The organism is Collinsella sp. TF09-1AT, assembly GCF_003436895.1.
Lineage (GTDB): Bacteria > Actinomycetota > Coriobacteriia > Coriobacteriales > Coriobacteriaceae > Collinsella.
On sequence record NZ_QSRC01000002.1, the window covers coordinates 57672 to 114277 of the forward strand.

Below are 56606 nucleotides of genomic sequence, written 5' to 3' on the forward strand. Positions count from 1 at the left end.
CGCGACATGTTGGAGAGCGCGAGCGACTTTAAGGGCTATATCCAAAAGCTCGGAATCGCCCGCTCCGAGGGCATCTTGCTGCGCTACCTGGCAGAGGCCTACCGTTCGCTCGACCGCACCGTACCCATCGAGAAGCGCGACGAGTGCCTGCGCGACATTATCTCGTGGTTGGGCTTTGTGGTGCGTTCGGTGGACTCGAGCCTGGTGGACGAGTGGGAGAACGCCGGCAACCCCGCCGCACTCGACGCCGCACCGCCGCAGGGCATCGACGAAGTCGTAGCCGACCGCCGCGGCTGCACGCTGCTGGTGCGCAACGCGCTCTTCCGCCGCGTAACCCTTGCCGCCCGCGAGCATACGAGCGACCTAGGCGAGCTCGACGAGGACTGGGGCATGAGCGAAATCCGTTGGCAAAAAGCGCTCAATGCCTACCATGAGCAGCACGAGGAGATTCTCACCAACGGCGACGCGCGCAGCTCCGCCATGTTCTCGATCGACGAGTCCGACGAGAAGGCACTCCACGTGTGGCACGTGCACCAGATCTTTGCCGACGAGGACGGCGACCACGACTTTGGCATCATGGGCGATGTCGACCTGGATGCCACGCAAGACGGCGGCGAGGTTATTTTCAAGAACTACCGTGTCGGCTTTATCGAGGATTTGCTCGAGGACTAGCCGTACATACTGGAACGAAATGAAGCGGGGCCGCTGGCAACATCGCCAGCGGCCCCGCTTTTGCATTATACGTTATGCCTTACTCGGCATCCTCGACCTCATACGAATCGGCATCGGCGGGCTCATCAACCGTGTCCGCCGCCACCTCACGCACCTCGTCAAACGCTGTCTTCATGGTCTTGTTGCCCCATGTGAGCTTGCGAATGGTAAGCTCATCGGCCTTGTTGTGGGCCAAGCGTAGGTTCTCGGTGCTGCGGCGCAAGTCGTCCTTGGTCTTCTCGAGCTGCTTAATGGCGGCATCGATCTCCTTGATTGCCGACTCGAATTGCTTGCTCGCCAGGTTGTAGTTGCGCGAGAAGCCATCCTTGAACTTCTCCATCTTGGCTTCGAAGTTCGTGACATCGATATTCTGCTGTTTGTACTCCGCCAGTTCCTGCTTATAGCGAAGCGAACCCATAGCGGCGTTGCGCAGCAGCGTAATCATGGGAATGAAAAACTGTGGGCGGATCACGTACATCTTCTCGTAGCGATAGCTCACGTCCACGATTCCTGCGTTATAAAGCTCGCTCTCGGGCTCGAGCAACGTGCAGAGCACCGCGTACTCACAGCCTTTCTGGCGACGATCGTGGTCGAGCTTCTTAAAGAAGTCCTCGTTCTTATGCTTGGTCGCGGTCTCGTCGTTCTCGTTTTTCATCTCGAACATAATCGAAATGATCTCGTTGCCGCTCGCGTCACACTCACGGAAGATAAAGTCGCCCTTGGTGCCCTCGGACGCATCGTTGTCTTTCTCGAAGTACGCGTTGGGAAACGCCGTCATGCGTAGGCGGTTAAACTCGGTCTCGCAGTGCTGCTCGAGCGACTCGCCCACCATCTTGGTGGACAGGCGGACCTTCATGTCCTTAAGGCGCTCAATCTCTTCATCCTTATAGCGAATCAGTTCCTCGTTCGCGCGCTTGGTCTGCGCAAGTTCGAGCTCGTGTGCCGCCTTGGCCTGCTCCTCGCGCGAATCGCGCACCGCCAGCTCGCTCGTCAGCTTGGCACGCGCCTCGTCGCGCTCTCGCTCCGCCGCGGCAACCGCCTCCGACAGGTTCATTTTTGCTGTCAGCTCCTGCTCGCGCAGCTGGGCGCGCAGGCCCTCAGCCTCCTGCTCAGACTGAGCCTTTGCGGCGGAAAACTTCTCCTGCACCTTCGCCTGATAGTCAGCAAATGTGCGTTCAGCCTCGCTGCGAGCAGCATCAAGCGCGCGCTGCGACTCGGCCGCGGCCGCGGCAAGCGCCATCTCCTGGGCCTTGTCCGCCGCGGCAAGCTTGGCCTGCAGCTCGGCAATCTGCGCATCGCGTGCGGCCAGATCGCTTTGAGCAGCGTTACGCACCGCCGACTCGGCAAGCTTGGCTTCGTCATCCTTACGTCCCAGCTGTGCGCGCAAGCTGTCGATTTCGCGCTGGAGCTCGGCGTTCTCCTTTTGAGCATCGGCGCGGGCCTCTACCGCCGCGCGCTGGCTTGCGCTCTCGCGCTCTGCAGCAGCGCCCTCGAGCTTGGCGCGCAGCTCGGCAAGTTCGGCATCGCGCTTGGCGACCTCTTGCGCCAGCTGTTGAGCTGCGGCATTCTTCTGCTCGACAAGCTGGGCGTTACGTTGGGACTCCGCCTTTTGCAAAGCGGCCGCCGAACGCGAGCGCTCAAGCTCCAGCGCCCGCTCGCCCTCGCGCTGGACCGCCTTCACACGCTCATCCAGGTCGTGCGAGAACTCGGTATCGCGCACCTGCTTGACGATATCCGCATAGCCGGACGCATCGACCTTAAAAACTTCGCCGCAATGCGGGCACTTAATCTCGTTCATGGCAGCTCCTCGATGGACGCAAATATCAACCGCATACACTCTACCGCGCTGCACGGACAAAAAAGACGCCGCCGCCATAATGGCAACGGCGCCAAAACCACCACAAAGGTGTCTGTCCCCTTTGTGGTGGTTCGAGAATTACAGCCCAAAAAAGTCTAGGATCTGGTCGCGGCTTACGGGCTTGTAGCCATTAGCGTCAAGTCCCACGTCATAGCGCAGAACCGGGCGCTCGCGATCGCGGTTGCGGACGTTGGCACGGTCTCCCCTGCTGTGAATGTGCCCGTGCAGCATGATGGCACCGCGCGCCTTGCCATTCCAGCTGAGCATGGGGTAGTGGCTCATCACCAGACGATGGCCCTTGGCGTAACCGGGAGCGACCTCCAGATAATCGCGCACTTCATCCCAAATATGCGGCGCGTCCGGATCTTCCCAATCGCCGTCATGGTTGCCACGAATGAGCGCCACGTTCTTGCATTCGATACGCTCGCGCAGGCGCACCGCCTCCGCCAGGGGCAAACGATAGGTAAAGTCACCCAGAATATAGAGGCGGTCATCCGCAGCAACACACTCATTGATGGCATCGATGACCTTGCGGTTCATCTCCTCGATCGAACCAAACGGTCGATCCATGTCGTGCAAGATATTCGTATCACCCAGGTGCAGGTCGGCGGTAAACCACATCATCGTCTACGTCCTCATTTCGCAATGCCTATAAGACCTGTTTAGTATACAGACGCAGCGATGCAACAGTTACCCAAAGAGCCCGCCGAACAGACCCCGGCGACGTTTGTCTTGCTTTTTCGAAGCGTCGCCCTGGGCTTTCTTGTCCTGCCGCTTTTTACGGTCCTGCCCCAGCTCGTCATCATCGAGCAGCAGATCCCACTCAAACGGATCGTCTGTCAGATCGAACAGTTCGTCATCATCAAACATGACCGCCTCCATTGCCGGTTAGCGAGCGTCCACCACATAGTTGAGAAGTCTACGGGCCCGTGCGGACACAAATTCATCCTGTCTGCATCCTTCAATCGTTTGCCGCAACGCTTGCGCGACAGAGCGCTTGCAGATAAGATGGGAACACGGATGGCACCCGTTGCCGCGGGTCTTGCCAACTCCGATACACGTTTTCATCGTGAGAAGTGGCCGTCTTCGCTTACGCGGGGCGGCCACTTTGTTTATTCCTATGCCATCGACTCTAATGCACAAAAAGGCACGCATGACACGTTGCCCTGACTCTATTGCGCCGCATGGAAAAAAAGGCGCCGCCGCCATAATGGCAACGGCGCCAAAACCGCCACAAAGGTGCCTGTCCCCTTTGTGGCGGCTTGGGTCCTTACAGGTCGCGGTAGTCGATCAGGCGAAGATCGGGTTGAGACTCAAGCCAAGCGCGAAGCCCGGGATCGATCAGAGCATCGACTTCCTTGGTGCGATCGGTCGTAAGCGAGCTGTTCTCGAGGATAAAGCGGTCGAGATAACCCGGATGGCAGACAAAGATCACCGTCTCACCTTCTACCATCTCGCGGACCGTCTGCATGATTGCCTCTTTGGGTTCGTAGCCCGGCTCCATCGAGCGCATCACCATGCGCAGGTCGGCATCTCCGCAATGCACCACTGCCACAGGGTCGAAGCTCGCCTTTTGCTCCTTAAGACCCAGTTCCTGGGCAACCGCCGAGATAGCTCGGTTAAGATTTTTGCTCATGACGGCATGGGCCTCAAAGTAATCGGGCTCGCGACCCACGATCTCGACAAAGCGGTCATGCTGCGCGCGGATCTCGATGCAGGCCTCGTCGAAGTCTATCAACTCCTCACCGCGCTTAAAATGCTCACGGAAGGTACGGCTGCTATGGAATTCACCGTTCTCGTTGAGCATGCTCGGAATGAGCGCCGGGTCGGCACACGGCTTACCCAGACACACGTTGGTATGCTGGCCCACTGCAACACCGGCGTCTGCCACGAGCGACCAGCCACGTTCGGCCTCGGGCATATTGGGCATAAGGCCTACCGAGCGCACCAGACCCTCGTTGACGCTGCGGGCGATTCCCAGGTCAACGGCATACGAATACCCAATGTCATCGGCACGGATTAAAAGCCGTTTCATAACAACTCCCCCAATCTATGGAAAACTCACCACAAGTGGATACCTTTGTGATGGTTCGAGAATCACAGCTCGAAGAATCCAAGGCTCCAGTCGCAGCTTGCGGACTTGTGACCGTTAACATCGAGCCCCGCGTCATAGCGCAGGATCGAGCGCTCGCAATCGCGGCTGCGCGCATTTCGCTTTCCCCATGCGACCTATTCAGCAAGGCAAGCGGAATGCCGAGAGCCTAGCCCCGACGCCGGGCGATTGCCCAAAACGTGCAGGCGATAGCGGCCGTTGCCAGGCTTGCGCCAACAAGCACTCCCTGCACGCCAAAGGCGTCGGCCAAAAACGGAGCAACGACCAGAGGCAGCACGCCTGCGCCGTTGAGGCCCACGCGCATCACGCCCAGCACGCGCCCCACCTTGGCAGGGTCGCTCAAGCGCTGGGTGAGTGTGACGCGCACCGGTCCCATGGCGCCAAAACCAATGCCACAGACAAGCTGCCCCACTGCAGCGACGGCAACAGAGGCGGTACCCACATACACAACGGAGCCCACACCCGTCACCAGCAGCATCGCCGCCAGAAGCTCCAGCCTGATGCGTCCCGACGGCACACGCATGATTAGGTACGACCCCAGTGTTCCGCCGATGCCAGCAATGGCCGACAACCATCCCATCCACTCCGTACCCACGCAGAGAACATCGCGGTAGAACAGCGACTCGAGCGAATCGAATGCCCCGTAGGAAAAGAAGCCCATAAAGCCCATGAGAAAAATCAGGCGCAGGTCGGCATCAGCTGCCGTGGCAATAACGCCTTCCCAAAGCGATCGCAAGCCCGTCGCCTCAGCGCGAGACTCCGGCTTAGCGAAGCCCTGAACAGCAGCGCCTTCACGCAACGAGGTCGCAAGCAGCAGAGCGGGAACAGGTGCCACCGCAAGCAGGAAAAACACCCCTTGGTTGGAAAAGACCGAAGCGATAACGCCTCCAAGCGCAGGTCCAACGATCACCGCGACACTTGTCGCGATGTTATTGAGGCCGTTAATGCGCAGAAGCTCATCGGGGACTTCCGTCAAAAAGCGCGGATAGGCGTCCATGGCCGTAGTCCCCGCGCCAAACAACAGCCCGGTAGAGATGGCGAGTAGCGCAAGCGCGGAATAGGACACGGGAGCAATAAGACCAAAAACGCCCGATGCGCAAAGCAGGACGCAAACGGCTAGAAGCACATGACGCGGGCCCAAGGAGTCCACAAGTGCGCCGGAGCAAAACGTTGCAAAGATGAGCACCAGGTTGAGTCCAAACACGAGTGCGGACGTCTCAAATGCGCCGGCCCCGAGAACGTAGGTGCCGCAGCCAATGATGCCGACAAAATACGTCGACTGAAATGCAAGCTGTATAAAGAAATTTACCGCAACCAAACGGTGCGATGGAGAAAGAAGGCGGGACATAGCAAACCCCTCATGCATATGAAAACCAAACGAGACAGCCTGAGCGTCATCAGTCCATGTAGCTCTCGAACATATGCATAATCTCCCCTTTGCTGCGGTCGTCCCGTATTCTAGCACCGATCTGGCGTCCCGCCCCTGCGCGTTGCCATCAGAACGCTCCACGCCCCAGCGCTTGGGCATGAGAAATGGCCGCCTTCGCTTACGCGGGGGCGGCCATTTGGCTTGTCTCTGTGTCATCGATTCTAATGCACAAACATGCGCACGAATTTGTGTTTCCAGCTTGCGTAGGGCGCATACCGAAACGGCACGTCCAGCCAGGTTGCCTTGTTCACGATGCTCTTCTTGTGGCTAAACGTATCGAAGCTCTCGCGGCCATGGTACTGCCCCATGCCGCTCGCGCCCATGCCGCCAAAGCCCATATGGCTCGTGGCCAGGTGCACAATCGTATCGTTAATGCAGCCGCCGCCAAAGGGCACGTAGCGCACAAAGCGCTGCTGAACCGCACGGTCCTGACTAAAGACGTACAGGGCCAGCGGCGTTGGGCGATTCGCGATGAACGCCTCGACCTCATCCAGGCTCTCAAACGTCAGCACCGGCAAGATGGGGCCGAAAATCTCCTCCTGCATTACGGCGTCATCGGGGGTCACGCCATCCAGAATCGTCGGCTCAATCTTGAGCGACATCTCGCGCGCCGCGCCACCAAGCACAACCTTATCGGGATCGATCAGCCCACGCACGCGCGCAAAGTGCTTGGCGTTGACGATATGGCCGTAATCCTCGTTGTCGAGCGGATGCTCGCCAAACATACGGCGGACTTCCTCCTTGATAAGGCCCAGCAGCTCGTCGTGCACGCGTCTATCGACCAGCAGGTAGTCGGGCGCCACGCAGGTCTGCCCCACGTTGAGCCATTTACCAAAGGCGATACGCCGTGCCGCGACCTTCAAGTTTGCCGTTGCATCTACGATGCAGGGACTCTTTCCACCCAGCTCGAGCGTCACGGGCGTAAGGTTTTTACTTGCCCGCTCCATGACGAGTTTGCCGACCGGAACGCTACCGGTAAAGAAAATCTTGTCCCAGCACTCATCGAGCAGCGCTTCGTTCTCGGCGCGCCCGCCCTCGACAACCGTTACCAGGCGCGGATCAAATGCCTCTTCGCAGATTTGCTTGAGCACCGCGCTCGAAGCCGGGGCATAGGCGCTCGGCTTGATGACCACGGTATTGCCCGCGGCAAGGGCGCCGGCAAGCGGCTCGAGCGTCAACAAAAACGGATAGTTCCAAGGAGCCATGATGAGCGTAACGCCATAGGGCACGGCCTGCGTCTTGCACACACTCACGGCGTTGGCGAGGTCACACGGGCGCAGGCGCGGGCGACTCCATCGAGCCACGTGCGCAATCTGATGACGGATCTCGGAAAGCGACGTGCCGATCTCGCACATATATGCCTCGTCGTGCGACTTGCCCAAATCGGTCTTGAGCGCATGGGCAATATTGGCCTCGTGCGCCTGTACCGCATCACGCAAGCTCACGAGCGCGCGACGGCGAGCATCGACATCAAACGTGGCATGCGTCTTAAAATAGGCGCGTTGATCGGCAACGATGCGCGCGATTTCCTCGGTGTTCATGGGCCCTCCTAGTTCTCGCCCTCAAACATACCACCCGCTACGGCCTCGTACATACGCTCGAGCTCCAAACGGTCCATCAAAAGTGGAACGGGGTATAGCGGATTAGCCTCGGCATCGGCGTGCATTGCCATTTCGGGAATGTCGGAGCGGCGAATGCCTGTCACATATTTGGGGATACCCAGAGCAACGTTCATGCGGTCGACCCAATCGATAAAGGCCTCGGCCGCAAGACCGTCCTGCGCGGTAGCCGGCGCAATGTCCGCCATGCGAGCAAGATCGGCGAGCTTGGGGGCGGCGGCGTCACCATAAGCGCGAAGCATATGCGGCAGGATGATGGCGTTGGCCAGGCCATGCGGAATCCCGTATCGTCCGCCCAGGCTGTGTGCAATGGCATGAACGTATCCAACGTAGGAGCGCGTAAACGCAACGCCCGCCTTATACGCTGCAGAAAGCATATTGCGGCGCGCACGCATGTTGTCGCCGCGCTCATAGGCCTCGAGCAAATAATCGTGGATGAGCTGTACCGCCTGACGCGCCATCTTGCGCGTATAGGGCGTGGTGCTGCGGCCGATAAAGGCCTCGACGGCATGCGTCAGGGCATCCATACCCGTTTGTCCCGTAATGGAGGCGGGCAGGCCGCGCGTAAACTCGGGGTCGTACACCGCAAAGCGCGGGATAAGCACAAAGTCGTTAATGGGGTACTTGTAGTGCGTCTTGTCATCGGTAATGACCGCTGCGAGCGTGACCTCGCTACCCGTACCCGCCGTAGTGGGGACGGCGATGAGCAGCGGCAGGCGACGATGAACGCGCAGCAGGCCACGCATCTTGTTGATGGGCTTGTTTGGCTGTGCGATGCGTGCGCCCACACCCTTGGCACAGTCCATGGCCGAGCCGCCGCCAAAGCCGATAACGGCCTGGCAGGCGTTCTCCCGATACAGGGACGCCGCTTCCTCCACGTTTGAGACCGTAGGGTTTGCCGATGTTTTGGCATAGATCGCAACGCCGATTCCCTTGGACGCGAGCGCCGTCTCGAGCGGTGCCGTAAGCCCCAGACGGACAATACCGGGATCCGTCACGATAAGAACCCGCTGTATCGAGCGTTTTTGAAGCACCGCGGGGACATCCTCGGCATGCTCCAGAATATGCGGCTCGGTATAGGGCAGCACCGGCAATGCGATGCGAAAAACCATCTGATACGTTCGGCACCAGGCGCGACGGGCTAGATGCATAAAGGAAGCTCCTTCATTTGTTGATGGGTCAACATTTGCTCGACCGATTGTACTCATCGGAGGTCTCGGGCGGCCTGCCAATCGTTAATCAATCAACATCTTCACAAGCTCAAAATTTTTTATTAAAAATCATTCCTAATAGGCTTCACATTCGGTTGCATTTATGGATAATAGAACTCGTCAAGACGCTCGTCCGGAGAGGACCCTTACGGGACCGGACGAGCGCTCCATCGCCATCGATCGAAAGGATCGAATCATGAAGTTTGTTTGCCCCGTTTGCGGTTATGTGGAAGAGTTCGACGGCGACCAGCTGCCCGAGGATTTCAAATGCCCCCAGTGCGGCGTTCCCGGTTCTCGTTTCCTGAAGCAGGAGGAGGGCCAGCTCGAGTGGGCTGCCGAGCACGTCGTGGGCGTCGCCAAGATGGAGGGTGTCTCCGAGGATATCGTTGCTGACCTGCGCGCCAACTTTGAAGGCGAGTGCTCCGAGGTCGGTATGTACCTGGCCATGGCTCGCGTCGCTCATCGCGAGGGCTATCCCGAGATCGGCCTGTACTGGGAGAAGGCTGCGCACGAGGAGGCCGAGCATGCCGCCAAGTTCGCTGAGCTCCTGGGCGAGGTCGTGACCGACTCCACCAAGAAGAACCTCGAGATGCGCGTTGAGGCCGAGAACGGCGCCACCGCCGGCAAGACCGATCTTGCCAAGCGCGCCAAGGCCGCTGGCCTCGATGCCATCCACGACACCGTACACGAGATGGCTCGCGACGAGGCTCGCCACGGCAAGGCTTTCGCCGGCCTGCTCAAGCGCTACTTTGGCTAAGCCAATCGCCTGAGAGATAATCTCTAGCTCGATAAGGCCCGGACCGCATGGTTCGGGCCTTTTTCGTGTCTTGCGAACCAGTTAACGTCCCAAAAATAGGAACACCTTTGACATCGGCTTCGCGTCAAAAACTAAGTGAGTAGACTTTTTGGAACTTGTCGAGCAGACCACCCGTATTGCTTTATAAAACCGCAGGTAGATAGCTTGCCGCAAAACAATCTGGTCGCCATCACGCTAAAAGTCTACTCACTTAGATTAGCAGCCGTCCACGATCGGGCCTTTTTGTATCTAACGGGCATCTTTTTGTCGATTTCTCCCAGTTTTGACCAGTCAACGAATAGCTCAGACCGGAGTAACGCCTCGGCCCCTTGCTCCTCCGAGCTTTTATCGCGATATTCAACATCGAGCAACCTGCATACGGCCTTAACGATCGCGCGGAATCTATCCTCATCGGATATCTGTCCGTGTGTCAGGAGAAATACATCGTAGCCCATTGCCTGAAGCGCCGTCATGCGGTCGGCGTCACGCAAACCATCCCCGGCTCGCCCGTGCGAGCCCTTTCCTTGGCATTCAATGGCCACCTGTCGCTCTCCGTCCAGCGAAGACAGAAGTAGGTCAATGTATACGCGGGACTTGCCTACAATCGCCCGAGCACTTGCGCTTAGCGCCACTTCGACATTGAGCTCTATGCCGCAAAAACCTTCGCCTCCCAGGGATCGTGGCAACCCAAGCAACAAATACGTCTCAACCTCAAAAGGCGATGCGGCGCCCAGTGGAACGAGATGCGATACCGCGACAAATCGCTTGCCGTAACGCATCCCACAAACATCTGAACAAAAACGGTCAAGGTCTCCGCCCAAAACCAAAGCGTCGCGCCGCCACAAATTTGAGGCGGCACCGTCCTCGGACGGGCAACGTGCCCAACCAAAGGTTGCCGGAATCGCGCCCGACTCAATTGCACGCGAAAGCTCTGCCTCGAGTGCTGCTGGCAAGGCACAAACCGTAAACAAGCCGCACATCTCCGCTAATACCAAAAGCAGCTGGAGATCCGTCAGATGCCGCGACATGATGAATGCCGTCAGCAAAGGAGATGTGACCAGAAACCCATGTTCCGTTTCCAGCACGGATTCCCTGGGAAGCTCACCAAGGAACAGCCGTTGCCTAACGCTGGCAGGACAAGTCCGCTTATTTCTCGTCCCAACCAATGTATGCAACGGCAAGCCGAGCACGACCGCAGCCGTCGGGTTACGGGCGAGGCCATATCGCTGCCGGTCTTCTTCCGGTCGTGGAAGTGGCGGACACAAAGCGAGGGCTTGAGGAGGCAAACGCCAGTACCTAAAAGCCGATATGTCACAAAGTAGATCCTTCATAGGCACAGGAAAACACGAATTTCAACCCAGCCAGTCCCGCATTGGCGCGAACGCACCAAAAATGGCACCGAGCGGACCGCTAAGTTTTCAACAGCCCTCCCCAACTGACCAATAGCTTGCCAAGAACTGGACGAAGCCCTGTTGAAAACCCCTTTTTTTCTTATGGAGAAGCTTTGCGCGGCAAGTGAGTAGACTTTTTGGAACATCCCGAGCAGGCCGGTCATCCTGCTTTTCAAAACCGCAGGTAGATAGCTTGTTACAAAACTGCCTGGTCGCCAAAGAGCTAAAGGTCTACTCACTTAGGCTAGAGGACACCCCCATTAGCTGCGATTCCAGGGTATTAAGCGCATTTGGACTCAAGTCGTCATACTGGGCAAGGATTCGAGTCGAGCTTTCAGGGACAGATGCGCCATCGGCACACCAAAAGCAGTCACTGATATCGATAAAAGGGATACTCGAGCGCGTGAGGGCCAGCGTAAAAGAGCTTCCGCCCGCGCCACGCTCCACAACCACGATGCAGTAAAGACCCGCATCCGCATGTTCGATCGAGACCTCCCCCGTCGGAAACGTCTTCCGTACAAGCGCCGCCAGGCCATCACGCGCCTCGCGAGCACGAACACGCACGCGGTTCACATGTCGCTCGTAATCACCCGATTCCAGCAAGCGCGCTAAAGCGACCTGGTCAACAGAGCTCACCGACGAGGCGTAAAAACCAAGGTCGCGCCCGAACCGCTCCATCAGGTCATCGGGCAGGACCATATACGCCAAACGTAACGCCGAGGAAAGGCTCTTCGAAAACGTGTTGGTGTAGATAACCGACTGAGCGGCATCGATCGACGCGAGCGCGGGAATCGGCTTGCCAGCAAGGCGAAACTCGCAATCGAAGTCATCTTCGATGAGATACCGGTCTGGCCGCTCGGCAGCCCAGCTCAGCAGCGCATAGCGACGCGCGATGCTCGTCACAAGGCCGGTCGGATACTGATGGGACGGCATCAGGTGAAGGACATCTGTTCCGGTTTTCTGCAAAGCGCTCAAGTCCACGCCCTCACCATCCAGCGGGATATGGCGAACTTCGCAACCCATAGCCTGATAGATGCGTGTCAGACGCAAATAACCCGGATCCTCGACGGCATACACCTTGTCCGCGCCAAGCAACTGAACCAACATGGTATCGAGCAGCTGGGCGCCCGCACCGATAACAATGTTGTCGGGATTAACATTCATGCCCCGTGTCCCGCGCAGATGGCGAGCGATTGCGCGTCGTAGCCGAGCGGTGCCCTGCGCTGGTGCGGGCGAAAAGATCTCGCGTTCGTCTTCGGATGTCAGCGTTGCCCGTAGTGTGCCTTGCCAAAGCCTAGCCGCCTCCAAAGCGGAAGGAGAAAGCGCATCGAATCGCTCGATCTGTCCATCGGCGTCATGCGCCCCGGGGTCCATAGAGACAGTATCCCGGTCGATATCCCCCGTAACCAAAGCCAAAATCGGTGCATCCGGAAGCTCGCAAGCATAGTAGCCGCGACGCGGCTTTGAGCGAATATAACCCTCGGCAAGCAGCTGACTATATGCATTCTCGATGGTAATGACACTGATTCCCAGATGACTGGCAAAGGCGCGCTTAGACGGCAGATGCTCCCCCGCCGCAATGCGTCCAGCAACGATATCATCTCGAATTTGCTGGTAAACATACTCATAGAGCGACGCTTCGCCGCGTTGTTCCAAATTGTAGTCAAGCATGAGTCTATCATCTGACCTTATCGAGTCATTCAATCTGGTATTAGTCTGGCCTTGTTATTATCTCGAAAACTGAGTATTTCGCCATACCCAGCTCCCCGATAGGATGTTCCGTCAAGCAATGCACATGCCAATCAAGGGAGCGACCATGGCAGAACAGACCAGCAAGGCCGATCGCGTCAAACTCAACCGCGAGCTCGCGCAGATGCTCAAGGGCGGCGTCATCATGGACGTTACCACGCCCGAGCAGGCCCGCATCGCCGAGAAGGCAGGCGCCTGCGCCGTCATGGCTCTCGAGCGCATCCCGGCCGACATCCGCGCCGCCGGCGGCGTGTCGCGCATGAGTGACCCCAAGATGATCGAGGGCATTCAGGAGGCCGTCTCCATCCCCGTCATGGCAAAGTGCCGCATCGGTCACATCGTCGAGGCGCAGGTCCTTCAGGCCATCGAGATCGATTACATCGATGAGTCCGAGGTTCTCTCCCCCGCCGACGATGTCTACCACATCGACAAGACCCAGTTTGACGTGCCGTTTGTCTGCGGCGCCCGCGATCTGGGCGAGGCGCTGCGCCGTGTTGCCGAGGGCGCCACGATGATTCGCACCAAGGGCGAGCCGGGCACGGGCGACGTGGTCCAGGCCGTGCGCCACATGCGCAAGATCCAAAAGCAGATCCGTGACGTTGTCGCCCTGCGTGACGATGAGCTCTTTGAGGCAGCCAAGCAACTGCAGGTTCCGGTCGAGCTGGTGCGCGATATCCATGCCACGGGTAAGCTTCCCGTGGTGAACTTTGCTGCTGGCGGTGTAGCAACCCCTGCCGACGCCGCGCTGATGATGCAGTTGGGCGCCGAAGGCGTCTTTGTCGGATCGGGCATCTTTAAGAGCGGCGACCCGGCCAAGCGCGCCGCCGCCATCGTCAAGGCCGTGGCCAACTTCACCGACGCCAAGCTCATCGCTGAGCTTTCGGAGGATCTAGGCGAGGACATGGTCGGCATCAACGCCGACGAGATCGAGATCATCATGGAGGAGCGCGGACGCTAGTCCGGTAGAAAGGATCGCACATGAGCGATTACGCAGACCAGACGGTCGCCGTGCTGGCGGTCCAAGGTGCTTTTGTCGAGCACGAGGCAAGGCTGTCCGAGCTGGGCGCACGTTGTATTGAGCTGAGGCAGGCGGCTGATTTGAAGCAGGACTTTGACCGTCTGGTACTTCCCGGCGGCGAGTCTACCGTTCAAGGGAAGCTGCTTGATGAGTTGGGCATGCTCGAGGAGCTTCGCGCCCGTATCGCCAAAGGCATGCCCGTCCTGGGCACCTGCGCCGGCCTGATTCTGCTGGCTCACGACCTTGCCGCCCATGACGATAAGGGCACGCCGCGTTTGGCAACCATGGATGTACTTGTCGAGCGCAATGCCTACGGCAGGCAGCTCGGCAGCTTTCGAACCAAGGGGCAGGTAGCCGGCATCGACGCTGAAGTGCCGCTGACGTTTATCCGCGCGCCCCGCATCGTCGAGGTCCACGGCGACGCCAGGGCCTTAGCGAAAGTCGATGGGCGCATCGTCGCCGCCCGCCAGGGCAACCAGCTCGGCGTCACCTTCCATCCCGAACTCGACGACGACACCCACCTCCACGAACTGTTCCTACAAATGTAGGCGGAGTAGAAACGAGCGTGGATTTTCAGACACACAACAAATGAGAGTGGATAATCTCCCACTTTGAGTTTGAATACAGGCTCAAACCGGGAGATTATCCACTCTCATGCTATGTAGTCGTTGGGGACGTTCTTAAACAACTAGTCAAACAAGAACGTCCAGCAACCACAAGGAGTGTCCCCAAGTGTCAGCAGAAAAGGAACGTCCCCAAGTGCCGGAAATAAGCTACCCAACAGATCATTTTGGCAACAGCAATTACGCTGATGTTTCGGAAACGCCAGCGAGCGCCGCCCAGGGCGAACAAGTTGGCATGAAAAAGGCAAGGCATAGACCTTCTGGTCATGCCTTGCCTTTTGAATGACAAATTGTCGCCCTGGGTGGCGCGCAGCGTCAAGTGGTTACGGCGTTTGGTAAAACGCCGTAACTAATTAGAAACGGTTGCCGCGGAAGCCGCCGCCGTTGCGGCCGCCACGATCGCCACCGCGACCGCCGCGGTCGTTACCACGGTTGCCGCCGAAGCCGCCACGGTTGCCACCGCGGTCGCCATAGCCACCACGGTTGCCGCCAAAGCCGCCGCGACCGCCACGGTCGCCGCCACGGTCACCAAATCCGCCACGGCCGCCACGATCGCCACCGCGACCGCCACGATCGCCACCGCGGCCACCGCGATCGCCAAAGCCGCCGCGGCCGCCACGGTCACCGCCACGGCCACCACGATCGTCACGGCCGCCGCGAGGACCGCGGTCCTCATCCAGGCCCATGGCGACGAGCGGAGCGATAACCTTATCGAGAGCGGCCATCAGCTCGGTGGCCTCCTCGTAAGAAAGCTCGGGCAGGAGCTTCTCCTTCTTATTGGCAAGCTCGACCAGGCCCTCAGCGGCATCCTCGGCAGCGAAGACAACGATCTTGCGCATATCGCCCTCGGCGTCGTCGATGCGGCCGACCAGATCGGCAGCCTCGGCCTCGGCCATCAGGCCATCGAGCTCGCGAAGGCGCATGCCCAGCAGATCGGACATTTCCTTCTGCTCCATCTTGGGCTTGAGGTCAAGAAGCTTGATGGCGCGCTCGATGTTCGCCATGCGCTCGGCCTTGGCCTCCTCCTCCTTGGAAATAGCAAAGCGACGGCTACGCAGCAGGCGGGCGGCCTTCTGCATCTTGTCCATCAGCTCTTCGTCATCGTAATCAGCGGCGGCCTCGACAACCTCGGCCTCCTCCTCGGCGGAAACCTCGTCAGCAGCCTCAACCTCGGCAGCTTCGGTCTCCACGGTCTCGACTGCCTCAACCTCGGCAGCCATGGTCTCGTTCTCGGTCTCGTTCATGATCTCTTCGTTCTCGGACATGAGACTCCTTCTTGGCCCTCTCGGGCATCATCGCCCCATTCGCGGGGCCCGTCGCGCACTCTTTGCGCTTTAAACATTCATGCCTCTCGGCAAAACGTCCATTAGTTTATGGTGTCGCCATCCAATCTAGCTGCAGAATCTATGTGCACACATTAATGCGACATGTCGCGGTATCATGGCCCGAACCAAACGCATCCACCTTAAGGAGCCCGCCATGATTAAGCCCATCATGAAATCCGAGTTCTTTTTGCGCCTGCCTTCCGAAGACGCGGGGCCCGACGACGCCGCGACCGGGCAGGATCTTCTGGACACGCTGCACGAACACGAGCACGAGTGCGTGGGCCTTGCCGCCAACATGATCGGCGTACGCAAGCGCATCATCTGCGTAAAGGACGACAACAGGGCGCTGCTCATGTACAACCCTCAAATTCTTGAGAAGGTCAACGCCTACCAGACGAGTGAAGGATGTCTTTCGCTCGTCGGCGAGCGTCCCTGCACTCGTTATCGCCGCATTAAGGTGGAATATCTGGACGAGAGCTTTGTCCACCGCATCAAAAACTTCTCAGGCTACACCGCCGAGATCATCCAACACGAAATCGACCACTGCCAAGGAATCGTTATATAGTTCCGCCAATTCAAGAAGGCTCCCTGCAGCCAAGCAACTGCAGGGAGCTTTTCATAGTGCGGAACTTCTATCCCACTAGCTCTGGCGGTAGTGATCGAAGAAGTCGGCGAGGTCCTCGAGCGACTCCTTTAGTACTTCCATGCGCGGCAGGTACACGATGCGGAAGTGGTCGGGCTCGGCCCAGTTAAAGCCGCCGCCGCGCGTGATCAGGATCTTCTTCTCGTGCAGCAGGTCAAGGGCAAACTGCTCGTCATCGGTGATGTTGAACTTCTTAACATCCATCTTGGGGAAGATGTAGAACGCCGCACGCGGCTTGACCACCGAGATGCCGTCAATCTTGTTGAGCGCCTCATACACAAAGTTGCGCTGCTCGTAGACACGGCCGCCGGGACGGATGTAGTCGTTGACGGACTGATGTCCACCGAGTGCCGTCTGAACGATCGATTGAGCCGGCACGTTGGAGCACAGGCGCATGTTGGAGAGCATGTTGATGCCCATGATGAAGTCGCTCATGCAGCGCTGGTTGCCCGAAAGCACCATCCAACCGATGCGATAGCCTGCAATCATGTGCGACTTGGACAGGCCGCTAAACGTAACGCAGGGCAGGTCGGGGGCAAGCGATGCAATGGAGACGTGCTCGTAGCCGTCCATGCACAGACGGTCGTAGATCTCATCAGCAAAGATCATCAGCTGATGCCTGCGTGCAATCTCGACGATGCCCTCGAGCACCTCGCGCGGATAGACGGAACCCGTGGGGTTGTTGGGGTTGATGATCACGAGGGCTTTGGTCGCGCTCGTGATCTTGGACTCCATATCCTCCAGATCGGGATACCAATCCGCCTGCTCGTCGCACAGATAGTGCACGGGATGTCCGCCGGCAAGAGTTGCGCACGCCGTCCACAGCGGGTAATCGGGGCTGGGAATCAGGATCTCGTCGCCGTTATCGAGCAGTGCGTTCATCGAAAGCTGAATGAGCTCGGACACGCCGTTGCCCGTGTAGATGTGCTCCATCTGAACATTGGGCAGGCCCTTGATCTGCGAGTACTGCATGATCGCCTTGCGCGCGGAGAACAGGCCGCGCGAGTTGGAATAGCCTTCGCAGTCGGGCAGCTGCTGGCGCATGTCCTTAATGACCTCGTCGGGCGTGCGAAAACCAAAGGGCGCGGGGTTGCCGATATTGAGCTTGAGAATGCGCTCGCCCTCGTCCTCCATACGGGCGGCCTCGTCAACGACGGGACCGCGCACGTCATAGAGGACGTTGTCGAGCTTGCTGGATTTAGAAAAAGTACGCATGGTGGCGCTCCTTGCAATTTGAGCCGAGGGGTTGGGTTCGGGTTTGGAAACGTTGCGGGGCGATGATGTCTCGCCTTGATCGGCGTCACTGGCGAGCAGCCAGGTAACATCGACCTCCAAAATACGGGCGAGCAGCTCTGCCACATCGCGCCGCGGAATCGTCTTGCCGCTCACATATTGGCTCATCTGACTCTTGCCGAGTTTTTTGCCGAGCATCTCCGATGCGCGGATCACGTCCGACTGGCGAACGTCGCGATCGGACATAGCCTGTCGCAGGCGATCGCTAAACGTCTCTTGGGCCACTAGAACCTCCTTGCTGGCAAAGTTCAATTTGTAGAACACGAATTGAACCTGAGTTCAATTTAGGCAGCAGTATAACGCCGTGCTATTTCGAAAAGTTCAATTTCAAAAATAAAATGAGCCAAACCTCGAGATTTATCCCAAGGCGATAACGACGTGCGCTCGTTTAGAGGTATTCGAGGAAACGAGCGGCGGCAAGCGAAACATCGGCCGTGCGATATATCGCATTGATCAGCCGATGAGGATGTCCCTCGAGCGGACGCACGGCAACATCGAACTGGCAGCGGCGCAAGATGAGCGCCGGAAGAATGCTCACACCCAGACCGTCCTCGACCATGGCCATAATCGCATAGTCATCCCAGGTTGACAGCTTCGAGCGCACCGCCAGGCCCGCACGACGGAACAGTGGCGTAATCTCATCGTCACTGCCACGTTCCAGCAGAATAAACTGCTCGTTGGCCAAATCAGCAAGAGAAACGGCCTTTGCAGTGGCAAGTGAAGAGTTTGCCGGCACCACCGCCATCAGCTCATCTTGCACCAACGCCCGCGATGTCATGCCGTTTCCTCGGGGCTCACGCGGAATAAAGCCCAGGTCGCAGCGCCCTTCCGCCACCCATTGCTCAATCTCCGAGTAATCGCCCATCAGCAACTCATAATCGACGTCCGGGTGATCGGCACGAAAGCGCGCAATCACCGGCGGCAGCACATGGGTCGCCACACTCGAAAACGTACCGATGCAGATTTTGCCGCGCATGAGCCCACGCATCTCATCCACCCGTCGCTGCAAACGAACAAATTCCTCGCATAACGCCTCGACCGCCGGCATAACTTGCCGCCCATCGGCAGAAAGCACTACGCCCTCGCGGCTTCTATCGAGCACTTTAAAGCCCCAGTCTGCCTCAAGATCGGCCACCATACGGCTCACGCCCGACTGCGAATAGCTCAGCCGCTCGGCGGCGCGCGTAAAACTGCCGGCGCGCACGGTCTCGAGCAGCACCTGCATCTTTTGAATATTCGTTTCCACGGCACCCCTCCACCTTTACATGAGTTTTTGTCATGTTATCCATGCATTATATTCGCTTTTCTTCTATAGCCACCTCACCCATAGTGAACATGTTCGGATATAAAGGGGACGGAAGCACATGAACAACGGACTGTTTACGTACTTAGCAGCATTGCTATTGTTTGGCTCCAACGGCATCATCGCCGCTGCCATCGCGCTGCCGAGCTCCGATATCGTGCTGCTGCGCACCTTTCTGGGAGCCCTCTCGCTTGTCACCATCCTCGTTATCACCCAACGCCATAAGCTGCAGGCGCCATCTCGTCCCCGCGAAGCCGCAGCACTCCTTCTCTCGGGAGCCGCGCTGGGCGCCAGCTGGATTTTTCTGTTCCGCGCCTACCAGACGATCGGCGTCGGCGTATCCTCGCTGCTGTACTACTGCGGCCCCATCATCGTCATGGCCCTCTCGCCGTTTATCTTTGGCGAAAAACTGACCGGCAGCAAAATCGCCGGCTTTATCGCCGTCGCCTGCGGCGCTTTTCTCATTGCAGCGCAAGGTCTCGGCGGCAACATGCCCATTGCGGGCATCGTCTGCGGCATCGCCTCGGCATTTTGCTATGCGCTGATGGTCATCGCTAGCAAGGGTGCGCCACACATCGAGGGTCTCGAGAACTCCGCGCTCCAGTTGAGCGCCGCCTTTGTGACCGCGCTGGTCCTTACGCTCGTCACCCAAGGCGCTCCCTCGTTTTTCTCCCCCGGCATCGCCGCAGGCATCGATTGGCGCGCCGTCGCTATGCTCGGCGTCGTCAACACCGGCATCGGTTGCCTGCTCTACTTTAGCGCCGTCGCCAAGCTGCCCGTGCAGACCGTCGCGGTTGTCGGCTACCTCGAGCCGCTCTCGGCCGTCGTGTTCTCCGCCGTCCTTTTGGGTGAAGTCATAACGCCAGTCCGCCTGATGGGCGCCGCACTTATCATCGGCGGCGCGATTTTTTGCGAACTCGCTGGCAAGCGCGCAAGCGCCAAGGCCGGTATCGCCCAGACAGTACGCGCTTAAAAGCCCCTGTTTTGAAATGCTACCTGCGTACATAAATAATCCCCAGCTGGGGATTATTGTCTAAAAATACCCGATGTGCCAAACTGCTCTTGTATGTATAAAGACGGCATAAAAGTTATCTGCTCAGGACAGATAACCGGATGTCTAAGGGAGTCCACGTGGCACACAACAAGTTGGAGGCAAGCCTCCAAGACCAGCATAGTCAGGGCGGGCATGGCGCCATCCCCCTCTCCGCTGGCATGTTGCTCGTAACGCTCGGCGTCGTCTATGGCGACATCGGCACGAGCCCCATGTACACCATGAAGTCAATCGTCGCCAACAACGGCGGCATCGGTACCGTCAGCGAGGACATGATCCTGGGCGCGCTTTCGCTCGTCATCTGGACCATGACGCTCGTGACCACGGTCAAGTACGTGCTGATCGCCATGAAGGCCGATAACCATAACGAGGGCGGCATCTTCGCCCTATTCAGCCTAGTACGCAAGGTGGCACCATGGCTGATTCTACCCGCCATGATCGGCGGCGCGGCGCTGCTCGCCGACGGCATCCTCACCCCCGCCGTCACGGTTACCACGGCCATCGAGGGCTTGCGCACCATCGAGTGGGGCCATGCGCTTTTGGGTGACGGCCAGACCAACGTCATCATTATTACCATCATCATTATCTGCGGCCTATTTGCCATGCAGCGCGCCGGCACCTCGTCAATCGGCAAGCTGTTCGGCCCGCTCATGACGCTGTGGTTCCTGTTCCTGGCAGGCGCCGGTCTGTTCAACATGCTCGGCAACCTGTCCATCTTGCGCGCGCTCAACCCCATCCGCGGCATTATGTTCCTGTTCTCGCCCATCAACCATTCGGGCATTATGGTGCTCGGCTTTGTCTTCCTGTCGACAACCGGTGCCGAGGCACTCTACTCGGACATGGGCCACGTGGGCAAGGCAAACATCTATGCATCCTGGCCATTTGTTAAGGCGGCCCTTATCCTCAACTATCTGGGTCAGGGAGCTTGGCTACTCGCCAATAACTCCAACCCCCAGATGCTCGCGATGGATATCGTCAACCCGTTCTATATGATGCTCCCCGAGCCCCTACGCCCCTTTGCCATCGTGCTTTCGGCCGTGGCGGCCATCATCGCCTCACAGGCGCTCATCACCGGCTCGTTCTCGCTGGTATCCGAGGCAACGCGCCTCAACCTTATGCCGCATCTGCGCATCCACTACCCCAGCGACACCAAGGGCCAGCTCTATATTCCGCTCGTCAACAAACTCATGTGGGTCGGCTGCATCTTTATCGTGCTGCTGTTCCAGAACTCCGAGCGCATGGAAAGCGCCTATGGCCTCGCCATCACCGTGACCATGCTCATGACCACGACGCTTTTGACGAGCTATATCGCCGGCATTCTCAAGCACAAGCTGGGTGCCTGCGTCTTCGCCCTGCTCTTCGGTGCCATTGAGCTGTGCTTCTTCGCCTCGTGCCTTACCATGTTCTTTGACGGCGGCTATGTGATGATCTTCCTGGCCTCGCTGCTGTTTGGCCTTATGTATGTGTGGCGCCGCGGCACCGCCATCGAGCGCACGCAGACGATCCTGCTGCCGGTCTCCAAGTACATCGATCAGCTCAACCGCCTGCGCAACGACGAGACCTATCCCGTGCTCGCCGACAACCTGGTGTTCCTCACCAACAGCCCCGATCCGCTCACACTCGACCGCGACGTGCTCTATTCCATCCTGGACAAACATCCCAAGCGCGCCAAGGCATACTGGTTCATTAACGTGCATGTCACCGATGAGCCCTATACGCACGAGTATTCCGTCGAGACCTTTGGCACGGACTTTTTGTTCCGCGTGCGCCTGGACCTGGGCTTTAAGGTCAACCAGCGCGTTAATGCCTACCTGCGCCAGATCGTTGGCGACCTGATGGCATCGGGCGAGCTGCCGCCGCAGCACCACACCTACTCCATCTATGAGACGCGCGGCAACGTGGGCGACTTCCGTTTTTGCATGCTGCGCAAGATGCTCGCCCCCGAAACGGACATCAACCGCAACGACCACCGCGTGATGGCCATCAAGTACGCCGTCCGCCGCGCCTGCGGAAGCCCGGCACGCTGGTACGGTCTTGAGAACTCGGCCATCATCATCGAGTACGTGCCGCTGTTTGCCCGCATGCGCCCGGCCGTTAAGCTCGTGCGCACCCAGGTGCCGCTCGAGGTTCAGATCGAAGAGGCCGAGGAAATGGAAGTCGACATCTTCTCGGACGACTTGGTCAACGGCAACGAGGCCGGTAGGGACATGAACGTCGATCCCACCGAGCTGCTCGAGAGCGTCGCCGATACGCCCGAACAGCAACAGCTCGACGGTCTTGAGAACGAACAACTCAACGACGCCAACTTCTAGCGACGTCACAAATCAACGACAGCGGCCCTGCACCTCACGAGAGACGCAGGGCCGCTTTGCATTGCAGTAAAGTTAACGGCTACGAACGACGCGGCTCGGGAACCACGAGCCTATCGGGGCTCGCGCCCTCGGCATCCATCAGGCTCACGTAGCGAATCGACGGATCCTCATACATCGCATAGTAATAATTGCCCGTGCGCGCGCTAAAGCATCCGGTGTAGATAGTCTTCTCGAACTTGCCATCGCCCATCCTGGACGCCCCCTCAATCATCACCACGCCCTCGAGTGAGCGGAACATGCGGACGACGTTTTCGGCCTCGCTCTCCTTTTGCGGGTAATTGGCATTGAGGTACGCCGCCTTTACAAAACGGCTCGGCGAATAGCAGTCACCGGGAATGCCGCGCATGCCGGCACCCGCGCCATAGGGCTTGAGCTCGGCGGTGCGCCATGTCGCCGTCTGCGGAAAATCGCTTGTGGCTGTGATATAGGTGCGCAGGTTTTCCATGTGCCACGGGAAGGTCGGCTGGTTGGCAAGGGTGTCGACCGGATCGTCGTATACATGCAGGCCGTCAGCCATCATCTCGACCACGATGCTGCGCTGGCTGTCGCCGATAATCCAATGGAGCAGCGACACGCCCAGCCCCTCTCCGGCAGATTTGGCGACAATCACCGTGTCGCGCAGCGCGGCCTCGACCTCATCGACCGTCGAGAACGTCGCTGCCACCCACAGGGGAAACTCATAGGCCGCGATATTGGTCTTTCCATCAACCGGGCCCTCGGCATACTCGGCATAGCCGGGAAAGTTGAGCCCCGCCACAGCCAGACCCGCATCGTTACCACAGTCAAAAAACATGGGATAGTTCTTGTAATCGATGCACATGCCGATTACCGCGTGTGCCGCCGACGCATCGTCGATAAACGAATACGGAATGTGAAACCCGCGCGGCATCACACGAACCTGTTGGCCGTAGTCAAAGCTCCAGTCGAGGTTGCGGCCTAGATACATGTGGCCAGAATTATCGGTAAATCGAATGCTCGTGCACATAGCGCCTCCTAGCTCAATGTTCTTACTAGGCTCATTGTCACCAAACAAAGGAGCGCTAAACAAAAAGTCCGGACATGACAACAATGTCATACCCGGACTTTACAAGCAAGATAGACCCAACCAAGTCAACCCCGCAGGTCGTCTAAGGGGTCAAAGTGCCGCAGATTGCCACGAAAGAGGAGCGAAGCGTACTTAAGGTACGCGAGCGACGATTGAGCGGCAAGGTGCGGTGCTTTGGTCCCCTTAGACCAACTTGCCAAGACAGTGATCAATCATGTGTTGGATCATCTGTGCCTCAAAACCTGCGTAGTCGCGGCGGCACTCCTTCATCTTGCCGTCGACGATCTGGTCAAAGGCAACCTTGCACTTGATGTAGCGCGTGGACTTGGTGATCTCGTCGTGCGTCAGGCAGCTCTCCTCCATCTTGCTGGCGCCCAGGCCAAACACCAGACGGGGGTTGTAGAGCACGTGGGGCTCGCCGGCATCGTCCAGATAGACGCAGACCTTCTTGGTGACGCCAATCTGGTTGGCGGCAAGGCAGCCGGCATCCTCGAGCGACTTAATGGTATCGATCAGGTCCTGTGCGACCGACTCGTCCTCGACAGTCGCAACCTCGCAGCGCTGGGACAGGATGACCTCGTCGCGGCAGAGCTCTTTAATCATACGTTCCTCCAAAGAGTTCGTTGTAACCGCTTAAGTATACGGTACCTACACATTTTCATACGAAAAATACCGCACGTCTGCCCCCAAAGCGCCGAACATCAACATGCGAGGAACACTAACTATAAAAAGGCGATATAGTAAGGAAGTTCGTGTCAATCGGCCTAAACTCGGGGCCGAACAAGGAAAGGGTATGCATGGACGAACTTTTTCACGTCAGTGAGCGCAAGTCCACAATCGGGACCGAACTTCGCGCTGGACTGACAACATTCCTGGCGATGGCCTACATCATCGCCGTCAACCCCGCGGTGCTCTCGGGCGCCGGCATCGATGCGGGAGCGCTCGCCTGCGCCACTTGTCTGGGCGCCGGCATCATGACCATCTGCATGGGCATCTTCGCCAACCGCCCGCTCGCCTGCGCGTCGGGTCTGGGCATCAACGCCATGATTGCGGGCATCACCACCACCATGTGCGGCGGTGACTGGCACGTGGCCATGAGCGTTATCTTCCTCGAGGGTGTCGTCATCTTGCTGCTCGTCCTTTGCGGCCTGCGCGAGGCCATTATGGACGCCATCCCCGTGGTCCTGCGCCACGCCATCTCGGTTGGTCTGGGCATGTTCATCGCCATGATCGGCCTGTGCGATGCCGGCATCATCACCGCTGGCGCCGGTACGCTTGTCGGCCTGGGCGACATCACCTCCCCCACCTTTATCGTCGGCATCATCTCCATCGTCGTGACGGTTGCCCTGGCTTCCCGCAACGTGCCGGGCTCGCTGCTCATCGGCATCATCGTCGCCGTTATCGCCGGTATCCCGCTGGGCGTCACCCATGCGCCCGAGGGCCTTATCGCCCCGCTCGACTTCTCGACCTTTGGCGCCCCGTTTGCCAGCACCGCCGACGGCAACATGGCCATCGTGAAGGTTCTGACCGACCCGATGCTGCTCGTCGTTGCCTTCTCGCTGCTCATGAGTGACTTCTTCGACACCATGGGCACCGCGATGGCCGTCGCCAAGCAGGGCGAGTTCCTAACCGAGGACGGCAATGTCGAGGACATCCGCCCCATCCTGGTCGTTGACTCCGTGGCCGCCGCTGCCGGTGGCTTTATGGGCGTCTCCTCCATCACCACCTTCGTCGAGTCCACCTCCGGCGCTGCCGACGGTGGCCGCACGGGCCTCACCTCCGTCACCACCGGCGTGTTGTTCATCCTCGCCGCGTTCTTCTCCCCCGTCGTCTCCATCGTTTCCAGTGCCGCCACCTGCGGCGCCCTGGTCTACGTCGGCTACCTCATGATGAGCGAGGTCTCCGAGATCGACTGGTCCGACGTGTCGCAGGGCTTCCCGGCGTTCATGATTGTCGCCGGCGTGCCCTTCACCTACTCCATCTCTGCCGGTATTGGCCTGGGCTTTATCGCCTACGTGGTCGTCGCGCTCTTTAAGGGCGAGGCCTCCAAGATCAAGCCGCTCATGTGGATCGCAGCCCTTGCCTTCCTCGTCTACTTCTTCGTGGCGTAACGGCATAGTCTGCTAACGCAAAACAACAAGGCGCGGAGTCGCATCGAGCGGCTCCGTGCCTTTCTTTTAGCGTCTGTCCCCGTGCCGGCGTGCGACAATTGAGGCTGTCAATATCACAACACCGAGAGAAGCCTGCCTTGGAAGCGCATCATAAGCAGATAACCGTTTATTCAGAGTGTGCGGAAGGCGCGCCCGTCATCTACCTCCCCGTTGTCATGGGCGACGGTAGTGAAGTCTACAAGCGCTGCCGAGAGCTCGACTGCCCGCCGTTCACCCTTGTCGCCATTGGAGGGCTCGATTGGAATCGCGAGCTGAGCCCCTGGGCATGCGACGGAGCTATACGAGATGCCGAGCCCTTTGGCGGACAGGCTGCTGGTTTTCTTGACGAGTTGTTGAAGCAGATAATCCCCCAGGCCGAATCATCGCTCCCGCAACCGCCCTCCTGGCGCGGCGTTGCCGGCTACTCGTTGGCGGGTCTTTTTGCACTGTGGGCACTTTGGCAAACAGATGTCTTTGAGCGCGCGGCGAGTGCGTCGGGGTCGCTGTGGTTCCCCGGCTTTATCGACTACGCGCGCGAGCGCACGATGACAGCTACGCCCGACGCCGCCTATCTGTCGCTCGGTAAAAAGGAAACCAAGACGCCCAACCGCATGATGCGGCACGTACTCGACGATACGCGCGCGATGGAAGAGCTGTTTATCGAGCGCGACATTCCAACAACGCTGGAGCTCAACCCCGGCAATCACTTTGCCCAAACTGACCTGCGCATGGCGCGCGGCATCCACTGGATACTGACGCATTAAAAAAGGTGCCCACGCGCATATACGCATGGGCACCATATCTTGTTTTAGCTGAACGCAGCTGCTACTTAGCAGCCTCCTCAAGCTCAGAAGTATCGAACTCAAAATCATTGCCGGGCAGAATCGCATTGAGCACGATACCCACCAGCGAGCCCACGGCGAGACCGGAAAGCGAAATCGTCACGCCGCCCAGCTCCAGCACGATGGCGCCGGCGGTGTTGTACGCAATACCGAGCGAAAGCACAAGCACCAGAGCGGCCACCAGCACGTTGCGGTTGTTCTGGAAATCGACCTGGTTCTCGATGAGGTTACGGACGCCCACAGCGCTGATCATGCCGTAGAGCACGAGCGACACGCCGCCGATAACGCATGCCGGCATGGCTGCGATGACCGCGGCGAACTTGGGGCAGAACGAAAGCACGATGGCACAACACGCGGCAATGCGGATCACGCGCGGGTCGAACACGCGCGTCAGAGCGAGCACGCCGGTGTTCTCACCATAGGTGGTGTTGGCCGGAGCGCCAAAGAGCGAAGCCAGAATCGTGGCAAAGCCGTCACCGAGCAGCGTGCGATGCAGACCAGGATCGGCGATGTAGTTACGCTCGCAAGTGGAGCCGATAGCCGAGATGTCACCGATATGCTCGATCATGGTCGCAAAGGCCAGCGGCATAATGGTGATGATGGCCGTCGTGGCAAGACCGCTATCGAACTGCGGGCCAAAGAGCGCAAACACAGTGTTGTCCCACACGATGGGCAGACCGACCCACGGAGCGGCGGCAACGCCCGAAAAATCGACCTCACCCAACGCAGCCGCGACGGCATAGCTCACCACGACGCCCAGCAGGATCGGCACGATCTTGACCATGCCGCGGCCCCAAATATTGCAGATGACAATGACGGCCACAGCGACAACGGCAACAAGCCAATTGGTCTGGCAGTTGGCGATAGCAGAGCTTGCCAAGATCAGGCCGATGGAAATGACGATGGGGCCGGTCACCACCGGCGGAAAGAAGCGCATAACGCGCTTGGCGCCAAAGGCGCGGAACAGCGCTGCCAGCACCGGATAGAGCAGACCGGCGCAGGCAACGCCCAGGCAGGCGTAGGGCAAAAGCTCGGCCTCGCCGTTGGGCGCAATTGCGGCATAACCGGCAATAAAGGCAAACGATGAGCCCAAAAATGCCGGCACCTTACCGCGCGATAGGAAGTGGAACAGCAGCGTGCCCAAGCCGGCAAACAAAAGCGTTGCCGACACCGAGAGACCGGTGAGCACGGGTACCAGCACCGTGGCGCCAAACATGGCAAACAGGTGCTGCAGACCGAGCAGGAACATGCGCGGGCGGCCGAGCGACGATGCGTCGTAGATGGCATCGCTGACGGCGGGCGTCGAGGACTGGGACATTGATGTCCTTTCGAATTGAAGGGCGATCGGGCATATCGGATAAACTGCCCGAACGATACGATCCGAACCATTGTACGCGATACGCAGCGCCTCGCACGCGCCGCTGCCTGCGAACGGCATCGTTATTTCCAGACACGCTCCACAATACGCTTGACCAGCGCAATCTTTGCCCACTGCTCGTCCTCGGTCAGCTTGTTGCCAATCTCGCAGCTGGCAAAGCCACACTGCGGAGACAGATACAGGTTCTCGAGCGGCACGTACTTTGTCGCCTCGCGGATGCGCTCGACGATGGCGTCTTCGTTCTCGAGCTCTGCCGCCTTGGTGGTCACCAGGCCCAACACGACCTTCTTGCCGGGGGCAACGTACTTGAGCGGCTCAAAGCCACCGGCACGCGGCGTATCGAACTCAAGATAGAACGCATCGACGTTCTCGTGTGCGAACAGGTACGGCGCGATGGGGTCGTAGCCGCCCTCAAAAGCATAGGTGGAGTGATAGTTGCCGCGGCACACGTGCGTGTTAATGACAAGGTCATCGGGCTTGCCCTCGATGGCGGCGTTGTTGAGCGCCACGCCCAGCTCGCTCACCTTTTGCAGGTCAACCGGGCTCATACCGGTCTTGGACACAAAGTCGGCATCGCAATAGATGCCCCAGGTGCAGTCATCAAATTGAATGTTGCGGCAGCCTGCGGCATACAGGTCGGCAATAACGGTGCGGTATGCTGCGGCGATGGCATCGGCGAGATCTTCGTCGGTCTTGTAGACGGCGCGCAGGCTCTCCTGCTGGCCATCGCAGCGGTCGAGCGTGACTTCGGAGAACGTCTGAATCGGCGCCGGAATGGTCTGTCGCGCGACCTGACCCTCCCCCTCGAGCGCCTTGACAAATTTGAAGTGCTCGACGAACGGATGATTCTCGCCGCTAATGGGACCGGTTACCACGGCGGTGTCGGCGGTAGTCTCCTCATCGTAGAACATATAGCCTGTACGCGAGGTGCGACGCTCGACGCCGTTCAGCCCCCACATAAAATCGAGGTGCCAGTAGCTGCGGCGAAACTCGCCATCGGTGATGACCTGCAGGCCGGCGGCCTTTTGCTTTGCCACCAAATCGCGGATGGCATCGTCCTCGACGGCCTTAAGTCCCTCGGCATCAAGCGTGCCTGCCGTATAGGCAGCACGAGCGTCCTTTACGGCCTGCGGACGAAGAAAGCTGCCGACGATATCGGCGCGAAACGGTGCGTTCGGTTGAATCGAAGTGCTCATAGATATCTCCCTTTTGCATTGGTTGCTTTACCGGGACAGAGTATGAGCGTTCATATGGCCATCGTAAAATATACGTTTATAACAGTTTGATATAGATGCTTCCTATGTCACTCTGGACTGCCATAAAGGGACTTGAACCGTGGGGAACACAGCAGCCTAGATATGCTGACGAATCGCGTCGATATAGGCCCGACCGTAGCGCGTGAGCGTCGTGTTCTTGCGCGTGATGATGCCAATCTCCATGTACTCGTCCACGTCGAGCGGAATCGAGATAATGCCGGGGCCGTTGAGCTCGTGGCTAATCACGCCCGAACACACCGTGTAGCCGTTGAGGCCCATGACCAGGTTGAACAACGTCGCGCGGTCGCGCACGCGGATATTCTTGCGACGCTCAAACGTCGAGGTCAGCTCCTCGGAATAGTAAAACGAGTTGTAGCTGCCCTGCTCGTAGGACAGGAACGGATAATCTTCCAAGTCCTCGAGCGTCACGCTGGAGCGGGTCGCCAGCGGATGGTCGGCGCATACAAAAACGTGCGGCGCGGCACAAAAGAGTCCCTCAAACATAAGCTCATTGGCAGCGAGCATACGCTCAATAACCTCGCGGTTGTGATCGGATAAGTACAGGATGCCCAACTCGCTTTTCATGTGCGCGACATCCTCGATAATCTCGTGGGTCTGCTCCTCGCGCAGGGTAAAGTCGTAGCGCGCGGCATCGAACTCGCGGATCACATCGACAAACGCGTTGACCGCAAAGGAGTAGTGCTGGCAGCTCACGCTAAAATGCGGCACCTGCTCGGATGCCCCTTTGAATTTGTCCTCGAGCAGATCAGCCTGATCGAGCACCTGGCGCGCATAGCCCAAGAAGGTCTCGCCCTCCTCGGACACAATGACGCCCTTGTTGGTGCGCTCAAAGATATGCACGCCCATCTCGTTTTCGAGATCGCGAATCGACGCGGTAATCGAAGGCTGCGACACATAGAGGCGACGCGAGGCCTCGGTGATGCTGCCACATTCGGCAACCTTTACAACGTACCTGAGCTGCTGAAGCTTCATGGCTTTCTCCCTAGACGTTCGCGATGCCGAAGTCTGCCGCGTTCATCTGACGCATAAATGACGGCATCTCACCCGTCGCGGCGCAGGCGGCAATCTGATGCAGCGCTGCGGCAACCGCATCATCTGCCGCAGCGCCGATATGCCAGCGTGCGGCAGCCGTGACGGCCTCGTTGGCATTGGCGACCGCAACGGAGTTGGGAACGGCATCGATCATGGGCAGGTCGTTATCGGAATCGCCAAATACGGCCACCTCGTCGGGCGTTAGGCCCAAAGCGCGCGCCAGCTCCAGCGCAGCGCAGCCCTTGTCCCAACCAGCCGGAAGGATGTCGAACAGGCGCACACGGTTGTTGGGAAACACAAGCGAGAGCTCCGGCACCTCGGCGGCAACGCGCTCGCGTAGCTCCGCGAGCTCCTCACGCGAACGGGCGCTCCAGATATTCGCCTTGAACACCGGCGCATCATCGACGACAGGGCGGCACGGGGCCTCTTCGCCCTTGAGCCACGCATTGCCGCCCGATTCCATAGCGCGGCGCACACGCTCGGCATCACGTGTCACGCAATAGGCATCGTTATCCCAAAAGCCATCACCCAAGCTGTATACCTTCAGATAGGTATCGTCGGTTTCTTCTTCCAGATAGGCGGCCAAGCGCATAAGCGCATCGTTATCGGTCGCACGCGAGGCGACCACTTCGCCATCGACAAACATGACCTGGCCGTTGCAGAATGCGCCGGTCGAAAAACACTCGGAATGATTTTTAAACATCCAGCCCATCGCGGACGGTTGGCGACCCGAAACCGGACCAAAGTGCAGACCCGCCGCCTGCATGGCATGAATGCCCTCGATGGCATAGTCGCTGGCGCCGTCATGCCCGGCCGGAATCAGCGTATCGTCCATATCGGTCAGCACGAGTTTGATCATAAGGTCCCCCAGTCGCTTTCATCCTAACCATTGTACCGATGCGCTAGTATAGGGAACAACAGATTCGATGCGGGAGTGCCGGCGGTGCAAACCACAAGGCTGAGAGGGCATGGGGCCCAATCCTTTGAACCTGTCAGTTAATGCTGGCGTAGGGAGCATGCCGCCTTTTTAGGGGCGCTGTCTATGCACAGCGCCCCTTTTCTATGCCAAGGAGGCATGTGCAGTGATCGATTCGGAACAGCTTAAGCAAAACGTGGTCAAGGCTGTGGAGGAGATTCGTGCCACCAATCCCATGGCCGGCTCCATCACCAACACGGTAACGATTGACTTTGTCGCCAACGCGCAGCTCGCCGTGGGCGGTTCGGCCGCCATGGTCTATCTGCCCGACGAGGGCGAGGCACTCGTTGCCGGCGGCGGCGCCATCTATCTGAACATGGGCACGCTCTTCCCCATCTACGAGCAGACGATTCCCCGCGCGGCCAAGGCGGCACACGACGCCGGCAAGCCCTGGGTGCTCGATCCGGTGGGCCTGGGCATCGGCAGCCTGCGCACCCAACTGGTAAACGAACTCAAGCAGTGCAAGCCCGCCATCGTGCGCGGCAATGCCTCCGAGATTATCGCGCTCGCCGGACTGTGGGGCCTTGAGGGCGAAGCGGCCGATCTGAGCCGCGTGCGTGGCGTCGATACCACCGACACGGTAGACGCCGCCCGTGATGCCGCCGTGGCGCTCGCCCGCTACACCGGCGGCGCCGTAGTGGTCTCGGGCGAAGTCGACCTGATTACCGACGGCACGACCGTTGCCAAGTCCCACGGCGGCAGCCCACTCATGTCCAAGATCACCGGCTGCGGCTGTTCGCAGGGCGGCGTGCTGGCCGTGTACGCCTGCGCCACCGACCCGTTTACGGCGGCCATCTGCGGCACCGCCGTCTACAACGTTGCCGGCACGCGTGCCGCCGCCGTTGCCGATGCCCCGGCAAGCTTTAAAGTCGCCTTTATCGACGAGCTCTACCGCGCAACCGCCCAGGACATTGCCGATAACCAACTCGAGCTCGAGGAGGCATAAGCCATGACCAAGCCCGCAACCAATGCCGGCATGAACACACTCGTCGCTGTGGCCATCGCCCCGTGCAGCACCGGCGACGAGCTATCTGCCGAAGTCGCCGAGGTCGTACGCGTCATTCGCGAGAGCGGCCTTCCCAACCGCACCACCTCGATGTTCACCGAAATCGAGGGCGACTGGGACGAGGTCATGCAGGTCGTGCGCGACGCAACCTTTGTGTTGGCGAGCAAGGGCATCCGCACCGAAGTCGTGCTCAAAGCCGATATTCGACCCGGATTTACCGACACCATGACCGGCAAACTCGAGCGCATGGAAGCGCAGATCAAAAAGCAGGAGGAAGCACGATGAGCATCCGCGACGACCTTGATATCTCGGCCTACCTGGTACTCGGCCCCGAAAACACCCTCGGACGCCCCGTGAGCGATGTGGTGACCCAGGCGCTCGATGCCGGCTTTACCTGCATCCAGGTGCGCTCCAAGGTGGCAAGTGCCCGCGAGATTATCGCACTGACGGGCGATGCCGCGCAGGCCATCGCTCAGGCCGGCAAAACCGGACAGGTCGCTCTGCTGATCGATGACCGTCTTGACTGCGTACTCGCCGCACGCGAACAGGGCATCGCTGTCGACGGCGTGCATGTTGGCCAGAGCGACATCCCCGTCGAGGTCTGCCGCAAACTTTTGGGCCCAGATGCCATCGTGGGCCTTTCGGCCCGCTGCGAGGAGATGCTCGAGTACGTCAAGACCGCCGACATGAGCCTGGTCGATTACCTGGGCATCGGCCCGCTCCATGAGACCGAAACCAAGCGCGACTGCGGACGTGCGGCCGACGGCTCCATCATCACCAAGAGCTTTGAGGACCTGGCTGCCCTCCATGCGGCAAGCCCCGTGCCCATCGTGGTGGGCGGCGGCGTCAAAACGGCCGATCTTCCGCAGCTCAAGACCACCGGCGTCGATGGCTTCTTTGTGGTGAGCGCCGTTTGCAGTGCCGACGACCCCTACGCCGCAGCCAAGGAGCTCGTCGATACCTGGCAGCAGGCATAGGCCCATGCCAAGCAGCTGCTCCGCAGCCCCATATCTTCAATAGTGGAAAGCGCATCCCAGTTTGGACGTCCATTCTGGGATGCGCTTTCCGCCGTGGCCCCTACCCCGCCAGATACGCTTCCAGCGCCGGCAGCGTCGCCTCCGCATCGCGACGGCCGATCTGATAGATGCGCTCGAGCTCATCGGGCTCGCGGCACAGCGACGGCACCTTCACCGATTCGCTCGGCCGCACCACAAAGATCTCGCCAGCGGCTTCGCGACGCGCCAGGTCATCGAGCGTGGCGTTGTAGACCTCATGTCGATGCTCAAGCGCCGCAACAAACTCCGGATAGTGACGATACACGCGACGCAGAATAGGCATCACGCTATTGGGCTGCTTCACAAAGCCCGCCGGCTGTGTCAGCACCACCACGTTGCGGTCATAGCCCTGCGCAAACAGCCAAGCGCTGGGGATGGAATCGGCAACACCGCCATCCAAGTACTTACGACCCTCGATGGCAACAGGACGCGTCGCCACGGGAATCGCCGACGACGCCCGGATCCACTCGATATCGCGCTCGTCGCCATAGGGCAGGTCATGGTAGACGGCCTGCCCCGTCTTAAGATCGGTGCATACGCACGTAAACCGCATGGGGCAGGCGCGATATGCCTCAAGATCGATAGGATCGCGCTCGATAGGCACCTCGTGATAGGCAAACTCGGCATTGAACATATCGCCGGTTCGTAGCCAGCTCGTCACGCTCGCATAGCGCTTGTCGGCACAATAGGCCTTGTTGTAGCGAATGGCGCGGCCAATCTGGCGCGATTTAAAGTTGTAGCCAAACGCCGCGCCCGCCGAGACGCCCACCATATGGTCGCAGGTTAAGCCATGCTCCATCCATACGTCGAGCACGCCCGCCGTATACATACCGCGGTAGCCGCCGCCTTCAAGCGCCAGCCCCACCGTGCGTGATGTCTCCGGCTGTGCCATGCAACCATCTCCGTTCTCATGCTTTTGAACTAAACAAGTATATCTGTCAACGTATGCCGTCAAAAACGTGTTTATAAGCATTTATCGAACGTTTCCCGATGTATCCCCATGCCGCACCGCAATGCCCCTAGATGGCCTTGGGCATGAACGCCCTTAAGAACGTTGCGAAATAAACATCGCCTGCACCGTGCCAACGCCGTCGCACACAACGTGCGATAATCCTCCGCAGAAGTCACCGACAGCAGAGGGAGTTTGTGATGAAGGTTCTTTTGGTCAATGGCAGCCCCAAGGCAAACGGCAACACGGCCCGCGCACTCGCCGAGGTCGCCGAGCAGCTCAACGCCGAGGGCATCGAGGCCGAGATGTTTCAGCTGGGCGCCAAGCCTATTCGCGATTGCATCGGTTGCGGCCAGTGCGGCAAGCTCGATTGCCATTGCACCTTTGACGACGATGTGGTCAACGAGCTGATTGCCGCTGCCGAGCAGGCAGACGGCTTTGTCTTTGGCTCGCCCGTCTACTACGCACATCCCAGCGGACGCATCCTCTCGGCACTCGACCGCGCATTCTATGCAGGCAGCAAGGCCTTTGCGCACAAGCCGGGCGCCGCTGTCGCCGTTGCCCGCCGCGGCGGCACGTCGACCACGTTTGACGTACTCAACAAGTACTTCACCATCAACCAGATGCCCGTGGTAGCATCCACCTACTGGAACAACGTCTTTGGTGCCATGCCGGGTGAGGCCACCCAAGACGCCGAGGGCCTCGCCACCATGCGAAACATCGGCAATAACATGGCCTGGCTACTGCGTTGCATCGAGGCGGGAAAGGCCGCCGGCATCGAAGCCCCCCAGGCCGATCGCGCTAGGACCAACTTCATTCGATAATTCCAGCGGTGGTCACCTTGATGTTCTATCAATGTCAGCGAAAAGCCAGCTGATGAGGCAAGGTGCCTTGAAAGAGGAGGGCGCTGGGCTTTTGCCCGCGCCCGACGATTGAAAGGCAGATTGCCCATCAGATGGCTTTGCAGCGTCGAGGTGACCGCCGTTCGTTAGAACGGCGGAACAAATACATGAATATTCAAATCTTCGGTACCAAAAAGTCCTTCGATACCAAGAAGGCCCAGCGCTATTTTAAGGAGCGCCGCATTAAGGTGCAGTTTATCGACCTTAAGGAAAAGGAGATGAGCAAGGGCGAGCTCACGAGCGTGATGCAGGCGGTCGGCGGCATCGACAAGCTGCTCAACCCCAAAGCCAAGGACGAGGAGACGCTCGCGCTCATCCAGCATCTCACCCCCAGTCAGCGCTTTGATAAGCTGCTCGAGAACCAGCAGGTTCTGGCCGAACCCATCGTGCGCAACGGCAAAAAGGCCACCGTCGGCTATTGTCCCGACGTATGGGGAGCCTGGGAGTAGCCTGTGTTATTTGCCCGTGCGTGGGTATAAGAGCAGGCGTTTGGCATAAGATTCAGCTGTAAGCCATGTCTAACAAAGGAGGGCACATGCCCAACAAACCCGTGAAGATCATCATGCTTACCGGATACCTCGGTGCCGGCAAGACCACGCTGCTCAACCACATCCTCGCCAACGACGGTGGCATCCGCGCTGCCGTGATCGTCAACGATATCGGCGAGATCAACGTCGACGCCAGCCTCATCGCCGACGGCGGCCTTTCCGAGACCGACGACCTTATCCCGCTCACCAACGGCTGCATCTGCTGCACGCTTTCGGACGACCTGGCCAACCAGCTGCAGGGCATCGCCGATTCGGGCGACTTCGACTACATCATCATCGAGGCATCGGGTATTTGCGAGCCCATCCCCATCGCCTACACCATCTCGAGCTTCTGCGACGAGGCCAAGGTGGGCGGCGAGCCCAAGCTCGCGCTCGACAACATCGTGGCAGTGGTCGACTGCGCCCGCATGTACGACGAGTTCAACGGCGGTCGCGACCTGCTGGCCGAGGATATCGACGAGGACGACATCGAGAGCCTGCTCATCCAGCAGATTGAATTCTGCTCCACGCTGATCCTCAACAAGACCGACACCGTGACGCCTGAGCAGATCGCCGAGCTCAAGGCTATCGTGCGCAGCCTGCAGAAGGACGCCGTGATCGTCGAGGCCCAAAACGGCGAGGTCCCCATGGAGGAGCTGCTCGACACCGACCGCTTCGACTTTATGCGCGCCTATAACTCCGCCGCTTGGATCGAGGCCATGGAGCATCCCGAGGAGCACGACGACCCCGAGGTGCTCGAGTACGACATCGAGACCTTTGTGTACTCGCGCCGCAAGCCGTTCGACCTGCAGAAGTTCACCGATTTTGTTGAGCAGGAGTGGCCCGACGAGGTCATCCGCGTCAAGGGTCCGTTGTGGCAGACCGGCGATCCGGACATGTGCTACATGTTCGAGCAGGCTGGCCACCAGATGCGTCTGATGGAGAACGGCCTGTTTGTCGATTCGGCGCCCGAGGGCGAGAAGCAGAAGATCATCGACGAGAACCCCGAGATCATGCAGATTTGGGACGACGAGACGGGCGACCGCATGACGAGCCTGTGCATCATCGGCCGTCACATGGACAAGGATGCGCTCATCGCCTCCCTCGATGCCTGCCTGACCGACTGGCACCGCGCCTAGGTTTATCCAAGCGGGCATTTTTCCGCCTACGCAACCGCCAAACCACCACGAAGGTGCCTGTCCCCTTCGTGGTGGTTTTTCATTCTGAGCCAAGGAGATTCATGTTCAATATCGTGCTATACGCACCCGAGATTCCGGCCAATACAGGCAATATCGGCCGTACCTGCGTGGTCACTGGCACTCGCTTGCACCTGGTAGAGCCGCTGGGCTTTTCGCTCGACGACAAGACGGTGCGTCGAGCCGGCCTGGGCTACTGGCAAAACCTGAACGTGACGACATATGCCAGCTGGGAGGATTTCCTTGCGCGCAACGGTCTCTCCCCCGCCGACGAGCGCCTGCACCTGCTGACCAAAAAAGCGCGCCGCACCTATGCGCAAAGCACCTACCGCGACGGTGACTATCTGGTCTTTGGCAGCGAGAGCTCGGGGATTCCCGAGCCACTGCTTGCCGCGGCGCCTGAGCGCTGCGAGCGCATCCCGATGCTGCGCGATTGTGACTCACTCGATAATGCCGAGGCATGGGAAGCCCACGAGGAATCGCTCGGACATACCGAGGACAGCCACGAGGCCGTCCTTCAACAGGATATCTGCGGCAACTTCGTCGACCCGAACGACTACCGCATCAGCGCACTCAACCTCTCCAACAGCGCCGCCATCGTCCTCTACGAGGCCCTGCGTCAGACAGGCTTTCCCGGAATGTGACAAAGGGACCGTCCCTTTGTCACATTCGGTTAGAGGTAGCGGCCGGTAATGCTCTTGGGGCAGGCCGCGATGTCGTCCGGCGTGCCGGCGCAGACGACCTGCCCGCCGGCATCGCCGCCGCCCGGGCCCATATCGATCACGTAGTCGGCGTTACGGATAAGGTCGAGATCGTGTTCGATCACGATAACCGTGGCGCCCTTGGCAACGAGGCCATCAAACACGCTCAGCAGCACCTGAACATCGAGCGGATGCAGACCGATGGTGGGCTCGTCGAACACGAATATGGCATCGTCCTGCACGCGGCCCATCTCGCTCGCAAGTTTGAGTCGCTGCGCCTCGCCGCCCGAGAGCGCCGGCGTGGGCTCGCCAAGTGTCAGGTATCCCAGCCCCAGATCGTGAAGCGTCTGCAGGCGTGCCTGAACTTTCTTGAGTCCGACGGTCGCGTCGAGGGCCTCATCCACGCTCATATCCATAAGTTGCGGCAACGTAAGCAGGCTGCCGTCCTTTCCCTCGCGATGGACATGTGATGCTGCGTCTGCATAACGCGAGCCACGGCATGCAGGACAGACGATCTCGACATCGGGCAAAAACTGCACGTCAAGCGATATCGAGCCCGTGCCATCACACGTAGGGCAACGCAAAGCGCCGGTGTTGTAGCTAAAGGCACCCGCCTTATACCCCGCCGCCTTGGCCTCGGGCGTGCGGGCGAAGGCACGGCGCAGCTCATCGTGGATGTCGGCATAGGTTGCCACCGTCGAGCGCACGTTGGCGCCGATGGGCGTGGCGTCAATCAGGTTGGCGCGCGCGATACCCTCGGCATCGACCCAACGCACGTGCCTGGGCAGGCGCTCGCCGGCCGCCTGCGCCTTGAGTGCCGGGATGAGCGTCTCGAGCACCAGCGTCGTCTTGCCCGAACCCGAAACGCCCGTCACCGCGACAAGGCGGCCGCGCGGGATATCGACTTCGAGTGGTTTGACGGTATGGATGGCATCGATCGCCATGCGGATATGGCCTTGGTCGAACATTTCGTCGTCAGCCACCTGCGGGCGCAGACGCTTGGGCTCTGCGCGCAAAAACGGGACGATGCGGCTGCCCTGCGATTGTTCGACCTCGTCTACCGTACCGGCGGCGATTACATGGCCGCCGCCTGCTCCGGCAACGGGGCCCATCTCGACCAGATAGTCGGCTTCTGCCAGCACGCGCGTGTCGTGGTCGACAACAACCACGGTGTTGCCGTCGTCCACCAGATCGCGCATCACGTCCACCAAGCCGTCGACATTGGCAGGATGCAAGCCGATCGAAGGCTCGTCCAGCACATACAGCACGCCCGTCGATCGGTTGCGCACCACGCGGGCAAGCTGCACGCGCTGGCGCTCACCCGTAGACAGCGTGACACCGGCGCGGTCGAGCGAAAGGTAATCGAGGCCCAGATCGACCAGGCGGCGAGCCGTACTCAAAAACGAATCGCAGATGTCCCCGGCCATGGGTCGCATCTCAGTCGGCAAGGATGCGGGCACCCCGCGCACCCACTCAATCGCCTCGCCCAGCGTCATGGCCGCCGCCTGCGCCAGATTGATACCGCGCACCTGAGACTGGCGCGCGGCCTCGGAAAGACGCGTGCCTCCGCAGTCGCGGCACGGCCCCTCGTGCAAAAAGCGTGCAACGCGCTTGAGCCCCTTGTCATCCTTAACCTTGGCGAGCGCATTCTCAACGGTATAGACGGCGTTGTAATAGGTAAAGTCGAGCGGCGTGGCACCCTCGCCGTTTTTGGGAACGTAGAGAATGTGCTTTTTAACCGCCGGACCATGGAACACGATGTCGCGTTCGGCGGGCGTGAGCTGGCTAAACGGCACGTCGGTACGCACGCCCATCTCGCCGGCTACCTGCTTCATCAGATCCCACATGAGTGTGCCCCAAGGAAGCACCGCGCCCTCGTTGATAGTCTTTGACTCGTCGGGCACCAGGCTCGCCTCGTCCACCTCGCGCATGACGCCGGTACCGCCGCAGGTAGGACACGCGCCGCCGCTGTTAAAGGCAAGGTCCTCGGCACTCGGCGCGTAGAATTCACGGCCGCATGCGGGGCACGTGAGCGACAGGCCCGCGGCGACGTTAAGGCTCGGCTCCACGCGCGCCCCGCAGTGCGGGCAAACGTGATGGGCGCAGCGGCTAAAGAGCAGACGCAGGCTGTTGTTGAGCTCGGTCATGGTGCCAAAGGTCGAGCGCACGCCCGGCACGCTGGGGCGCTGATGCAATGCGAGCGCCGCCGGCACGTGCAGCACCTCATCCACCTGGGCGTGCTCGGCTTGCGTCAGGCGACGTCGAGTATAGGTGCTGAGCGCCTCCAAGTAGCGACGCGAGCCCTCGGCATAAAGAACCCCCAGCGCCAGCGAGCTCTTGCCCGAACCCGATACGCCGGCAATACCCACCAGCTTTCCCAGCGGAATATCGATATCGATGTCCTTGAGGTTGTGGACACGCGCGCCGCGTACCTCAATAGCGCTTGGTTGTTGCGACACCGTCATCGCTTCCTTTCCTGTTGATCGAATGTGGCAAAGGGACTGTCCCTTTGTCACGTTGCTCGCACTGTGCTCGCCCGCGCCAGTCTTCGCAGGTCAAATAGGTAAAGTACTCGGTACGCACATCGCCCATAAGCTCGCAGGGCACGTCGCGCTCAACGTGATGTGGCACGAACCCACATTTTTGTTGGACGCGTAACGACTTGTTATTGCCCTCATAGTATCCGCACCAAAGCGCCTTGCAGCCAAGCGTTTCAAACGCATAGCGTTGCATAGCTCGCACTGCTTCCGGAGCAAAGCCTCGACCCCAAAACGGCTTGGCGATCCAATACCCCACCTCGAGCTCAAGTCCAACGCTTTGGCCGTTCGATTCGCAGCGCGGCGGCATGAGTCCAATGCTGCCCACGGGCTCGTCTGTCTCGGGCAGGCAAATGGCAAAGGTATGGGGCGCCGTAAAGACCGTCTGAATGATCTCTCTGCTTTCCTCAATGCTTCGATGGGGTGGCCAGCCCGCAGCCGGCCCCACGTCCGGGTCGCTCGCGTATGCAAACAGGCTCGCCGCATCCGTCTCGCGCCACGGACGAAGCACCAAGCGCTCAGTATGAATCACCACGTTTCAACCTCTCAATTATCGATGTGACAAAGGGACTGTCCCTTTGTCACATGTAGCCGAAAAATTCCGCGTCGGCGGGGCGATAGGGGCGGAAGATGGCGGGATCGATCTTTACGTGTGCCGCGGCGGGCACGTCGTACCATTTGACCGTATAGCCGGCGCCGTGGGCGCAAAAGACCGAATCGGGCGTGTTGGGCAGATCGGCCTCGGGCTCGTAGGCGGCCGTCTCGATGACGCGCTCGGCATCATGGCATGCCGCATAACCGGCGAACTCCAGGTACAGATGTCCGCGGCCGCTCGTGTAGGCAGCCACCTCCAGCGCATAATCCTGTACCTCGGATGCTGGCACGCGACCCACAAGCTTCGCCCGGTCGCCCGCCATCGCCGGCGGCTCGTACTCGGCGCCCATGCGCGTGACATCCGAAAGCGCCCTGCCCACGCAATCTCCCGGCACCTCGAGCTCAAAGTGGTACCACGGCTCCAACAGCACCGCCGCACCCGCCTCGCGTGCCCGCATCAAACCCTGACGAATCGCACGGTACGTGGCCTGGCGAAAATCACCGCCTTCGGTGTGTTTGGCATGTGCACGGCCACCCGTAAGCGTAATGCGCACATCGGTGATGGGCGAGCCGGTCAACACGCCCAGGTGATCGCGCTCCATGGCGTTGGTGAGTGCCAAACGCTGCCAGTTCAGATCGAGCTCGTCGGTCGAGGTCACGGTGCCAAACTGCACGCCCGAACCCGCTGGCAGCGGCTCCAGGCGCAGGTGCACCTCGGCGTAATGGCGCAGCGGCTCAAAGTGGCCCACGCCCTCGACCGGCTGCGAGATAGTCTCCTTATAGAGAATGCCGCCAGGCTCAAACTCGACCGCAAGGCCAAAGCGATCGGCCAACACCCGCTGCACGACCTCTAGCTGCACGGCGCCCATCAACTGCAAGTGAATCTGCTCAAGATGCGTATTCCAGCTTACGCCGAGCATGGGGTCTTCGTCCGCCAACTCGGTCAGCGCTTTAAACACCGCATGGACATCATGTTCGCCCGGGAGCACCGTATAGGTAAGGACCGGCGCAATGACGGGCGCATCGCACCCGGGCTCCGCACCCAAGGCGTCCCCCGGGAGAACGTGCGCAAGACCCGTCACGGCACAGATACCGCCAGCAGCAACTTCCTGGGCAAGCTCGTACTTCTCGCCGTTATAGATGCGCACCTGATCGACCTTCTGCTCCCATACCTCGGCACCGGAGCGTCCGTCAATCATCTGTTTTGCACGCAGCGTGCCGCCGGTCACTTTTATCCAAGCCAAGCGCTCGCCACGAACGCCTCGGCTGACACGATAGACACGCGCGGCGAACTCCGGGGCCCACGCCTGTTCACGCATCAGTGTACACATGCCATCCAGCAGCTCGCCCACGCCTTGGTCCTTGAGCGCCGAGCCGGCAAAGCAGGGAAAGAGCCTGCGCTCGGCAACCATGCGCGACAGCGTTGCAACGGAAAGCTCACCCGTCTCAAGAAACTCCTCGAGCGCCGCCTCGTCCAACGCGGCAGCGTCCTCCCAAGCGGCACCGCCCGCCAACAGTTCGCTGGCATCCAGGCAGCCCTCGGAAAGACGCTGCCCAAGTTGCGCCAGCAAAACATCGCGGCCGGGATTCTCCAAATCAATTTTGTTGATAAAGACGAACGTCGGGATGTCATAGCGCGCAAGCAGGCGCCACAGGGTTTCGGTGTGTCCCTGCACGCCGTCGTTGGCGCCCACAACCAAAATCGCGTAGTCGAGCGCGCGCAATGTGCGCTCTGCCTCGGCAGAAAAATCGACATGCCCCGGTGCATCCACGAGCATGACGTGGGCATCTCCGTGGTCGAGCACGGCCTGCGACGAGAAAATCGTGATGCCGCGCTCGCGTTCGATAGCGTTGGTATCCAGGTGCGAGTCGCCGTCGTCCACACGGCCGCGCTTGCGAATGCGACCTGCGTTGAACAGCATGGCCTCGGCCAGCGTAGTCTTGCCGGCATCGACATGCGCCAAGATTCCAACGACCGCTTGCTTCGACATGGCTCTCCTCTTATTGCAAGCCCATCGCACGTGGCAACGGGCACCCTCGTTCCACACTGGATGATACAATTTACGGGCCGGCGGGCGAAGCGGGCCCTATCCCCCGACCGAGCTCATCGCCCCGCGTTGCCGCGCGGCGATTTTCGCAGGTTCGCGCCTTGCGAAAGCCGGCTTGCAAAACAGCGCATCGAATCAGAACCACCCTTAAAAAGGGTGGTTTGCTCTTAGGGTATAACCCACGGGCCCCGGGCTCGCGTCTAAAGGCGCGGGCCCGGACTTCGTCCAGGCCTAGTGCATCTTGACCCGTGGCGCGCCGGTCGAACCGGCAGCATCACCCCCTCTTGAAGGGGTCCTCGTACTCCTTCACGCTCAGCTTGTCCAGCGCGATGTCGTGGGACTCCTGCTCCCTGATGTACTTGGCGATCGTCGCCTCGTTCAGGCCGACGGTGGACACGTAGTAGCCCTCCGCCCAGAACTTCCTGTTGCCGAACTTGTACTTGAGGTTGGCGTGCCTGTCGAATATCATCAGCGAGCTCTTCCCCTTCAGGTAGCCCATGACGCTCGCGACGCTGTACTTCGGCGGGATCGCCAGCAGCACGTGCACGTGGTCGGGCATCAGGTGCCCCTCGATTATCTCGATCCCCTTGTACTCGCACAGCTTCCTGAGGATCTCCCCTATGTCGCTCCTGATTTGGCTGTAGATCACTTTGCGCCTATACTTCGGCGTGAACACGACGTGGTACTTGCACATCCACTTCGTGTGGGAAAGGCTGTAGGCCTTCTGGGCCATGGCGACCACCCCTTCGACTCGAATTCTTGACGGCCTGAACAATCGTCAATATCGGTCGGAGGGGTGGCTTTGTAAAGCCGTTTGTCTCCACCCGCGTAGCGGGTGGTTTAAAGCTGGCCGCTGCGCGGCCAGCAGACTAAAGTCTTGAACGAAAATGGCCCCGCCCGGGGCCATTTTCATGTACATGGATTGTTGATACGCGTCCTCGCTCTTATGCCTCGCGCAGCCAGTCGAACGCAACACGCGGCGTGCCGTCCGACACATACACGACTCCGGCGCGCTCGAACCCCGCCTTCATGCTCGCACCCTGCATGGGCAGGTTGTCCGCGTGCGTATCGATGCGCAGATGGTCGGCACGCTCCTTGGCAAAGGCAAACATCGCGGCCGCGATACCGTGCACGGTGCCGTCGGACGCCACGCGGTGCAGCACGGCGTACGGAGTGTCGCTACGCCACTGACCGTCCTCGATGACGTCATAGCACTCGTCCGGGCCCGGCAAAAAGGCAAACGTCGCCACCACGCGACCGTCGACTTCGCACACATAGCTGCCGCCGGCGGCGATATCGGCAGTCAGCTGCTCGGCCGAAGGCGTGCCCTCGGGCCACTGCGTGGCGTTGCCATGCGCGCGCATAAAGGCGCGGGCGACGTCATAGATGGCCATGACGGCAGGAATGTCGGTATCGAGGGTTTTTCTGATCATCACGCGGCGACCTCACGTTTATTGGTATCACTTTGATTGAGCAATGATACCAGCGTTTGGAAAGGACACGAAGCAGATGGGGAGCAAAAAGCGAGCCGCCTGGTCAAAGGCCAAAAGCGAGTTTTTGGGCGCTGCTACGGGCGGCGATATGAGCGACCTGTTTGCGCGCGAGGATGAGCGCCGCGACGCCCTGGACGCCGAGCGAGATGAGGCCTGGCGCTACAAGTCGTGCGAGCGAAAAAACCGTTACGACACGCGCGCCGAGGCCGAGGCAGTTATGGCTGACTGCGAAAACCGCGGACGCCGCGGGCTGGCCTGCTACAAATGCGAGTACTGCGGCGGCTGGCATCTGACGTCGCATCCATGGAAATAGACGCCGCATCGGCACGGCACTGACGGAGCGCCAACCATCGCACGCAAGCTACGGGCGCGGCGGCACCAAAACATCGTAGCGAACGGCCTTGCCCGCAAGCTGATAGCTCGGCTTAACGCCGGCAAGCAGCGGCCCCTTCACTGGCCGCTTGATAACAACCTTGCGCGGGCACGACGCAAGAGCAGCCTCGACCAGCGTCTCCTCATCGGCACACGGCTGCTCCAAATGGTGCAAGAGCTGGAACTTCTTTTTAACCGCCGCGCTCTTGGTGCGCTCGGGAAACATGGGGTCCAAATACACCACATCGGGAGCCGCGAGCTCACCGCGCTCGACCAGCTCAGCCGTATGGCGAAGGCCGGCAATGCTGTCCTCGCCCGCATGCAAGCGCATGCGTGCCACGGCAGCCGCAAGCGCCGGATCATCCGCCGCGCGGTCCAAGGCATCCTTGAGCAATGCCGCAATCACGCAATCCTGTTCATACAGATCGACGGTAAAGCCCGTGGCGGCCAGCAGCAGCGAATCCTCGCCAAAGCCTGCCGTGGCGTCAATCGCCCATGGCTGCTCGATGCCTTTTGTGCGCGCAGCCTTCACCAGCAGCTCTTGCTGCAGACGGCCCTGCTTGAGCCGTGGAAGCATGCGGGCAAAATCGGCACGCAGCTCCATCGCGCCGTCGGTGAGCGTGAGGCCCTCGGGCTTCCCGGTCAGCTCAAGCCCCGCGGCCCGAGCAACAGAAAAGGGATCGACGACGCCCATGGGCACTCCTTTACAAGCAAAATGAATACGTGAGCGCCGCCCCTGTCGGCACTCAACCGTCCGCTATTGTCCCACATGCGACATGGCCCACAGCATCCCAATGCAAAGCACCGCCATCAATCCCGTGCATACGGCAGCGATCACAGAATCACTCATGCGCCTTCCCAACGACCGCGGCTCGCGCACTTGCCCTGTTCCGTACATCATGGCTCCTCCTTAGACCAACTCCTTGTCACGACCTCATCATCGCAGCGCCGCACATGTGCTGCCATCGATTTGGCTTACGTCCAGCTTTCCTTTTTGAAAGATTGCTCTGCACAGGCGAGAAGCGCTTTCTAGCACACACGCCGTCACGTTGAACTACAATGTGCTTCACGATATGTGCAGCTTATGGGACGCGCCAGACTGGCAGCGCCCGAATCGAAAGGACTACCTATGAGCGCCGCGCGCAAGACACTCAAAATCCTTGCCCTCATCTATTTTGTTTTGGGCATCGCCAGCCTCGTCATCGGAATCGCCGGCATCGCGACCGGCAAATTTGAATCCATCTACGGATCGAACGCCATACTCGCTGCTGTCGTTGTGATTATCAAGGGCGTTGTCGATCTTGCCGCAGGTGTTGCGGGCATCAAGGGTGCCAACAAGCCTTCGCAGGTGGATGGCGCGTTTAAGCTCGGTATCGTTGCCGCGGTCGCTACGCTCGTCCAGGCTGTGCTTACCCTTCCCGCGCTCGGCGGCAGCGCCGTCAATATCGGCGCCTTTGTCATCGTGGTCTACGACCTGTTCTTTATTCAGCAGGCGCACGCCGTGAAGGCCGAAAACAAGGACCGTCTGTAAGCGCTCGCTTCTCATAACCTCTGCAGCCAAGCAACTAAAAAGGGCCGATCGCGCAGCAACGCGGTCGGCCCTTTACGTTAGCCCAGATAAAACCCGCCAAAATAAACCTGTCCCTTTTTTGTAGGTTAGCTGTGGCGGTACTCGGCGATGATGAAGTCGATGTCGGTCTGAAGGGTATCGAGGTTTGCCAGGCGTGCTTTGTCGGCGGGGCGCGTGCGGTAGTAGTACGGCGTCATCTGGAACACCGCCTCGATGTCGGCCTGGGTCTGAAGGGTGATAGAAGCTGTCACGCGCCGCGTTCCGACCAACTCGAGCTCGGTAGTCTTCGGCAGCTTCTCGTCATTGAGGTATGGCCTGTCGTAGAGCACCTCCTTGAGCCCAAACAGGTGATGGGCACCCGGCACCACGGTGTAGAGCGAGCCCTCGGGCACCAGCACGCGAGCAAACTCGCGCTCGTTAAAGGGAGCAAAGAGCTCGGTCACCATATCGAAGGCGCCATCTGCCACGGGGATATCCTTCATGTTGGCCACAAAATAGGTCGCATCGCCGCGCTTGGCGGCCAGGCGCACCATCTCTTTGCCCAGGTCGAAACCGTAAGCATCCACGCCCGGCACCGCACCCATGGCACTGGTGTAGTAGCCCTCGCCGCAGCAAATATCGAGCAGCGTCATGGGGCCATTCGCAGACGTTGCACGTCCAGACACCTGCTTGCGCACCAGCTCGACCATCGCATCGCGCAACGGCGCGTAGTAACCGCGGTTAAGAAAGTCGCGACGACTGCGCGCCTGCGACTTGGGATCGCCCATGGAGTCGCCGCTCTTGGACGAGCGCAGCAGATAGAGATAGCCCTCGCGCGCACGGTCAAACCGGTGTCCGCCCGCGCATGTAGCACCGCGCTCGTCGTCCACCAACGGCTCATGGCAAACGGGACACAACAACATGGCAACTCCTTAGCGCGAACAACACAACGCCCACCATTGTCGCACGCCTTCCCCACCTAGTCATCGGGGACGTTATTGAATGACCAGTCGTTTAAGAACGTCCCAACGACTATCTAAGTACCGACTGGTTGCATTAGGAGTATCATCGTCTGCGCAAATAAGCACGAAATAGCATATTAGAGATTGAGAGTGTATGGCCGATACCGCATCTAAGCACATTGACATGACCACCGGCTCGCTGTGGCGCAATATTCCCCTGTTCGCCTTCCCCGTGGCCGCCACGAGCATCTTGGAACAGCTATCGAACCTCATCGCCACGGTCATCATCGGCAACTTCTCGGGCGACCAGGGAACCCTTGCCATGGCAGCGGTCGGCTCCAATGTTCCGATTACCAGTCTTATGCTCAACCTGTTTATCGGCATGTCGCTTGGCTCAAATGTGGTCATCGCCAACGCTATCGGCCGCAACGATCAGAACATGGTCAAACGTGCCGTCCATACCTCGGTTTTAATGGCGCTCGTGGGCTTTGTCGTCATCGCGCTGGGCGAGATCTTTGCCGAGCCCATGCTCGCCGCGCTCAACGTTCCTGCCGAAACCATGCCGCTCGCTTCGCTCTACCTGCGCGTCTTTTTGCTCAGCATGCCCTCGATCTTGCTCTACAACTTTGAGGCCGCGATCTTCCGCTCCGTCGGCATCACCCGCATGCCGCTGCAGGCGCTTGCCGTGTCCACCGTCCTCAACATTGGCCTGGACCTCATCTTTGTCCCCGTACTTCACTGGGGCGTCGCGGGCGTCGCCATCGCCACCGCCATCGCCTACACCGTCAGCGCCGCTACGCTCTTTATCCGCCTGCTCAAGACCGACTCTGTCGTCCGCGTCACCCCGCGCGACTTAGGCTTAGACCCCGTTTCCCTCAAGCGCATCGTCAAGATCGGCCTGCCCGCCGGCATCCAAAGCGCCGTCTTTGCCGTCGCCAACATCATCATCCAGTCCGCCATCAACAGCCTGGGCACCGAGGTCATGGCGGCATCGAGCGCCGCCATGAGCTTGGAGTACGTATGCTACAACCTGCTCAACAGCTTTAGCCAGGCTTGCACCACCTTTGTGGGACAAAACCACGGTGCCCGCCAGATCGACCGCTGCACCAAAACGCTCAAGGTCTGCCTGGTCGAAGGCGGTATCGTCGCGCTCACCACAATTATCGTTATTGTCGGCCTGGGGCGCGAGATCTTGTCGCTGTTCAACAGCGATCCCAACATCGTCTCGATCGGCTATATCCGCGTGTGTTCGATCTTCCCGGCGTACGCCTTTAGCATGTTCTACGAAAACATGTCCGGCTACCTGCGCGGCTTTGGTATCTCGCTCACGCCCGCCCTCATCACCATGATCTGCGTCTGCGGCATCCGCTTCTATTGGGTGTTCTGCGTGTTCCCGCACTTCCGCACCTTTGCGAACATCATGATGGTCTACCCCATCAGCCTGGGCACCACGGCGTTCTTTATGGTCGTGGCGGTGCTACTCTGCCACCCGGCACGCACCTATCGTGTCACCCAAGCCAAAGCGACAGCCCGCTAAACACCGCACTCAACGCCGCGCCAGTCATTAATTGACAATATGCGAGCTCATATAGTCGATAAAGCGCCTCGTGGCGATGGGCATGGTGTCCCAGCTGCGCCAGGCCGCCACTACGTCGCGCGAGGGGGCGTGCACGATGGGACGTACGCGAATATCGGCACGCATGCCCTCCACAGTACGACGGTAGAGCATGCTCACGCCTAGGCCCTCCTCCACCATCGCCATGATGGTGTAGTCGTCGGTGACCTCGCTCGTCACGTGCGGCGACAGGCCATGCGCCGCGAATGCATCGAGCACCAGGCTCTGTTCGCCCTCATCCAGAAGCACAAACGGCTCGGAAGCCAGGTCGGCGAGTGTCACCTTTTCCTTTGCCGCCAGCGGATGCGCGACAGGCAACAGTGCCACCAACTCGTCGTGATAGACCACGCGCTTCTCGAGGCCAGCGGTAAACCCGCGTGCCGTAAAGCAAAAATCGACCACGCCATCGTGCACCCATTGGGCGTTGCGCGTGTAGTCGCCCTGCTTAAGGGTAAAGCGTACGCCCGGGTGCAGCGCCCCAAAGTCGCGGATCACACGCGGTAACACGGTTCGACTCACGTTGGTAAACGTCGCGATGCGAATATCGGTCGACGAAAGCCCCAGCAACTCCTGGCGCTTGCCCTCGAGCTCAGCCTCGGCAGTCACAATCTGGCGCAGATACGGCAGATATTGTTTACCGTCGCGCGTAAGCGAAACGCCCTGCTTACCGCGCTCGATAAGCGTGGTACCCAGCTCGCGCTCGAGTGCCTTGACGGCCTGGCTCACCGCACTTTGCGTATAGCCCAGCTCGTCCGCCGCGCCCTTAAGACTGCCGCGATCGACCACCATACAAACAATCTGATACCGCGATGCCATCGCACCTCCACATCAATGCAGCCGTAAAACGTTTTGCCAGGGCTTTTTCTGCCAACATTAGTATTTCTTAATCATACTGAAGATACATTCGCTTTACTACATCCATATCTGGGAGCAGAATCCTTTTTGCGAAACCGTTCTGTAACAAAAGGAGTCCCATGGATCGCAAAAAAGCAATCGCGCTCTCATTTTCCGTTCCCGTCGCATGGGGCTTTTCGTATCCCCTCATGAAGATCGGCATGGACAGCATGAACGCCACGAGCATCGTCGCGCTACGCTGCATCATCGCCTTTGTGGTCTGCCTGCTGCTCTTCCACAAGCACGCGTTGCGCATCAACCGCGACCTTATGGTCCGTGCCGCCATCATCGGCGCCATTATGGCAACCGAGCTCACCTGCATGTGCCTGGGCTCCAGCCTCACCTCTGCCTCCACTGCCGGCTTTTTGCAGAGCCTGACGGTCGTAATCGTGCCGTTTGCCAACGCCGCCCTGCTGCGCCGCGCCCCCGAGCGCAAAGTGCTCGTCGGCACCGCCATCGTCACCTGCGGTATGTTGCTGCTCTCGGGCGCCGACTTCACTAGCCTGAACCCGGGCGCGCTCATCATGCTGCTCTCCGCCTTTGTCTACGCCGGACACATCATTGTGGCGAAGCGCTTTGTCGAAGATGTCGACCCGCTGGCTCTGGGCGTTTGGCAGCTGGGCTTTGGCGGCTTGTTCTCGGGCATCGCCGCATTCACCTTTGGCGGCTTCACGCTTCCCAGTACGCCCAGCGAGATCGTGGTCGTCATTGCGCTCGCACTCATCTGCTCTGCTTACGGCTTTATCACCCAAACGCTCGTGCAGCCCCATGTGCCTGCCGAGACCACCGGTTTCGCCTTCTCGCTCGAGCCGGTATGCTCTGCCGTCTTTTCGTTCTTCCTGGTCGGCGAAGTCCTGAGCCCCATCGCCTTCTTTGGTGCCGCCCTCATCCTCACCGGCGTCATGGTGGCAACCGTCGAACTTCCGCGCCTTCGCGCGCATGGACAGGCTCGCATGGCAGGAGCGCCCGAGCACGTCTCGTAGACCCCGCTCTTCATACAGCCGTGGCATAAAGGCAACCGGTGCGCCTTTACAATAGATGCCAACAGAGCATCTGCCATAAAGGAGCCCCATGGACACCGCAACCCGCGACCTCAACATAGCAACTTGGTTGGGCAATGCGCCGCAGCCGGTACGTGACACTACGAATCAGCTGCTCGAGCGTATCGCCCTTTTGCGTGCCGAGCAGACCATCTACCCGGCACAAGACGACATCCTCAATGCCCTCGCCTACACGCCGGCCGACCAGGTCAAGGTTGTCATCTTGGGTCAAGACCCCTATCACGGACCCAACCAGGCCATGGGGCTGTCGTTCTCGGTCCCCGCGACGCAAACCAAGTTGCCGCCGAGCCTGCGCAACATCTACAAGGAACTCAATGCCGATCTGGGTTGTCCCATTCCCTCCACGGGAGACCTAACCCCATGGGCACAGCAGGGCGTCCTGCTCCTCAACACCACGCTCACCGTGCGCGAGCATGCCGCGAACTCGCACGCCAAGCTGGGCTGGAGTACCCTGACCGACTACATTATCGAACGCTGCTACCAGCTGCCCCAGCCGGTAGTCTTTTTGGCATGGGGCCGCTTTGCCCAGCAGATGGTCGAAGGCAAGCTCGCCACGACCGGCGCGGGCAAGGCAACCGACAAGTTCTGCCTGGCCTCTACGCACCCCTCGCCGCTTTCGGCCAACCGTGCCACGGCAGAACTCCCCGCTTTTATGGGGTCGCGTCCCTTCTCCGCTGCCAATCGGTTACTCGAACAGCACGGCTCGACCCCCGTTAACTGGACTTGGCTCGGATAAAAATCGATACATCGAAAACGCGCCCGACAGCTTTCCATCGGGCGCGTTTCCTATTCGGGCCAAATAAATTGCGTGCGGCCGGCCTCGCCGCCATCGATCAGCAGGCTCTGCCCGGTCATAAACCGGTTGGTCACGCCCACAAAGTAGATCCACTCGGAGATCTCTTGGGCGGTGGCCCAGCGCTTAAGCGGCGTGAGTTCCATAATCTGGCTCCACAGGTGTTCGTCTTCCATCACGCAACGGTTGAGCGGCGTGATCACGCCACCCGGGTCCACACTGTTGGCGATGGCCTGCGGCGCCAGGCGGTTTGCAAGGTTCTTGGTGTAGGCGATAACGCCGCCCTTGCTGGCGGCATAGTCGGGAAACTCCGATCCCGTATGCCCGCTCGCCGACCCCACATTGACCACGGATTTGATAGCCGGTGTCGGCTTGGCGGCAAGCCCCTCCCCCACAAAGGCATAGCGCTCGGTCACGTTGATGGTGCCACGCAAGTTGGCGGCAATATCGTCGGCCGAATCCTGCACACCGGCAACGTTCACGATTACCTGTGGCTCAAGGTCGCCTGGAAACGAGTCAGGCTCGCGGACATCAACGATCAGATGGCGGTAGCGCTCGTGTTCGATCGCCGCCGGCAGCAGATCAAAGCCCACGACCTCGTGGCCCTCGTCCAAAAAGCGCTGCACGCACGCGGCTCCGATACCACCCGAAGCACCCGTGATCAAAACCCGCATGCTTGCTCCTTAGGCGGTTGCATGGCGCTTGAGGTACTCGGCGCCCACATTCTCGCGCTCCCAGCTGCGCACGACCTTGTAGCCCACGGGGCTCAGGAAGACCTCGCACAGCAGCTCGGCAACAGCGCCGGTCAGCGAGCACATAAGAACCTGCACCCAGGTCCAACCAAAGAACGTGTGGCTCACCACAATGGCAAAGACTAGGTTGTCGATAAACTGGCCGACACCCGTAGACACATAGGAGCGGAAGGCAAAGCTCGCAAAGTTATTCTTTTTGAGCATGCGGCCGAGCGACTGGTTGAGTGTGGAGTTAACCACGGCAGAGACGAGCATTGCCAGCGAAGAGCCCAGCACCACATACCAGGTGCCACCGATGGTGGCGTTAAGGGCAGTGTTGACCTCGATCATACCCGTGTCGTAGTAGGCGCCCCACATGCCGGGCGTGAGCGAGCATGCCCAAAAGCACAGGCTCACGGCCAGGTTGACCGCCAACGCGAGGATAGAAATTTTGATGGATGCCTTGGCGCCAAAGCGCTTGCAAATCATGTCCTGGCACAAAAACGAAACCCAGCTCACCACAAAGCCGCAATCGAGTGCCAGATACGGCAGGCTGATAAGCTCCTTGTTGGCCAGCAGGTTCATCATGATAACGCTCACGATAAACAGCGAAACCGTTGCCGCGGGAATGCTCCGCAACAGGACCTTGTAGTCCTCCATGACCTTCTTGATCATTATGTACTCCTTTGGTTTTAGGTTTAACGAGCAGGATATCGGACCCGAACTGCTCGGCCGCCACGGTCTTGAGGCGACGGTGGGTATGATAGCCGCTCACACGGCGGCAGGCAAGCAAGCGGCGCGGCAGCCCCACAGGACCACCGCGCCGGCGCACTAAAACGTTACGTTGCCAAACTCCGACAGGACAAGGTCGGGGTTGTGGTCGGTCGCCCAGTCAACATTCCACGGGCTCGTAAACAGCAGCAGTTTGCCGCCGCGCATGTCCTCGACGCGCAAGGTGTCACGCGTGAGCGAAAGGCCCGGGATGTCGATGGTGTCGGGGTCGTTCTGGATCCAGCGGATGTCCGTATAGGGCAGCGGCTGACGACGGACTTCAACACGGTACTCGGCCTTAAGGCGGCGCTCGAGCACCTCAAACTGCAGTACGCCGACCACGCCCACGATGACGCTCTCCATGCCGGCACCCAGCTCGCGGAAGATCTGGATGGCGCCCTCCTGGGCAAGCTCCTCCATGCCCTTCACGAATTGCTTGCGCTTGAGCGTGTCGACCTGCGTGATGCGGGCGAACATCTCGGGGGCAAACGTCGGGATCTGCGGATACTGTACGTGGCGCTTGCCAGAGCACACGGTGTCGCCGATGCTAAAGATACCCGGATCGAACAGGCCTACGATATCGCCCGCGTACGCCTCGTCCACGATGGCGCGGTCATCGGCCATCATCGACGTGCCCGTGGCAAGCTTGAGCTTACGGTTGCCCTGCACGTGGAAGGCATCCATGCCGCGCTCGAACTTGCCCGAGCAAATGCGCACAAAGGCGATACGGTCGCGGTGGTTCTTGTCCATGTTGGCCTGGATCTTAAACACAAAGCCGCTAAAGTCGTCGCGGCACGGATCGACCGGCTCGCTGGTGAGCGTATCGGTATAGGCGCGCGGCGTCGGGGCCAGGCGCAAGAACTCCTTGAGGAAGGGCTCCACGCCAAAGTTGGTGAGCGCCGAGCCAAAGAACGCCGGGCTCAGCTTGCCGCAGGCCACGGCATCCAGGTCGAGCTCGTCGCCGGCGCCATCGAGCAGCTCGATGTCGTCCATCAGGTTCTTGTGGTTCTCCTCGCCAATAAGCTCATCCATGGCGGGGTCGCCCAGCTCGGCCTCGACCTCGGCGACCTTCTTGGTGGCGTTGGCGTGACCGTCGCCCTCAAAGGCGATGACGCGACGGGTCTGACGGTCGAACACGCCGCGGAAGTTACGGCCGCTGCCGATTGGCCAGTTCATGGGGTACGTATTGATGCCCAGGACGTTCTCGATCTCTTCCATGAGCTCAAACGGATCGCGGGCCTCGTGGTCGAGCTTGTTCACAAAGGTAAAGATGGGAATGTGGCGCAGCGTGCAGACCTTAAAGAGCTTTTTGGTCTGGGCCTCGACGCCCTTGGCGCCGTCGATGACCATGACCGCGGCGTCGGCGGCCATAAGGGTACGGTAGGTATCCTCCGAGAAGTCCTGGTGGCCGGGAGTATCGAGGATGTTGACGCAGGCGCCGTTGTAGGTGAACTGCAGTACCGAGGAGGTAACGGAAATACCGCGCTCCTTCTCGATGTCCATCCAGTCCGAGACGGCATGCTTGGCCGAACTCTTGCCCTTGACCGAGCCGGCGGTCTGGATGCTGCCGGTATAGAGCAGCAGCTTCTCGGTAAGCGTGGTCTTACCGGCGTCCGGGTGGCTGATGATCGCGAATGTGCGGCGCGACGAGATTTCATCCGACAGGCTTGCCATGCGGATCCTTTCTTGCATTGAGTGCATTACGTCGTTGAAACCGTACTATTGTAGCCGCGAAATCCCGCCACAGGGCACCTATCAGGACAAATTCATCAGCCAAGCTCGCTGTGCACCGGGCAGCCGCCTCAAGGACTGTCTCGATCTGTAACAGATAGACGGGTTTTAGCGTTCCTGGTGTTACAGATTGAGATAAACGGCTGGGAAGATCGACACCGTCTCAATCTCGTCTCAATCTGTAACAGAAAGACGGGTTTTGAGCCTCCACCTGTTACAGATTGAGATAAACCGGCAGGAAGGCAACCAATGTCTCAATCTGTAACATCTAGCCGCCCAAATCGACTCTTACTGTTACAGATTGAGACAAATAGACAGGCGGGCAAATAACATCTCAATCTGTAACAGCAAGCGACCCAAAACGGACCTAGGTGTTACAGATTGAGATTGTTTTGAAGTAAGCGCGACACTGGCAGGCTATTCCACATTTCCTCTTGCATAACTGTGCATAGTGTATATATACTGTGCTTACCGGTTATATACACGTGTAGCCCAACAGCTAAGGAGCCGCTGTGGACATCATCCTATCCAATTCGAGCGACAAGCCCATCTACGAGCAGATCTCCTCGCAGGTCAAAGCTCAGATCCTTTCGGGCGCACTCGCTGCGGGAGCCAAACTCCCCAGCATTCGTGCGCTCGCGAGCGACCTCGGCGTGAGCGTCATTACCACCAAGCGTGCCTATGCCGACCTGGAGCAGCTCGGCTATATCTGCACCGTGCAGGGCAAGGGCTGCTTTGTCGCCGAGGGCAACCAGGAACTCTTGCGCGAAAACCAGCTTTGCCATATCGAAGAGTTGCTTGCGCAGGCCGCTACGCAGGCCGAAACCCTGGGCGTCACGCGCGACAAATTGCACGAGATGCTCGACCTTGTAGCCCCCGAAACCATGCAGTAGCCATCTGCAAGAAAGGCTATACCATGCAAAACTTGCTAGAACTCAAAGGCGTCTCACGCCGCGTAAGCGACCGCTTTTCCCTACGCGATGTCACACTCACCGTGGAGCCCGGCCAGATTGTTGGCTTTGTGGGCGCAAACGGCGCCGGTAAGACAACGACGATTCGCGCCGCGCTCGGACTCATAAAGCTCGATGCCGGCGAGGTGCACCTGTTTGGGCAGCACTGCGGCACCGACGCGCCCGGCGAGACACAGCGCCATCTGCGCTCCCGCATCGGTCTTGTCCTGGACACGTGTCCTTTCCCTTCCACGCTCAAGGTGGGCCAGATCGAGACGCTCGTAGGCCCGGCGCACCCCACATGGAGTCGCGAAACATTCGCCAGATTTATCGAACGATTTGGCCTTGATCCCAAAGCCAAGGTCAAAGACCTCTCCCGCGGCATGGGTATGAAGCTGCAGCTCGCCTGTGCGCTCAGCCACAATGCCAGGCTGCTCGTTTTGGACGAAGCCACCGCGGGCCTCGATCCCATGGCGCGCGAGGAGCTGCTCGATGAGCTGCTCGCCTTTGTTTCCGACGGCCAGCGCAGCGTACTGCTCTCGAGCCACATTACGTCCGACCTCGATAGCGCCGCCGATCGCGTCATCTGCATCGATAACGGTTCGATTGCATTTGACCTGCCACGCGAGGACATTACCGACCGCGCCGGAATCGCCCACTGCACGCAAGCACAGGCCGCAGAGCTCATGGCTTGCGTCGAAGGCGCCCGTGCTGCCCGCCACGCCTATAGCGTGGACGTGCTCGTGCCCAACCGCCGTGATACGCTCGAGGCTTTCCCCGAGATTCCCTGCGATCGGGCAACCATTGATGACTACCTTCGCCTCATGCTGAAAGGGGCTTCGAAATGAAACGCGCCTTTATGTCCGAGCTCGCCATCGTTCGCACGCTTATCCCGAGCATCGCGGGTGTCGGCTTATTTATATTCATCGTGATGACCCTCGCCAACGCATCGGATGGTGATTCC

At 59.7% G+C, this 56606-nt stretch carries 55 protein-coding genes and 1 riboswitch (2 of these 56 cut by a window edge); of the genes, 25 read left to right on the forward strand and 30 right to left on the reverse strand.

The genetic code is table 11. The features are described 5' to 3' along the window. Window positions 1–672, forward strand: partial view of an RNA helicase gene (locus DXC90_RS01940; RefSeq protein ID WP_117734529.1) — the final stretch only. The gene continues 2010 nt to the left of window position 1, outside the view; only the last 672 of its 2682 coding nucleotides appear in the window; its start codon lies off the left edge, out of view; its stop codon occupies window positions 670–672. A gap of 79 nt (window positions 673–751) precedes the next feature. On the opposite strand, the gene DXC90_RS01945 is transcribed toward DXC90_RS01940, so the two are convergent. From DXC90_RS01945 to DXC90_RS01970, 7 genes are all read right to left on the reverse strand, one after another. Further along, entirely contained in the window at window positions 752–2509 is a 1758-nt protein-coding gene (locus DXC90_RS01945) for a DUF2130 domain-containing protein (RefSeq protein ID WP_117734530.1), read from the reverse strand. A gap of 138 nt (window positions 2510–2647) precedes the next feature. After that, window positions 2648–3193, reverse strand: coding sequence for a metallophosphoesterase (locus DXC90_RS01950; RefSeq protein WP_117734531.1), 546 nt, complete (start codon window positions 3191–3193; stop codon window positions 2648–2650). 66 nt (window positions 3194–3259) lie between these two features. Next, window positions 3260–3439: a hypothetical protein gene (locus DXC90_RS09485; protein WP_158550198.1), complete on the reverse strand. Its 180-nt coding sequence runs from the start codon at window positions 3437–3439 to the stop codon at window positions 3260–3262. A gap of 400 nt (window positions 3440–3839) precedes the next feature. Continuing rightward, the gene (locus DXC90_RS01955; protein ID WP_117734532.1) at window positions 3840–4604 is read right to left on the reverse strand and encodes a ChbG/HpnK family deacetylase; all 765 of its coding nucleotides are present in this window, start codon (window positions 4602–4604) and stop codon (window positions 3840–3842) included. Between the two features lie 226 nt (window positions 4605–4830). Further along, window positions 4831–6030, reverse strand: coding sequence for an MFS transporter (locus DXC90_RS01960; protein ID WP_158550199.1), 1200 nt, complete (start codon window positions 6028–6030; stop codon window positions 4831–4833). A 242-nt stretch (window positions 6031–6272) separates the two neighbouring features. Next, window positions 6273–7652 carry an aldehyde dehydrogenase gene (locus tag DXC90_RS01965; protein ID WP_117734534.1) on the reverse strand — a complete coding sequence of 460 codons (1380 nt, stop codon included), beginning with the start codon at window positions 7650–7652 and terminating at the stop codon, window positions 6273–6275. Window positions 7653–7660: 8 nt separating this feature from the next. Further along, window positions 7661–8881, reverse strand: coding sequence for an iron-containing alcohol dehydrogenase (locus tag DXC90_RS01970; protein ID WP_117734535.1), 1221 nt, complete (start codon window positions 8879–8881; stop codon window positions 7661–7663). Between the two features lie 253 nt (window positions 8882–9134). On the opposite strand from DXC90_RS01970, the gene DXC90_RS01975 reads away from it, so the two are divergent. Continuing rightward, window positions 9135–9698 (forward strand): ferritin family protein, encoded by a 564-nt coding sequence (locus DXC90_RS01975; protein ID WP_070097113.1) that lies wholly within the window; start codon window positions 9135–9137, stop codon window positions 9696–9698. Between the two features lie 242 nt (window positions 9699–9940). Here the strand turns inward: DXC90_RS01975 and DXC90_RS01980 are convergent, their stop codons facing one another. Both DXC90_RS01980 and DXC90_RS01985 read right to left on the reverse strand, forming a co-directional pair. Beyond that, complete coding sequence (locus DXC90_RS01980) at window positions 9941–10822, reverse strand: hypothetical protein (RefSeq protein ID WP_117734536.1); 882 nt, start codon at window positions 10820–10822, stop codon at window positions 9941–9943. 537 nt (window positions 10823–11359) lie between these two features. Then, a complete protein-coding gene (locus tag DXC90_RS01985) occupies window positions 11360–12799 on the reverse strand; it encodes a PLP-dependent aminotransferase family protein (protein WP_117734537.1) in 1440 nt (479 codons plus the stop codon). Window positions 12800–12944: 145 nt separating this feature from the next. Between DXC90_RS01985 and pdxS the strand changes: the two genes are divergently transcribed. The 3 genes from pdxS to DXC90_RS09490 all read left to right on the forward strand — a co-directional run bounded on the left by pdxS (window position 12945) and on the right by DXC90_RS09490 (window position 14804). Further along, entirely contained in the window at window positions 12945–13835 is an 891-nt protein-coding gene (gene pdxS, locus DXC90_RS01990; protein ID WP_117734538.1) for a pyridoxal 5'-phosphate synthase lyase subunit PdxS, read from the forward strand. Window positions 13836–13855: 20 nt separating this feature from the next. Continuing rightward, window positions 13856–14443, forward strand: coding sequence for a pyridoxal 5'-phosphate synthase glutaminase subunit PdxT (gene pdxT / locus DXC90_RS01995; RefSeq protein ID WP_117734539.1), 588 nt, complete (start codon window positions 13856–13858; stop codon window positions 14441–14443). A 184-nt stretch (window positions 14444–14627) separates the two neighbouring features. After that, entirely contained in the window at window positions 14628–14804 is a 177-nt protein-coding gene (locus DXC90_RS09490; RefSeq protein ID WP_158550200.1) for a hypothetical protein, read from the forward strand. Between the two features lie 67 nt (window positions 14805–14871). On the opposite strand, the gene DXC90_RS02000 is transcribed toward DXC90_RS09490, so the two are convergent. Continuing rightward, window positions 14872–15783, reverse strand: coding sequence for a hypothetical protein (locus tag DXC90_RS02000; protein ID WP_117734540.1), 912 nt, complete (start codon window positions 15781–15783; stop codon window positions 14872–14874). A 214-nt stretch (window positions 15784–15997) separates the two neighbouring features. Between DXC90_RS02000 and DXC90_RS02005 the strand changes: the two genes are divergently transcribed. Further along, complete coding sequence (locus DXC90_RS02005) at window positions 15998–16408, forward strand: peptide deformylase (protein ID WP_117734541.1); 411 nt, start codon at window positions 15998–16000, stop codon at window positions 16406–16408. A gap of 75 nt (window positions 16409–16483) precedes the next feature. Here DXC90_RS02005 and DXC90_RS02010 read toward each other — a convergent pair whose 3' ends face one another. Beyond that, entirely contained in the window at window positions 16484–17965 is a 1482-nt protein-coding gene (locus DXC90_RS02010) for an aminotransferase class I/II-fold pyridoxal phosphate-dependent enzyme (protein WP_117734733.1), read from the reverse strand. A 202-nt stretch (window positions 17966–18167) separates the two neighbouring features. After that, complete coding sequence (locus DXC90_RS02015) at window positions 18168–19025, reverse strand: LysR family transcriptional regulator (RefSeq protein WP_117734542.1); 858 nt, start codon at window positions 19023–19025, stop codon at window positions 18168–18170. A 118-nt stretch (window positions 19026–19143) separates the two neighbouring features. On the opposite strand from DXC90_RS02015, the gene DXC90_RS02020 reads away from it, so the two are divergent. After that, window positions 19144–20055 carry a DMT family transporter gene (locus tag DXC90_RS02020; RefSeq protein WP_117734543.1) on the forward strand — a complete coding sequence of 304 codons (912 nt, stop codon included), beginning with the start codon at window positions 19144–19146 and terminating at the stop codon, window positions 20053–20055. Between the two features lie 140 nt (window positions 20056–20195). Then, window positions 20196–22445, forward strand: coding sequence for a KUP/HAK/KT family potassium transporter (locus tag DXC90_RS02025; RefSeq protein WP_117734544.1), 2250 nt, complete (start codon window positions 20196–20198; stop codon window positions 22443–22445). Between the two features lie 79 nt (window positions 22446–22524). On the opposite strand, the gene bsh is transcribed toward DXC90_RS02025, so the two are convergent. Next, window positions 22525–23490 carry a choloylglycine hydrolase gene (bsh, locus tag DXC90_RS02030; RefSeq protein WP_117734545.1) on the reverse strand — a complete coding sequence of 322 codons (966 nt, stop codon included), beginning with the start codon at window positions 23488–23490 and terminating at the stop codon, window positions 22525–22527. A 243-nt stretch (window positions 23491–23733) separates the two neighbouring features. Next, a complete protein-coding gene (locus tag DXC90_RS02035; protein ID WP_117734546.1) occupies window positions 23734–24153 on the reverse strand; it encodes a peptide deformylase in 420 nt (139 codons plus the stop codon). 194 nt (window positions 24154–24347) lie between these two features. Between DXC90_RS02035 and DXC90_RS02040 the strand changes: the two genes are divergently transcribed. Next, a complete protein-coding gene (locus DXC90_RS02040; protein WP_117734547.1) occupies window positions 24348–25661 on the forward strand; it encodes an NCS2 family permease in 1314 nt (437 codons plus the stop codon). 137 nt (window positions 25662–25798) lie between these two features. After that, on the forward strand, window positions 25799–26464 hold the full coding sequence (locus DXC90_RS02045) for an alpha/beta hydrolase (RefSeq protein WP_147326597.1): 666 nt from the start codon (window positions 25799–25801) through the stop codon (window positions 26462–26464). Window positions 26465–26525: 61 nt separating this feature from the next. Here the strand turns inward: DXC90_RS02045 and DXC90_RS02050 are convergent, their stop codons facing one another. The 4 genes from DXC90_RS02050 to DXC90_RS02065 all read right to left on the reverse strand — a co-directional run bounded on the left by DXC90_RS02050 (window position 26526) and on the right by DXC90_RS02065 (window position 31088). Next, window positions 26526–27860 carry a uracil-xanthine permease family protein gene (locus tag DXC90_RS02050; protein WP_117734549.1) on the reverse strand — a complete coding sequence of 445 codons (1335 nt, stop codon included), beginning with the start codon at window positions 27858–27860 and terminating at the stop codon, window positions 26526–26528. A gap of 122 nt (window positions 27861–27982) precedes the next feature. Beyond that, window positions 27983–29116 carry a 5-methyltetrahydropteroyltriglutamate--homocysteine S-methyltransferase gene (locus tag DXC90_RS02055; RefSeq protein WP_117734550.1) on the reverse strand — a complete coding sequence of 378 codons (1134 nt, stop codon included), beginning with the start codon at window positions 29114–29116 and terminating at the stop codon, window positions 27983–27985. Window positions 29117–29272: 156 nt separating this feature from the next. Next, window positions 29273–30169: a LysR family transcriptional regulator gene (locus DXC90_RS02060; RefSeq protein ID WP_117734551.1), complete on the reverse strand. Its 897-nt coding sequence runs from the start codon at window positions 30167–30169 to the stop codon at window positions 29273–29275. A 10-nt stretch (window positions 30170–30179) separates the two neighbouring features. Beyond that, complete coding sequence (locus tag DXC90_RS02065) at window positions 30180–31088, reverse strand: HAD-IIB family hydrolase (RefSeq protein WP_117734552.1); 909 nt, start codon at window positions 31086–31088, stop codon at window positions 30180–30182. 61 nt (window positions 31089–31149) lie between these two features. Continuing rightward, window positions 31150–31260, forward strand: a riboswitch (TPP riboswitch). Window positions 31261–31311: 51 nt separating this feature from the next. Here DXC90_RS02065 and thiM point away from each other — a divergent pair. From thiM to DXC90_RS02080, 3 genes are read left to right on the forward strand one after another with little or no spacing between them, the layout of a single operon-like run. After that, a complete protein-coding gene (gene thiM, locus DXC90_RS02070; protein ID WP_117734553.1) occupies window positions 31312–32151 on the forward strand; it encodes a hydroxyethylthiazole kinase in 840 nt (279 codons plus the stop codon). Window positions 32152–32154: 3 nt separating this feature from the next. Further along, on the forward strand, window positions 32155–32496 hold the full coding sequence (locus tag DXC90_RS02075) for a thiamine-binding protein (RefSeq protein WP_233502107.1): 342 nt from the start codon (window positions 32155–32157) through the stop codon (window positions 32494–32496). After that, window positions 32493–33188 (forward strand): thiamine phosphate synthase, encoded by a 696-nt coding sequence (locus DXC90_RS02080; RefSeq protein ID WP_117734554.1) that lies wholly within the window; start codon window positions 32493–32495, stop codon window positions 33186–33188. Before DXC90_RS02075 ends, DXC90_RS02080 begins: the two co-directional genes overlap by 4 nt. Before the next feature lie 100 nt (window positions 33189–33288). Here the strand turns inward: DXC90_RS02080 and DXC90_RS02085 are convergent, their stop codons facing one another. After that, a complete protein-coding gene (locus DXC90_RS02085) occupies window positions 33289–34158 on the reverse strand; it encodes a patatin family protein (RefSeq protein ID WP_199406592.1) in 870 nt (289 codons plus the stop codon). Window positions 34159–34415: 257 nt separating this feature from the next. Between DXC90_RS02085 and DXC90_RS02090 the strand changes: the two genes are divergently transcribed. The 4 genes from DXC90_RS02090 to DXC90_RS02105 all read left to right on the forward strand — a co-directional run bounded on the left by DXC90_RS02090 (window position 34416) and on the right by DXC90_RS02105 (window position 37484). Further along, window positions 34416–35039 (forward strand): flavodoxin family protein, encoded by a 624-nt coding sequence (locus DXC90_RS02090; protein WP_117734555.1) that lies wholly within the window; start codon window positions 34416–34418, stop codon window positions 35037–35039. 185 nt (window positions 35040–35224) lie between these two features. Next, on the forward strand, window positions 35225–35566 hold the full coding sequence (locus DXC90_RS02095) for an arsenate reductase family protein (protein ID WP_022093957.1): 342 nt from the start codon (window positions 35225–35227) through the stop codon (window positions 35564–35566). Window positions 35567–35652: 86 nt separating this feature from the next. Then, window positions 35653–36783 (forward strand): GTP-binding protein, encoded by a 1131-nt coding sequence (locus DXC90_RS02100; protein ID WP_117734556.1) that lies wholly within the window; start codon window positions 35653–35655, stop codon window positions 36781–36783. Window positions 36784–36884: 101 nt separating this feature from the next. Further along, window positions 36885–37484, forward strand: a complete 600-nt coding sequence (locus DXC90_RS02105) for a tRNA (cytidine(34)-2'-O)-methyltransferase (RefSeq protein WP_117734557.1) — start codon at window positions 36885–36887, stop codon at window positions 37482–37484. Between the two features lie 29 nt (window positions 37485–37513). Here DXC90_RS02105 and DXC90_RS02110 read toward each other — a convergent pair whose 3' ends face one another. The 5 genes from DXC90_RS02110 to DXC90_RS02130 form a co-directional block, all read right to left on the reverse strand. Beyond that, the gene (locus tag DXC90_RS02110) at window positions 37514–40000 is read right to left on the reverse strand and encodes an excinuclease ABC subunit UvrA (protein WP_233502108.1); all 2487 of its coding nucleotides are present in this window, start codon (window positions 39998–40000) and stop codon (window positions 37514–37516) included. Next, window positions 39975–40613 carry a GNAT family N-acetyltransferase gene (locus tag DXC90_RS02115; protein ID WP_117734559.1) on the reverse strand — a complete coding sequence of 213 codons (639 nt, stop codon included), beginning with the start codon at window positions 40611–40613 and terminating at the stop codon, window positions 39975–39977. The genes DXC90_RS02110 and DXC90_RS02115 overlap by 26 nt, the downstream gene beginning before the upstream one ends. A 46-nt stretch (window positions 40614–40659) precedes the next feature. Further along, window positions 40660–42663 (reverse strand): translation factor GTPase family protein, encoded by a 2004-nt coding sequence (locus DXC90_RS02120; RefSeq protein ID WP_117734560.1) that lies wholly within the window; start codon window positions 42661–42663, stop codon window positions 40660–40662. Between the two features lie 331 nt (window positions 42664–42994). Further along, the gene (tnpA, locus tag DXC90_RS02125) at window positions 42995–43453 is read right to left on the reverse strand and encodes an IS200/IS605 family transposase (RefSeq protein ID WP_117734561.1); all 459 of its coding nucleotides are present in this window, start codon (window positions 43451–43453) and stop codon (window positions 42995–42997) included. 211 nt (window positions 43454–43664) lie between these two features. Further along, window positions 43665–44153: an N-acetyltransferase gene (locus DXC90_RS02130; protein WP_117734562.1), complete on the reverse strand. Its 489-nt coding sequence runs from the start codon at window positions 44151–44153 to the stop codon at window positions 43665–43667. 76 nt (window positions 44154–44229) lie between these two features. Here DXC90_RS02130 and DXC90_RS02135 point away from each other — a divergent pair, with 76 nt between their 5' ends. Further along, complete coding sequence (locus DXC90_RS02135) at window positions 44230–44526, forward strand: hypothetical protein (RefSeq protein WP_055310006.1); 297 nt, start codon at window positions 44230–44232, stop codon at window positions 44524–44526. 48 nt (window positions 44527–44574) lie between these two features. Here DXC90_RS02135 and DXC90_RS02140 read toward each other — a convergent pair whose 3' ends face one another. Then, complete coding sequence (locus DXC90_RS02140) at window positions 44575–45279, reverse strand: class I SAM-dependent methyltransferase (RefSeq protein WP_117734563.1); 705 nt, start codon at window positions 45277–45279, stop codon at window positions 44575–44577. 435 nt (window positions 45280–45714) lie between these two features. Here DXC90_RS02140 and DXC90_RS02145 point away from each other — a divergent pair, with 435 nt between their 5' ends. Next, window positions 45715–46116, forward strand: a complete 402-nt coding sequence (locus DXC90_RS02145) for a hypothetical protein (protein ID WP_117734564.1) — start codon at window positions 45715–45717, stop codon at window positions 46114–46116. Between the two features lie 125 nt (window positions 46117–46241). On the opposite strand, the gene DXC90_RS02150 is transcribed toward DXC90_RS02145, so the two are convergent. After that, window positions 46242–47057, reverse strand: coding sequence for a putative RNA methyltransferase (locus DXC90_RS02150; protein WP_117734565.1), 816 nt, complete (start codon window positions 47055–47057; stop codon window positions 46242–46244). A 193-nt stretch (window positions 47058–47250) separates the two neighbouring features. On the opposite strand from DXC90_RS02150, the gene DXC90_RS02155 reads away from it, so the two are divergent. Next, window positions 47251–48633 (forward strand): MATE family efflux transporter, encoded by a 1383-nt coding sequence (locus tag DXC90_RS02155; RefSeq protein ID WP_117734566.1) that lies wholly within the window; start codon window positions 47251–47253, stop codon window positions 48631–48633. Between the two features lie 27 nt (window positions 48634–48660). Here DXC90_RS02155 and DXC90_RS02160 read toward each other — a convergent pair whose 3' ends face one another. Continuing rightward, the gene (locus tag DXC90_RS02160; RefSeq protein ID WP_117734567.1) at window positions 48661–49527 is read right to left on the reverse strand and encodes a LysR family transcriptional regulator; all 867 of its coding nucleotides are present in this window, start codon (window positions 49525–49527) and stop codon (window positions 48661–48663) included. A gap of 158 nt (window positions 49528–49685) precedes the next feature. On the opposite strand from DXC90_RS02160, the gene DXC90_RS02165 reads away from it, so the two are divergent. Continuing rightward, window positions 49686–50588 carry a DMT family transporter gene (locus DXC90_RS02165; RefSeq protein WP_117734568.1) on the forward strand — a complete coding sequence of 301 codons (903 nt, stop codon included), beginning with the start codon at window positions 49686–49688 and terminating at the stop codon, window positions 50586–50588. A gap of 88 nt (window positions 50589–50676) precedes the next feature. Next, complete coding sequence (locus DXC90_RS02170) at window positions 50677–51402, forward strand: uracil-DNA glycosylase (protein WP_117734569.1); 726 nt, start codon at window positions 50677–50679, stop codon at window positions 51400–51402. Between the two features lie 50 nt (window positions 51403–51452). On the opposite strand, the gene DXC90_RS02175 is transcribed toward DXC90_RS02170, so the two are convergent. From DXC90_RS02175 to DXC90_RS02185, 3 genes are all read right to left on the reverse strand, one after another. Next, entirely contained in the window at window positions 51453–52133 is a 681-nt protein-coding gene (locus DXC90_RS02175) for an SDR family NAD(P)-dependent oxidoreductase (RefSeq protein WP_117734570.1), read from the reverse strand. A gap of 9 nt (window positions 52134–52142) precedes the next feature. Continuing rightward, a complete protein-coding gene (locus DXC90_RS02180) occupies window positions 52143–52865 on the reverse strand; it encodes a VUT family protein (protein WP_233502109.1) in 723 nt (240 codons plus the stop codon). A gap of 156 nt (window positions 52866–53021) precedes the next feature. Further along, window positions 53022–54635: a peptide chain release factor 3 gene (locus DXC90_RS02185; RefSeq protein ID WP_117734571.1), complete on the reverse strand. Its 1614-nt coding sequence runs from the start codon at window positions 54633–54635 to the stop codon at window positions 53022–53024. Between the two features lie 569 nt (window positions 54636–55204). Between DXC90_RS02185 and DXC90_RS02190 the strand changes: the two genes are divergently transcribed. The 3 genes in view from DXC90_RS02190 to DXC90_RS02200 are tightly spaced (at most 23 nt apart) and all read left to right on the forward strand, a layout consistent with a single transcriptional unit that may run on beyond the window. After that, window positions 55205–55585: a GntR family transcriptional regulator gene (locus DXC90_RS02190; protein ID WP_117734572.1), complete on the forward strand. Its 381-nt coding sequence runs from the start codon at window positions 55205–55207 to the stop codon at window positions 55583–55585. Window positions 55586–55608: 23 nt separating this feature from the next. Then, entirely contained in the window at window positions 55609–56490 is an 882-nt protein-coding gene (locus tag DXC90_RS02195; RefSeq protein ID WP_117734573.1) for an ABC transporter ATP-binding protein, read from the forward strand. Beyond that, a protein-coding gene (locus tag DXC90_RS02200; RefSeq protein WP_117734574.1) for an ABC-2 transporter permease crosses the window boundary here: on the forward strand, window positions 56487–56606 show its 5' end (the start). 579 nt of this gene lie beyond the right edge of the window; the window shows 120 of its 699 coding nt (coding positions 1–120); it begins with the start codon at window positions 56487–56489; its stop codon lies off the right edge, out of view. Before DXC90_RS02195 ends, DXC90_RS02200 begins: the two co-directional genes overlap by 4 nt.

Bases quoted from the DNA above. Each gene is read 5' to 3' on its own strand.
- DXC90_RS02120 (WP_117734560.1), bottom strand. From the start codon at position 42,663: ATGTCGAAGCAAGCGGTCGTTGGAATCTTGGCGCATGTCGATGCCGGC.
- DXC90_RS02100 (WP_117734556.1), top strand. From the start codon at position 35,653: ATGCCCAACAAACCCGTGAAGATCATCATGCTTACCGGATACCTCGGT.
- DXC90_RS02010 (WP_117734733.1), bottom strand. From the start codon at position 17,965: ATGTCCGATCGCGACGTTCGCCAGTCGGACGTGATCCGCGCATCGGAG.
- DXC90_RS02050 (WP_117734549.1), bottom strand. From the start codon at position 27,860: ATGTCCCAGTCCTCGACGCCCGCCGTCAGCGATGCCATCTACGACGCA.
- DXC90_RS02135 (WP_055310006.1), top strand. From the start codon at position 44,230: ATGGGGAGCAAAAAGCGAGCCGCCTGGTCAAAGGCCAAAAGCGAGTTT.
- DXC90_RS02095 (WP_022093957.1), top strand. From the start codon at position 35,225: ATGAATATTCAAATCTTCGGTACCAAAAAGTCCTTCGATACCAAGAAG.
- DXC90_RS02155 (WP_117734566.1), top strand. From the start codon at position 47,251: ATGGCCGATACCGCATCTAAGCACATTGACATGACCACCGGCTCGCTG.
- DXC90_RS02105 (WP_117734557.1), top strand. From the start codon at position 36,885: ATGTTCAATATCGTGCTATACGCACCCGAGATTCCGGCCAATACAGGC.
- pdxT (WP_117734539.1), top strand. From the start codon at position 13,856: ATGAGCGATTACGCAGACCAGACGGTCGCCGTGCTGGCGGTCCAAGGT.
- DXC90_RS09485 (WP_158550198.1), bottom strand. From the start codon at position 3,439: ATGTTTGATGATGACGAACTGTTCGATCTGACAGACGATCCGTTTGAG.
- DXC90_RS01985 (WP_117734537.1), bottom strand. From the start codon at position 12,799: ATGCTTGACTACAATTTGGAACAACGCGGCGAAGCGTCGCTCTATGAG.
- DXC90_RS02150 (WP_117734565.1), bottom strand. From the start codon at position 47,057: ATGTTGTTGTGTCCCGTTTGCCATGAGCCGTTGGTGGACGACGAGCGC.
- DXC90_RS02145 (WP_117734564.1), top strand. From the start codon at position 45,715: ATGAGCGCCGCGCGCAAGACACTCAAAATCCTTGCCCTCATCTATTTT.
- tnpA (WP_117734561.1), bottom strand. From the start codon at position 43,453: ATGGCCCAGAAGGCCTACAGCCTTTCCCACACGAAGTGGATGTGCAAG.
- DXC90_RS02085 (WP_199406592.1), bottom strand. From the start codon at position 34,158: ATGGCACAGCCGGAGACATCACGCACGGTGGGGCTGGCGCTTGAAGGC.
- DXC90_RS02000 (WP_117734540.1), bottom strand. From the start codon at position 15,783: ATGTCCGAGAACGAAGAGATCATGAACGAGACCGAGAACGAGACCATG.
- bsh (WP_117734545.1), bottom strand. From the start codon at position 23,490: ATGTGCACGAGCATTCGATTTACCGATAATTCTGGCCACATGTATCTA.
- DXC90_RS01945 (WP_117734530.1), bottom strand. From the start codon at position 2,509: ATGAACGAGATTAAGTGCCCGCATTGCGGCGAAGTTTTTAAGGTCGAT.
- DXC90_RS02040 (WP_117734547.1), top strand. From the start codon at position 24,348: ATGGACGAACTTTTTCACGTCAGTGAGCGCAAGTCCACAATCGGGACC.
- DXC90_RS02130 (WP_117734562.1), bottom strand. From the start codon at position 44,153: ATGATCAGAAAAACCCTCGATACCGACATTCCTGCCGTCATGGCCATC.
- DXC90_RS02180 (WP_233502109.1), bottom strand. From the start codon at position 52,865: ATGATCAAGAAGGTCATGGAGGACTACAAGGTCCTGTTGCGGAGCATT.
- DXC90_RS02005 (WP_117734541.1), top strand. From the start codon at position 15,998: ATGATTAAGCCCATCATGAAATCCGAGTTCTTTTTGCGCCTGCCTTCC.
- DXC90_RS02175 (WP_117734570.1), bottom strand. From the start codon at position 52,133: ATGCGGGTTTTGATCACGGGTGCTTCGGGTGGTATCGGAGCCGCGTGC.
- DXC90_RS02165 (WP_117734568.1), top strand. From the start codon at position 49,686: ATGGATCGCAAAAAAGCAATCGCGCTCTCATTTTCCGTTCCCGTCGCA.
- DXC90_RS01950 (WP_117734531.1), bottom strand. From the start codon at position 3,193: ATGATGTGGTTTACCGCCGACCTGCACCTGGGTGATACGAATATCTTG.
- DXC90_RS02090 (WP_117734555.1), top strand. From the start codon at position 34,416: ATGAAGGTTCTTTTGGTCAATGGCAGCCCCAAGGCAAACGGCAACACG.
- DXC90_RS02195 (WP_117734573.1), top strand. From the start codon at position 55,609: ATGCAAAACTTGCTAGAACTCAAAGGCGTCTCACGCCGCGTAAGCGAC.
- DXC90_RS02025 (WP_117734544.1), top strand. From the start codon at position 20,196: ATGTCTAAGGGAGTCCACGTGGCACACAACAAGTTGGAGGCAAGCCTC.
- DXC90_RS02035 (WP_117734546.1), bottom strand. From the start codon at position 24,153: ATGATTAAAGAGCTCTGCCGCGACGAGGTCATCCTGTCCCAGCGCTGC.
- DXC90_RS01955 (WP_117734532.1), bottom strand. From the start codon at position 4,604: ATGAAACGGCTTTTAATCCGTGCCGATGACATTGGGTATTCGTATGCC.
- DXC90_RS02170 (WP_117734569.1), top strand. From the start codon at position 50,677: ATGGACACCGCAACCCGCGACCTCAACATAGCAACTTGGTTGGGCAAT.
- DXC90_RS02020 (WP_117734543.1), top strand. From the start codon at position 19,144: ATGAACAACGGACTGTTTACGTACTTAGCAGCATTGCTATTGTTTGGC.
- DXC90_RS02185 (WP_117734571.1), bottom strand. From the start codon at position 54,635: ATGGCAAGCCTGTCGGATGAAATCTCGTCGCGCCGCACATTCGCGATC.
- DXC90_RS01965 (WP_117734534.1), bottom strand. From the start codon at position 7,652: ATGAACACCGAGGAAATCGCGCGCATCGTTGCCGATCAACGCGCCTAT.
- DXC90_RS02075 (WP_233502107.1), top strand. From the start codon at position 32,155: ATGACCAAGCCCGCAACCAATGCCGGCATGAACACACTCGTCGCTGTG.
- DXC90_RS02080 (WP_117734554.1), top strand. From the start codon at position 32,493: ATGAGCATCCGCGACGACCTTGATATCTCGGCCTACCTGGTACTCGGC.
- pdxS (WP_117734538.1), top strand. From the start codon at position 12,945: ATGGCAGAACAGACCAGCAAGGCCGATCGCGTCAAACTCAACCGCGAG.
- DXC90_RS02160 (WP_117734567.1), bottom strand. From the start codon at position 49,527: ATGGCATCGCGGTATCAGATTGTTTGTATGGTGGTCGATCGCGGCAGT.
- DXC90_RS02065 (WP_117734552.1), bottom strand. From the start codon at position 31,088: ATGATCAAACTCGTGCTGACCGATATGGACGATACGCTGATTCCGGCC.
- DXC90_RS01970 (WP_117734535.1), bottom strand. From the start codon at position 8,881: ATGCATCTAGCCCGTCGCGCCTGGTGCCGAACGTATCAGATGGTTTTT.
- DXC90_RS02060 (WP_117734551.1), bottom strand. From the start codon at position 30,169: ATGAAGCTTCAGCAGCTCAGGTACGTTGTAAAGGTTGCCGAATGTGGC.
- DXC90_RS01960 (WP_158550199.1), bottom strand. From the start codon at position 6,030: ATGTCCCGCCTTCTTTCTCCATCGCACCGTTTGGTTGCGGTAAATTTC.
- DXC90_RS02055 (WP_117734550.1), bottom strand. From the start codon at position 29,116: ATGAGCACTTCGATTCAACCGAACGCACCGTTTCGCGCCGATATCGTC.
- DXC90_RS02140 (WP_117734563.1), bottom strand. From the start codon at position 45,279: ATGGGCGTCGTCGATCCCTTTTCTGTTGCTCGGGCCGCGGGGCTTGAG.